This is a genomic window from Nocardia altamirensis NBRC 108246, assembly GCF_001612685.1.
GTDB lineage: Bacteria > Actinomycetota > Actinomycetes > Mycobacteriales > Mycobacteriaceae > Nocardia > Nocardia altamirensis.
Map to the genome: position 1 here is coordinate 112145 of NZ_BDAY01000011.1, position 56324 is coordinate 168468.

At 66.2% G+C, this 56324-nt stretch carries 59 protein-coding genes (2 of these 59 running past the window's edge); 34 read left to right on the forward strand and 25 right to left on the reverse strand.

Annotated elements, in window-relative coordinates:
- Nucleotides 1-236 carry the 5' portion of an imm11 family protein gene (locus NA11_RS07850; RefSeq protein WP_141717470.1) on the reverse strand. 361 nt of this gene lie to the left of the window's left edge, so 236 of the gene's 597 nt are visible here — the first part of the coding sequence; it begins with the start codon at nt 234-236; the stop codon falls past the left edge of the window.
- Between the two features lie 181 nt (nt 237-417).
- Between NA11_RS07850 and NA11_RS07855 the strand changes: the two genes are divergently transcribed.
- From NA11_RS07855 to NA11_RS07875, 5 genes are all read left to right on the forward strand, one after another.
- Nucleotides 418-912, forward strand: a complete 495-nt coding sequence (locus NA11_RS07855; RefSeq protein WP_245745770.1) for an NUDIX domain-containing protein — start codon at nt 418-420, stop codon at nt 910-912.
- Between the two features lie 117 nt (nt 913-1029).
- Nucleotides 1030-1434, forward strand: coding sequence for a BlaI/MecI/CopY family transcriptional regulator (locus tag NA11_RS07860; RefSeq protein ID WP_393449296.1), 405 nt, complete (start codon nt 1030-1032; stop codon nt 1432-1434).
- Nucleotides 1431-2381, forward strand: coding sequence for a M56 family metallopeptidase (locus NA11_RS07865; RefSeq protein ID WP_069161103.1), 951 nt, complete (start codon nt 1431-1433; stop codon nt 2379-2381). Before NA11_RS07860 ends, NA11_RS07865 begins: the two co-directional genes overlap by 4 nt.
- A 15-nt stretch (nt 2382-2396) precedes the next feature.
- Entirely contained in the window at nt 2397-3497 is a 1101-nt protein-coding gene (locus tag NA11_RS07870) for a winged helix DNA-binding domain-containing protein (protein WP_069161104.1), read from the forward strand.
- A 14-nt stretch (nt 3498-3511) separates the two neighbouring features.
- Nucleotides 3512-4933 carry an MFS transporter gene (locus NA11_RS07875; RefSeq protein WP_069161105.1) on the forward strand — a complete coding sequence of 474 codons (1422 nt, stop codon included), beginning with the start codon at nt 3512-3514 and terminating at the stop codon, nt 4931-4933.
- On the opposite strand, the gene NA11_RS07880 is transcribed toward NA11_RS07875, so the two are convergent.
- The 4 genes from NA11_RS07880 to NA11_RS07890 all read right to left on the reverse strand — a co-directional run bounded on the left by NA11_RS07880 (nt 4910) and on the right by NA11_RS07890 (nt 7664).
- Entirely contained in the window at nt 4910-5395 is a 486-nt protein-coding gene (locus NA11_RS07880) for a glycine-rich domain-containing protein (protein ID WP_069161106.1), read from the reverse strand. The two genes, NA11_RS07875 and NA11_RS07880, sit on opposite strands and share 24 nt — an antisense overlap.
- Before the next feature lie 12 nt (nt 5396-5407).
- Nucleotides 5408-6619: a hypothetical protein gene (locus NA11_RS07885; RefSeq protein ID WP_069161107.1), complete on the reverse strand. Its 1212-nt coding sequence runs from the start codon at nt 6617-6619 to the stop codon at nt 5408-5410.
- Between the two features lie 51 nt (nt 6620-6670).
- Complete coding sequence (locus NA11_RS47010; protein ID WP_281196835.1) at nt 6671-6805, reverse strand: hypothetical protein; 135 nt, start codon at nt 6803-6805, stop codon at nt 6671-6673.
- A gap of 109 nt (nt 6806-6914) precedes the next feature.
- Nucleotides 6915-7664, reverse strand: coding sequence for a TetR/AcrR family transcriptional regulator (locus tag NA11_RS07890; RefSeq protein ID WP_069161108.1), 750 nt, complete (start codon nt 7662-7664; stop codon nt 6915-6917).
- 95 nt (nt 7665-7759) lie between these two features.
- Between NA11_RS07890 and NA11_RS07895 the strand changes: the two genes are divergently transcribed.
- Together NA11_RS07895 and NA11_RS07900 are read left to right on the forward strand one after the other, a co-directional pair.
- Nucleotides 7760-8719, forward strand: coding sequence for an ATP-binding cassette domain-containing protein (locus tag NA11_RS07895; protein WP_069161109.1), 960 nt, complete (start codon nt 7760-7762; stop codon nt 8717-8719).
- Entirely contained in the window at nt 8719-9543 is an 825-nt protein-coding gene (locus NA11_RS07900; RefSeq protein ID WP_069161110.1) for an ABC transporter permease, read from the forward strand. The genes NA11_RS07895 and NA11_RS07900 overlap by 1 nt, the downstream gene beginning before the upstream one ends.
- An 81-nt stretch (nt 9544-9624) precedes the next feature.
- On the opposite strand, the gene NA11_RS07905 is transcribed toward NA11_RS07900, so the two are convergent.
- The gene (locus NA11_RS07905; protein WP_069161111.1) at nt 9625-10077 is read right to left on the reverse strand and encodes a hypothetical protein; all 453 of its coding nucleotides are present in this window, start codon (nt 10075-10077) and stop codon (nt 9625-9627) included.
- A gap of 41 nt (nt 10078-10118) precedes the next feature.
- The gene (locus tag NA11_RS07910; RefSeq protein ID WP_084654328.1) at nt 10119-11588 is read right to left on the reverse strand and encodes an MFS transporter; all 1470 of its coding nucleotides are present in this window, start codon (nt 11586-11588) and stop codon (nt 10119-10121) included.
- Nucleotides 11589-11712: 124 nt separating this feature from the next.
- Between NA11_RS07910 and NA11_RS07915 the strand changes: the two genes are divergently transcribed.
- Nucleotides 11713-12300 (forward strand): TetR/AcrR family transcriptional regulator, encoded by a 588-nt coding sequence (locus NA11_RS07915; RefSeq protein ID WP_218023258.1) that lies wholly within the window; start codon nt 11713-11715, stop codon nt 12298-12300.
- A gap of 86 nt (nt 12301-12386) precedes the next feature.
- Here the strand turns inward: NA11_RS07915 and NA11_RS07920 are convergent, their stop codons facing one another.
- Together NA11_RS07920 and NA11_RS07925 are read right to left on the reverse strand one after the other, a co-directional pair.
- Nucleotides 12387-13661 (reverse strand): lanthionine synthetase LanC family protein, encoded by a 1275-nt coding sequence (locus tag NA11_RS07920; protein WP_218023259.1) that lies wholly within the window; start codon nt 13659-13661, stop codon nt 12387-12389.
- Between the two features lie 25 nt (nt 13662-13686).
- Nucleotides 13687-14046: a winged helix-turn-helix transcriptional regulator gene (locus tag NA11_RS07925; RefSeq protein WP_069161114.1), complete on the reverse strand. Its 360-nt coding sequence runs from the start codon at nt 14044-14046 to the stop codon at nt 13687-13689.
- Nucleotides 14047-14134: 88 nt separating this feature from the next.
- Here NA11_RS07925 and NA11_RS07930 point away from each other — a divergent pair, with 88 nt between their 5' ends.
- From NA11_RS07930 to NA11_RS07940, 3 genes are all read left to right on the forward strand, one after another.
- Nucleotides 14135-14593, forward strand: a complete 459-nt coding sequence (locus NA11_RS07930) for an ester cyclase (protein ID WP_084654330.1) — start codon at nt 14135-14137, stop codon at nt 14591-14593.
- Nucleotides 14594-14645: 52 nt separating this feature from the next.
- Nucleotides 14646-15287 carry a DsbA family protein gene (locus tag NA11_RS07935; protein ID WP_069161115.1) on the forward strand — a complete coding sequence of 214 codons (642 nt, stop codon included), beginning with the start codon at nt 14646-14648 and terminating at the stop codon, nt 15285-15287.
- A gap of 250 nt (nt 15288-15537) precedes the next feature.
- Nucleotides 15538-16077 carry a hypothetical protein gene (locus NA11_RS07940; RefSeq protein WP_069161116.1) on the forward strand — a complete coding sequence of 180 codons (540 nt, stop codon included), beginning with the start codon at nt 15538-15540 and terminating at the stop codon, nt 16075-16077.
- A gap of 155 nt (nt 16078-16232) precedes the next feature.
- Here the strand turns inward: NA11_RS07940 and NA11_RS07945 are convergent, their stop codons facing one another.
- Nucleotides 16233-16628: a nuclear transport factor 2 family protein gene (locus NA11_RS07945; RefSeq protein WP_069161117.1), complete on the reverse strand. Its 396-nt coding sequence runs from the start codon at nt 16626-16628 to the stop codon at nt 16233-16235.
- Nucleotides 16629-16750: 122 nt separating this feature from the next.
- Here NA11_RS07945 and NA11_RS07950 point away from each other — a divergent pair, with 122 nt between their 5' ends.
- Nucleotides 16751-17371, forward strand: a complete 621-nt coding sequence (locus NA11_RS07950; protein WP_069161118.1) for a TetR/AcrR family transcriptional regulator — start codon at nt 16751-16753, stop codon at nt 17369-17371.
- A gap of 8 nt (nt 17372-17379) precedes the next feature.
- Here the strand turns inward: NA11_RS07950 and NA11_RS07955 are convergent, their stop codons facing one another.
- Both NA11_RS07955 and NA11_RS07960 read right to left on the reverse strand, forming a co-directional pair.
- Nucleotides 17380-17820: a YybH family protein gene (locus tag NA11_RS07955; RefSeq protein ID WP_069161119.1), complete on the reverse strand. Its 441-nt coding sequence runs from the start codon at nt 17818-17820 to the stop codon at nt 17380-17382.
- 37 nt (nt 17821-17857) lie between these two features.
- Complete coding sequence (locus tag NA11_RS07960) at nt 17858-18430, reverse strand: NADPH-dependent FMN reductase (protein WP_069161216.1); 573 nt, start codon at nt 18428-18430, stop codon at nt 17858-17860.
- Between the two features lie 126 nt (nt 18431-18556).
- Between NA11_RS07960 and sigJ the strand changes: the two genes are divergently transcribed.
- The 3 genes from sigJ (at nt 18557) to dinB (ending at nt 22096) form a co-directional block, all read left to right on the forward strand.
- Nucleotides 18557-19450 carry an RNA polymerase sigma factor SigJ gene (gene sigJ, locus NA11_RS07965; protein WP_069161120.1) on the forward strand — a complete coding sequence of 298 codons (894 nt, stop codon included), beginning with the start codon at nt 18557-18559 and terminating at the stop codon, nt 19448-19450.
- Nucleotides 19451-19613: 163 nt separating this feature from the next.
- Nucleotides 19614-20819: an FAD-dependent monooxygenase gene (locus tag NA11_RS07970; RefSeq protein ID WP_069161121.1), complete on the forward strand. Its 1206-nt coding sequence runs from the start codon at nt 19614-19616 to the stop codon at nt 20817-20819.
- A 44-nt stretch (nt 20820-20863) separates the two neighbouring features.
- Nucleotides 20864-22096, forward strand: coding sequence for a DNA polymerase IV (dinB, locus tag NA11_RS07975; protein WP_069161122.1), 1233 nt, complete (start codon nt 20864-20866; stop codon nt 22094-22096).
- Between the two features lies 1 nt (nt 22097).
- Here the strand turns inward: dinB and NA11_RS07980 are convergent, their stop codons facing one another.
- The 6 genes from NA11_RS07980 to NA11_RS08010 all read right to left on the reverse strand — a co-directional run bounded on the left by NA11_RS07980 (nt 22098) and on the right by NA11_RS08010 (nt 27771).
- Entirely contained in the window at nt 22098-22553 is a 456-nt protein-coding gene (locus tag NA11_RS07980) for a hypothetical protein (RefSeq protein WP_069161123.1), read from the reverse strand.
- 267 nt (nt 22554-22820) lie between these two features.
- Nucleotides 22821-23699, reverse strand: coding sequence for a phosphoribulokinase (locus tag NA11_RS07990; protein ID WP_069161125.1), 879 nt, complete (start codon nt 23697-23699; stop codon nt 22821-22823).
- A 41-nt stretch (nt 23700-23740) separates the two neighbouring features.
- Nucleotides 23741-24820: a class 1 fructose-bisphosphatase gene (locus NA11_RS07995; protein ID WP_069161126.1), complete on the reverse strand. Its 1080-nt coding sequence runs from the start codon at nt 24818-24820 to the stop codon at nt 23741-23743.
- A gap of 18 nt (nt 24821-24838) precedes the next feature.
- Nucleotides 24839-25900, reverse strand: coding sequence for an AAA family ATPase (locus NA11_RS08000; protein WP_084654331.1), 1062 nt, complete (start codon nt 25898-25900; stop codon nt 24839-24841).
- Nucleotides 25890-26312, reverse strand: a complete 423-nt coding sequence (locus NA11_RS08005) for a ribulose bisphosphate carboxylase small subunit (RefSeq protein ID WP_069161127.1) — start codon at nt 26310-26312, stop codon at nt 25890-25892. Before NA11_RS08005 ends, NA11_RS08000 begins: the two co-directional genes overlap by 11 nt.
- A 16-nt stretch (nt 26313-26328) precedes the next feature.
- The gene (locus NA11_RS08010; protein ID WP_069161128.1) at nt 26329-27771 is read right to left on the reverse strand and encodes a form I ribulose bisphosphate carboxylase large subunit; all 1443 of its coding nucleotides are present in this window, start codon (nt 27769-27771) and stop codon (nt 26329-26331) included.
- A 377-nt stretch (nt 27772-28148) separates the two neighbouring features.
- Here NA11_RS08010 and NA11_RS08015 point away from each other — a divergent pair, with 377 nt between their 5' ends.
- Complete coding sequence (locus NA11_RS08015; protein ID WP_245745771.1) at nt 28149-29024, forward strand: LysR family transcriptional regulator; 876 nt, start codon at nt 28149-28151, stop codon at nt 29022-29024.
- 26 nt (nt 29025-29050) lie between these two features.
- On the opposite strand, the gene NA11_RS45535 is transcribed toward NA11_RS08015, so the two are convergent.
- The gene (locus tag NA11_RS45535; protein ID WP_167837594.1) at nt 29051-29602 is read right to left on the reverse strand and encodes a hypothetical protein; all 552 of its coding nucleotides are present in this window, start codon (nt 29600-29602) and stop codon (nt 29051-29053) included.
- A 791-nt stretch (nt 29603-30393) separates the two neighbouring features.
- Here NA11_RS45535 and rox point away from each other — a divergent pair.
- On the forward strand, nt 30394-31866 hold the full coding sequence (rox, locus tag NA11_RS08025; protein ID WP_069161130.1) for a rifampin monooxygenase: 1473 nt from the start codon (nt 30394-30396) through the stop codon (nt 31864-31866).
- Nucleotides 31867-31944: 78 nt separating this feature from the next.
- On the opposite strand, the gene NA11_RS08030 is transcribed toward rox, so the two are convergent.
- A complete protein-coding gene (locus NA11_RS08030; RefSeq protein ID WP_069161131.1) occupies nt 31945-32160 on the reverse strand; it encodes a DUF1918 domain-containing protein in 216 nt (71 codons plus the stop codon).
- Between the two features lie 184 nt (nt 32161-32344).
- On the reverse strand, nt 32345-32740 hold the full coding sequence (locus tag NA11_RS08035) for a S24/S26 family peptidase (protein WP_069161218.1): 396 nt from the start codon (nt 32738-32740) through the stop codon (nt 32345-32347).
- A 208-nt stretch (nt 32741-32948) separates the two neighbouring features.
- On the opposite strand from NA11_RS08035, the gene NA11_RS08040 reads away from it, so the two are divergent.
- From NA11_RS08040 to NA11_RS08050, 3 genes are all read left to right on the forward strand, one after another.
- Nucleotides 32949-33386: a DoxX family protein gene (locus NA11_RS08040; protein ID WP_069161132.1), complete on the forward strand. Its 438-nt coding sequence runs from the start codon at nt 32949-32951 to the stop codon at nt 33384-33386.
- A 195-nt stretch (nt 33387-33581) separates the two neighbouring features.
- Entirely contained in the window at nt 33582-34697 is a 1116-nt protein-coding gene (locus tag NA11_RS08045) for a hypothetical protein (protein WP_084654333.1), read from the forward strand.
- Nucleotides 34698-34895: 198 nt separating this feature from the next.
- Nucleotides 34896-35288: a hypothetical protein gene (locus NA11_RS08050; protein ID WP_141717471.1), complete on the forward strand. Its 393-nt coding sequence runs from the start codon at nt 34896-34898 to the stop codon at nt 35286-35288.
- A 21-nt stretch (nt 35289-35309) separates the two neighbouring features.
- Here NA11_RS08050 and NA11_RS08055 read toward each other — a convergent pair whose 3' ends face one another.
- From NA11_RS08055 to NA11_RS08070, 4 genes are read right to left on the reverse strand one after another with little or no spacing between them, the layout of a single operon-like run.
- On the reverse strand, nt 35310-35843 hold the full coding sequence (locus NA11_RS08055) for a hypothetical protein (protein WP_069161134.1): 534 nt from the start codon (nt 35841-35843) through the stop codon (nt 35310-35312).
- Between the two features lie 29 nt (nt 35844-35872).
- Nucleotides 35873-37468, reverse strand: a complete 1596-nt coding sequence (locus NA11_RS08060; protein WP_069161135.1) for an FHA domain-containing protein — start codon at nt 37466-37468, stop codon at nt 35873-35875.
- Complete coding sequence (locus NA11_RS08065) at nt 37465-37908, reverse strand: hypothetical protein (RefSeq protein ID WP_069161136.1); 444 nt, start codon at nt 37906-37908, stop codon at nt 37465-37467. Before NA11_RS08065 ends, NA11_RS08060 begins: the two co-directional genes overlap by 4 nt.
- A 4-nt stretch (nt 37909-37912) precedes the next feature.
- Nucleotides 37913-39454, reverse strand: coding sequence for a hypothetical protein (locus NA11_RS08070; RefSeq protein ID WP_084654335.1), 1542 nt, complete (start codon nt 39452-39454; stop codon nt 37913-37915).
- Nucleotides 39455-39693: 239 nt separating this feature from the next.
- On the opposite strand from NA11_RS08070, the gene NA11_RS08075 reads away from it, so the two are divergent.
- From NA11_RS08075 to nuoN, 14 genes are all read left to right on the forward strand, one after another.
- The gene (locus NA11_RS08075; RefSeq protein WP_069161138.1) at nt 39694-40104 is read left to right on the forward strand and encodes an Rv3143 family two-component system response regulator; all 411 of its coding nucleotides are present in this window, start codon (nt 39694-39696) and stop codon (nt 40102-40104) included.
- A gap of 501 nt (nt 40105-40605) precedes the next feature.
- Nucleotides 40606-40974, forward strand: a complete 369-nt coding sequence (locus tag NA11_RS08080) for an NADH-quinone oxidoreductase subunit A (RefSeq protein ID WP_228540775.1) — start codon at nt 40606-40608, stop codon at nt 40972-40974.
- 35 nt (nt 40975-41009) lie between these two features.
- Nucleotides 41010-41564, forward strand: a complete 555-nt coding sequence (locus tag NA11_RS08085; protein WP_069161140.1) for a NuoB/complex I 20 kDa subunit family protein — start codon at nt 41010-41012, stop codon at nt 41562-41564.
- Nucleotides 41561-42331 (forward strand): NADH-quinone oxidoreductase subunit C, encoded by a 771-nt coding sequence (locus NA11_RS08090; protein WP_174567666.1) that lies wholly within the window; start codon nt 41561-41563, stop codon nt 42329-42331. The genes NA11_RS08085 and NA11_RS08090 overlap by 4 nt, the downstream gene beginning before the upstream one ends.
- Nucleotides 42331-43713 (forward strand): NADH dehydrogenase (quinone) subunit D, encoded by a 1383-nt coding sequence (gene nuoD, locus NA11_RS08095; RefSeq protein WP_245745772.1) that lies wholly within the window; start codon nt 42331-42333, stop codon nt 43711-43713. Before NA11_RS08090 ends, nuoD begins: the two co-directional genes overlap by 1 nt.
- A 62-nt stretch (nt 43714-43775) precedes the next feature.
- Nucleotides 43776-44480, forward strand: a complete 705-nt coding sequence (gene nuoE / locus NA11_RS08100; RefSeq protein WP_069161222.1) for an NADH-quinone oxidoreductase subunit NuoE — start codon at nt 43776-43778, stop codon at nt 44478-44480.
- Complete coding sequence (nuoF, locus tag NA11_RS08105; protein WP_069161141.1) at nt 44477-45793, forward strand: NADH-quinone oxidoreductase subunit NuoF; 1317 nt, start codon at nt 44477-44479, stop codon at nt 45791-45793. The genes nuoE and nuoF overlap by 4 nt, the downstream gene beginning before the upstream one ends.
- Nucleotides 45790-48273: an NADH-quinone oxidoreductase subunit G gene (locus NA11_RS08110; protein ID WP_084654337.1), complete on the forward strand. Its 2484-nt coding sequence runs from the start codon at nt 45790-45792 to the stop codon at nt 48271-48273. Before nuoF ends, NA11_RS08110 begins: the two co-directional genes overlap by 4 nt.
- Nucleotides 48266-50086: an NADH-quinone oxidoreductase subunit NuoH gene (gene nuoH, locus NA11_RS47315; protein ID WP_069161142.1), complete on the forward strand. Its 1821-nt coding sequence runs from the start codon at nt 48266-48268 to the stop codon at nt 50084-50086. Before NA11_RS08110 ends, nuoH begins: the two co-directional genes overlap by 8 nt.
- On the forward strand, nt 50083-50919 hold the full coding sequence (locus NA11_RS08120) for an NADH-quinone oxidoreductase subunit J (RefSeq protein WP_069161143.1): 837 nt from the start codon (nt 50083-50085) through the stop codon (nt 50917-50919). The genes nuoH and NA11_RS08120 overlap by 4 nt, the downstream gene beginning before the upstream one ends.
- Nucleotides 50916-51215: an NADH-quinone oxidoreductase subunit NuoK gene (gene nuoK / locus NA11_RS08125; protein ID WP_040735043.1), complete on the forward strand. Its 300-nt coding sequence runs from the start codon at nt 50916-50918 to the stop codon at nt 51213-51215. The genes NA11_RS08120 and nuoK overlap by 4 nt, the downstream gene beginning before the upstream one ends.
- 1 nt (nt 51216) lies before the next feature.
- On the forward strand, nt 51217-53106 hold the full coding sequence (nuoL, locus tag NA11_RS08130; RefSeq protein WP_069161144.1) for an NADH-quinone oxidoreductase subunit L: 1890 nt from the start codon (nt 51217-51219) through the stop codon (nt 53104-53106).
- Between the two features lie 121 nt (nt 53107-53227).
- A complete protein-coding gene (locus NA11_RS08135; RefSeq protein WP_069161145.1) occupies nt 53228-54853 on the forward strand; it encodes an NADH-quinone oxidoreductase subunit M in 1626 nt (541 codons plus the stop codon).
- Nucleotides 54850-56324, forward strand: the 5' portion of a protein-coding gene (nuoN, locus tag NA11_RS08140; RefSeq protein ID WP_069161146.1) for an NADH-quinone oxidoreductase subunit NuoN. Its footprint extends 145 nt past the window's final position; 1475 of the gene's 1620 nt are visible here — the first part of the coding sequence; the start codon lies at nt 54850-54852; the stop codon falls past the right edge of the window. Before NA11_RS08135 ends, nuoN begins: the two co-directional genes overlap by 4 nt.

A 56324-nucleotide genomic window follows, 5' to 3' on the forward strand; every position in this document is an offset into this window, starting at 1 on the left:
AGCTCAGGACCGAGCACTTCGATAGCTCGGTTCTTCAGCACGAGGGTCGTGGAGATGTACCAGGGGAAGTCTGATGGCTCCTCGTTGCCGTCCTCGCGGACAGACTCCATCTCCACCGTCCACCAGGAATACAGCTTCGGGACACCCTTGAAGGCAAGGCGCTCGGTGTTGTCACGGCTGTCGACCGGCATGGCCCACTCGAAACCTGGGCGGGGCGCACTCACGTAAATCCTCATGCACTCTCTTCGCTCGAGTCAGATGCCGACCGATCCCGCATATCGACGCCATTCTCGCAATCAACTCCGCTGCGACTATCCCCCTGGTCTGGGAACAGCTCCACTATCGGCAGATGCCGAGGACTCCAACAACGCTTCAGTGGTCAGCGTGAAATAGGCTGCGGCGCATAGGGTGTGTTCCATGCAGTCGGAGATCGCTGAGCACATTGCCTCGCTGCCTCGTAAGCGGATGGGGGCGGGCGTGCTGTTCGTCGACGAGTCGGACCGAGTGCTGCTGGTCGAGCCGACGTACAAGGACTACTGGGAACTGCCGGGTGGCGTTGTGGAGGCTGACGAGTCGCCTTATGCCGCAGCGGTCCGGGAGGTTCGTGAGGAGTTGGGCCTCACGATCGTGCCGGGGCGACTGTTGGTGGTGGACTGGGTTCCGTCCGGTATCTATCCCGGTGACGGTGTGATGTTTGTCTATGACGGTGGAGTGTTGAGTGCTGATCAGGCAGCGGCGATAGAACTTCAGGTAGAAGAGCTTCGGAGCTGGGCATGGTGTGATGACGGCGAGGCCGCGGCGCGACTCCCAGATGTGTTGGCTCGACGGGTGGCGGCAGCGCGCCGCGCTCGTACCGAGGGGGCGATGGCATATCTGGAGGATGGTTCAGCTGTGGGTCAGGCTGCGCCCTGAGGTGATCGCTCACCCTTGCGGATTCACCCTCGAATCTACGGGTTGACTACGTAGCAATTCGGGCGAACCGGTAGGCTGGCCCGAAAGCAGGGCACGCTTGGATGAGGGAGTCGTACGGTGCGCGGATTTGGAGATCTGGAGGCGGTGATCATGGACCGCATCTGGGATCGGGACGCAGAGGACACCACGGTTCGCGAGATATTCGACGAACTTTCCGCGCAACGTGACATCGCCTATACGACGGTGATGTCGACGATGGACAACCTGCATCGTAAGGGCTGGCTGGCCCGCGAGCGTTCCGGCAAGGCATACAAGTACTGGCCGACCCTCACCAGGGAAGAGCACAGCGCGCGGCTGATGTTGGAGGCACTCGGCGCGGGCGGGCGCTCCGATCTGGTGCTCAGCCATTTCGTCGACCGCATCAGCGCCGAAGAATCCGCAGGTTTACGCGCGGCATTACGCCGACTCACCGCCCGTAAGACCCCGGACGCACCGCCAGGTGCCGGAGAGGCAGCTCCATGACGCTGGCTGTCGCACTGATGCTCTACGGCAGCGCGGTGGCGACGCTCGGCCCGCCGGTGCTGCGGCGGCTGACCCGCCGCGGGAATGCGCCGCGACTGGGCATCATCGCGTGGATCGTCGCCATCGCAGGCACGCTCGGTGCGTGGACCGCGGCCGCGGCGATGCTGACATTCGAGTTCGCCACCTACTGGGGACATCCGCACGACGCGTTGCGCGCGTGCCTCGCGATCCTCTGGACGCCGCTGCACGAGGACGGCAGTGGCGCGACCAAAGCTGCCACGTTCGCCGTCGGCGCACTGGTTGCCGCGTGCACCATCGCGGTGGTGGCCAGGGCGGTCACGGTGGTGACCGATATGCGCAGGCGCACCAGGTCGCATGCGTCGGCGTTGCGGCTGGTGGGTCGCCGGGTGCCCGGTGTCGACGCGCTGGTGCTGGATTCGCCGCAGCGCCAAGCGTATTGCGTGCCGGGACAACCGGACACGATCGTCGTCACGAGTGCCGCGCTCGACGCGTTGACGCGGGACCAGCTCGCCGCGGTCCTCGCGCACGAGCAGGCCCATCTGCGGGGCAGGCACGCGCCGCTCACCGCGGTACTGCGCGCGGTCGCGACCACGCTGCCCGGGTTGGCGCTGGTCACCGTCGGCAGTGCGGAGATCGCCCGGCTGCTCGAGATGTGCGCCGACGACAAGGCCGCAGACAAGCACGGGTGCGAACCGTTGCTCGGTGGACTGCTCGCGATCCTCGGCGTGACCGAGCCGGTGCCCGACGGCGCACTGGCCGCCGCCGGGACGGCCGTGCTGGCCAGGGCGCAGCGCCTGGTGGATCCGGTGAGCTCGCTCCGGCTGGCGACCACCCGCACCGCACTGCTGGGCGTAATCGCCACGACGGTAACCGGGTTCGCGGTCATCGCGGCGACCGTGGCATTCTGTAGCGCCCTACTCGGCTGATCGAAGGAGCCCCCTGTGCCGCTCACCTGGGACCAGGTTTTCACCTGGCGACTACGCAGGCAGTTCGTCGAACCGCAGGCCAAGAGCGTCACCGAGATCGTCCGTCGACTCTGCGGGGTGCAGGCGCAGGTCACCTCGGCCGCCGAGATGGCGGTGGCGCTGCGGAGTGCGGCACCGGAGTCGGGTGCGCTGGTGCGCGAGTTGCACGACGGCACCTTGATCAAGACCTGGGCCATGCGCGGCACGCTGCACGCACTCACCCCGGAGTTGGCCACTGCCTATCTGTCGCTGCTCGCTTCGACTCGCGTGTGGGAAAAGCCGGTGTGGCAGCGCAATTTCGGCGCATCGCCGGAGGATGTCGCGGCGTTGGGCGTCGAGGTGCGTCGTGTCCTGGACGGCAAGGCATTGACCCGCGACGAGCTTGTCGACGCCATCATCGCCGACCCGGCCTTCGATCGGCTCGGCGAACAGCTGCGGTCCGGGTGGGGCGCACTGCTCAAACCGCTGGCCTGGCAAGGCTTTCTCTGTCACGGTCCGGCACAGGGCACCAAGGTCACCTTCGCCGATCCGGCCCAGTTGATCACCGGGTGGCCCGGTCTGCCGGAACCCGATGCCGCCGCGCCGCTGGCGATCAGGTCCTATCTGAGTGCGTACGGCCCGAGCACTCCGGAGGCGTTCGATGCCTGGCTCAGCCGCGGCAGCGTGCGCAAACCCGTGCTGCGCCGATGGTTTTCGGAGCTGGGCGACGATCTCACCGAGGTCGAGGTGGAAGGTCGGCGCGGCTACCTCTGCACTGAGCACGTCGACGAGCTCGCCGCGACCAAGCCGGCGAAGTCGGTCCACCTGCTCGGCGGCTTCGATCAGTATGTCCTCGGTCCCGGCACCGCTGACACGGCACTGCTGCCCGGGGATCATCGGGCAAAGGTGAGCCGCACGGCGGGCTGGATCTCGCCGATTGTCGTCGCGGGCGGGCGCATCGTCGGCACCTGGGAGCTCGACGAGGACGCGGTCGTGGTGTCGATGTTCGATGACGCACCGCTCCCGAAGAAGGGGCTCGGCACCGCGGTCGACCAACTCGGTGCCGCGCTGGGCCGCGAGGCATTGACGGTGCGCTAGCAGCAGGGAGATACATGCCACTCGTCCGCAAGTATCTCGATCGAACCTCCGCACGCGGCGACAGCAATCGGGCGCTGCGCACCCCTGGCATTCTCCTGATCCTCGCGTGCGCGTTCGTGCCGATGATGGACACGTTCATCGCGGGCGTCGCGCTCCCTGGCATCCGGCGCGACTTCGCCATCGAGCAAGGTTCGGCGCTGCTGAGCCTGGTGCTGGTCGGCTATATCGCGACCTTCGGTGCGCTGCTGATCGTCGGCGGCCGCATCGGCGACCGCTTCGGCCGACGCAGAGTGCTGGTCGCATCGGTGGCGGGATTCCTGGTGACCTCTGCGATCTGCGGCGCTGCGCCGAGCTTCGAGATACTCGTCGGCGGCCGCGTACTGCAAGGCGCCACAGCGGCTTTCGTGATGCCGCAGGTGCTGGGTCTGGTCACCGCGCATGCCGGGCCACGCCGGGAACGCGCGATCAGCTGGTATTCGTCGATGAGCGGTCTGTCTGCACTGGTCGCCCTCATCGGCGGCAGTGCGCTGCTCGATCTCGCGGGCGGCAGCGGTGCGTGGCGGTGGTTGTTCCTGGTCAATATCCCGGTCGGGATCGTCGCATTGTTGCTGCTGCCGCGACTTGTTCCGGACACCGAACCGAATCGTGATCAGTATGTCGACGGGCGCGGCGGAGCACTGCTTTCGGTGACGGTGCTGTCTTTATTGCTGGCCATGTCGATGTCGACAATCCTCGGCGCCGCAACACTATTGGTCGCGCTGGTGGCCGTCGTCTGCGGTGTGGCGTTGTGGTCGCATCTGCGGCGGTGTGCTCGCGCGGGACGGCAGGCGGTGGTGCCGGAGGGCATGTTCGACAACACCGATCTCCGGTGGGCGTTGATCCTGATGTTGCCGTTCTTCGCTGGCGCGGGCGGGTTTCTCTACGCCTTGCCGCAGACGCTGCAGGAGGGCCTCGGCCATTCGCTGATCGCCGCTGGCCTGTTGACCGCGCCGATGGCGGTGGGCTTTCTGGTGTCGTCGTTCGCGGTGCCGCGGATCCGAGCCAGGCTCGGGGTCGCGACGATCGCGCTCGGGGCCGCGATCCAGGCAATCGGCTTGGCGGGCATGGCAATCGGCGTAAGTACCGCGAGCGTGCCGCTGATGGGGGTGGCGATGCTGCTGATCGGCACCGGACAGGGCATCACGCTCGGCGCGATGAACGCGCACATGCTGTCGCTGGTGCCCGCCGAACTCGCCGGGGTGGGCGGCGGCGTGCTGCTCACCGCACAGCAGGTCTCGATCGCCACCGGCGCGGCGGTGCTCGGGACCGTGTTCGGGCTGGTTGTCCAGTCGTCGGGCTTGCAGGCCGCGATGGTGACGGTGTTGGTGGTGCAGATCGTGCTTGCGGCGGTGGTGATCACCGCCGGTCTCCGGTCAGCGGCTCGGCGCGTCGGCTAGCGCCGAGATCTCGGCGAACCCGTAACCCATCTCCTCGTGCAGGAACCGCACCATCGTCCACCATCGGCCGCCGTCGGCATCGAAGCCGCCGAATCTGGCGCTGTACAGCGGGATCCACCGGAGGAACTGCTCGATCATCACCTCGCGCGACGGCTGCTGTTGCCCGTAGTCGGCGTAGGAGATCGACCGGTGGTGGATGAAATATCCACCGGGGAGCCGGTTCTCGCAGAGGTCGGCATACTCTCGGGTCTGCAGGATGAGGTAATGCCACACCTCGTCGATCGCCTGCTCGACGGGCAGGAACAGCCCGCTGAGCTTCTCGCGGTGCGCGGAGACCAACGTCAGGTAGCGGGTCGCCTCGCGGACTTGAATGCGTGCCGTGTGTTCGTCGACCCCGTTGTGGTCGCGCACGTAGTGCACTGTCTCCTCGTACAACTCGCCGAGGATCTCTTGCTCGGTCATCCAGATCCTCCTTCAGCGCACAAGCCAGGCGTATTTCCCTGACTTGCCGATCGGAATGTGCTTGCGGTGCACGGCGGCCACCGTCGTCCCGGTCAGTTGTGTTGCCGCCGAGGACAGTTCGTCCTCGGACTCGCGGTCCAACGCCGCACCGTCGAAGGTGGTGTAGGACAGCTGGGCCGTGGACCCGTCGACGGACAGCTGGTAGACGAACACCCGAGGGCTGATGCCGGCGATGACATCGTCGAGCTCGGCTTGCGAGGTGATCGCGGTGTCGGTGACCAGCAGTTCCTTCTCACGTCCGCAGAATCGCGCGATCCGGTGCGGGTCGGCCGATCCGTCGGTGGTGTGCACACAGTCGCCGGTGTTGTAGCGGAGCAACGGCATGTACGGGTTCCGGATGCTGGAGACGACCAGGCTGTGAATGCCACGGCTGCCGGGGATCGGCTCGAGCTCGACCTCCATGTCGACCAGGTGCGGGTGGTAGCGGCCGTGCGTATCGCCGTAGTACAGATAGCCGAGCTCGGTGCTCCCGAACAATTCGACCACCGGGCAGCCGAGCCGTTCGGTGAGGAACCGCCGCACGTTGCGCGGGGTGAATTCGTAGCCATGTATCGCGCTGACCGGCGCAGGGAATCGGTCGCCTGCCGCCAGCAGTAGGTGTGCCGCGTGATAGGACGAGCAATCGAGATGGTAACGCCCGTCACCCTTTTCGGCTCGCACCGTATCGATCTCGTCGAGCATCCGATCGGCCGCTGCCACAGTCCACAGCGCGGGATCGAGCTCCTGGTTGACGTACACGGTCCGGTCATCGAGCCACCGCCGCGCGAGATCGGCGGGCGCGCCGCCGCGGGATTCGCTCACTCGCGCCACATGATCCGTCGCCAGCCGAGTGGTGACCGAGATGCGCGGGACACCGGCGGCGAAGGTGTCACCGATCTCCGGATGGTCGCGCCAGACCGCGTAGTAGGTCTTCAGCAGGAACAGCGGCGGCCGGATCAACGGCATCCGTGCGTGATTCGTCCCGGTGGACCAGACGTATTGCGCGGCACCGGAGGCCAGTGCGGCATCGACCTGCGGCGTCCGGAACGACTCCGGGAACGATTCGGCCAGAGTCGCTTTCGTGATGATCGGGAAGGAGTTCGCCGCCGCCGCATCCCGATAGAACGGGATGTCGCGGGTCGCTTCGACGAACGCGGACGGTAAGGGACGCGTGCTGTCGGTCATCAGATACCTGGGCGGCCGGGCCCGAGGAGAGCTCGGACCCGGCGATCGCCGCTAGGAAATGCAGCCTGCTTTGGAGATACAACCGGCCTTGGAGATGCAGCCGTCCTTGGTGCCGGATTCCGAGTTGGCAGCGACCCACTTGTCCCAGTTGACATCCTGAGCGAGGGTCTTGATCAGAGCATTCATGAAGCATTTCCCTTCGATCGACGTAACCTGTCTGCCCGCCCATGGTAAAGCAGAAGTAAAGACGATGTCGGGCCTGTGACTGCCGTCACCCGTTTGGAGCAGTGGCGTGTCAACGCTTCTCGCGGCGCGTGAGGTGCAGTTCGAGGCCGTCGAGGATGCGCTGCAGGCCGAAGTCGAAGTCGTCGAACCCGGGATCGAACGCATCCTCGTCGAGTGACTTCATCACCGGGAAGTGGCCGCCGGACATGGCCCGTTCCAGATACGGGACCTGCACCGCCCAGAACTGCTGATCGGTCAGGCCCGTCTTGCCCTCCGCCTCTTGCGAATACACCACGTTCCGGGCGGCGCCCGACACATAGGCGTCGATCATGACGACCACCGAGACCAGCTGTCGATCGGCCAGGCCCATCGGACGAATCCGGGACAGCACCCGTTCCATGCCCTCGACCACGCCGGGCCCGACCACCGGGCGCGCTTGGTTCACCTGCAGTAGCCAGGTGTGCCGCTGGAACTGCGCGAGGTTTTCGTAGGCCATCGCCTCGAGCGCGCCCCGCCAGCCCTCGCCGCCCAATTCCGCGGCAGCAGGTCGCTGCACGCGGTCGAGCATCACATCGAGCAGCTCCGCCTTACCCGGCACGTAGCGATAGAGCGACATGGCTCCGGTGCCGAGCTGGGTGGCGACCCGGCGCATGGTGACCGCTTCGAGCCCTTCGGCATCGGCGACCTCGATCGCCGCTTCCACGATGCGGTCCAGTGTCAGAGCAGGTTTGGGCCCGCGGCTCGGGCGCGGACCGGCATCCCAGAGCAGATCGAGTGTGCGCGAAAGGTCACCACTGCCGCTGGTCTCCGTGCTCGTCATAGGGCCAGAATAATCGCTCGACGAGAAACTGGGTACGTTGTACTCTAAATCGGGTACAATGTACTCAGTTTACGAGTGCGATTCGGAGGGTGTGAGTGAACGACTACGCGGTCTCGGCCGAAGGGCTGGAGAAGAGATACGGGGACAAGCGGGCCCTGGACGGTTTCGATCTGACGGTCCGGCGCGGGACAGTGCACGGCCTACTAGGACCGAACGGTGCGGGCAAGACGACGGCGGTGCGCATCCTGTCCACGCTGATCCGGCTCGATCGCGGCCATGCCACCGTGGCCGGGCTCGATGTGGCCCGACAGCCGCGCGAGGTACGCGCTCGCATCGGCCTCACCGGGCAGTACGCGGCGGTCGACGAAGTGCTCACCGGGCGGCAGAACCTGGAGATGTTCGGCAGGCTCTTCCATCTCGGCGGGCGGCGTGCGGCACGGCGGGCGCAGGAACTGCTCGCTCAATTCGATCTGGTCGAGGCCGCCGACAAAGGCGTCGGCAAATACAGCGGCGGCATGCGGCGCAGGCTGGACCTGGCGGCATCGATGATCCTGGCGCCCGATGTGCTGTTCCTCGACGAACCGACCACCGGGCTCGACCCGCGCAGCCGCGGGGAGGTGTGGGAATCGGTGCGCGCGTTGGTCGCCGACGGCACCACCGTCCTGCTCACCACCCAATACCTCGAAGAGGCGGACAAACTCGCGTCCCGCATCACGGTGATCGATGCAGGTCGGGCGATCGCCGACGACACCCCGGACGGTTTGAAGACCACCGTCGGCGGGGATCTCATCGAGGTCGTCGCAGCCGAGACGGTCGATCTGCCCGCGGTCGCCAAACTGGTGGCCAGGGTGTGTGACGGCGAACCCGATATCGACGAGGTCGAACGGCGGGTGCACGCACCGGTCGCCGATCGGGTTGCCGCGCTGACCGAAGTGGCACGCGCTCTGCAAGACGAAGGCATCAACGTCGAGGACATCGGTCTGCGCCGACCGAGCCTCGACGATGTATTCCTGCAACTCACCGGACATCGCACCAACACGGAGGTGGCAGCCTGATGGCGACCATGGAACTCACCAAGGTCACGTCGCATTCGCGTGCGTTCTGGGCCATTGCCGACAGCTGGAATGTGGTGCGGCGCGGGCTGACTCACTATCAACGACAGCCGGTCAACATCGCATGGCAGCTCGGCTTCCCGATCCTGTCGGTGCTGCTGTACGGCTACGTGTTCGGCAGCGCGATGACGGTGCCGGGCGGTGGTGACTACCGGGACTTCCTGATGCCCGGAATGTTCGCCATGACCATGGCTTTCGGCTTCATCAACACGGCGACGCTCGTCGTGCACGATGCGACCAAGGGAGTCATCGATCGATTCCGTTCGATGCCGATGTCACCCTCGGCGGTTGTGGCCGGTCGCGGTGTCACCGACCTGATCGTCGCCTGCGCCGAGCTGACCATCCTGATGCTCACCGCACTCGCCATCGGCTGGCGGCCGGACGGCGGAATCCTCGGCGGCATGGCGGCATTCGGGCTCCTGCTGCTGCTCCGCTTCGCCCTCATCTGGGTCGGCGTCTGGCTCGGACTGATCGTGCCCAACCCGGAAGCGGCAGGCGGCTTGTTCGCGGTGGCGTTCCCGCTCACCATGATCTCGAGCATCTTCGTTGCCCCCCAACTGATGCCGAGCTGGCTGGGCGCCATCGCCGCGTGGAATCCGATCTCCTCCACCGTCGCCGCCAGCCGCGAGCTGTTCGGCACCCCGGTCGGCAGTGGAAACTCGTGGATCGAACAGCATGCGCTGCTGATGGGCGTGCTGTGGCCGCTGATTCTTACGGCCATCTTCCTTCCGCTGGCGGTCCATCGGTTCCAACGGTTGAGCCGCTGATCTGAAAGGTGCACGGTGCCCGGCATTCTCACGAATGCCGGGCACCGGCGTATCGGCCGGAACTCCGTGCCGGAACGGCGGTCAGTGTTTCCTTCGCAACATCTCGACCCACTTGTGCGTCAAGGCGTGGATGCGGGATTTCGTCGATTTCCTTGCGCCGCTTCCTGGCACATGGACAAACTGTGTCCGTTCCCGGATGTCGATGAACCATTCGGCGGCGATGTCGGCGGCGCGGAGTGGTGCGACGTTGTCGACGATCAATCCGTCCGGCGGCGATGTGTCGACCGAATCCGCCGCGCGGACACCGTCATCCCAGTTGAGGCAGGCCGGGCTCCAGCCTCCCCTGAGGTGCTGACCGTCGTAGTCCACGCGCAGTACCGCCGCGATGAAGTTGTCGGTGATGAAGTCCAGGGAGGCAACCATCCATGGCGTGCCGTCCTCGTCGCAGTGATACCAATCATCGACACCGGGCACCCGTGCGCTGAGCGAGGTGAAGAACGCCTCCTCGTCCGGCGTCGGATCCAGGTCACGCATAGCGCGATTGTGTGCCCTGCCTGGCGGATTGGCTACCGGTTTTATCGACCGCGTGGACCGCGGTCGTCGTCGCGCAAGAAGACAAGCGCGGCCAGTGCCGCGCCGACCATCAGCGCAGCGGCCACACCGAATCCTGCGGCGAACCCTCGGGTAAGCGCCTCGGCGGCTTCATCGGGGCGATCGGCCAGGCGCGTGTTGGTGGTATGCGTTGCCGCCGAGGACAATACGGCCAACCCGACGGCGCCGCCGAGTTGCAAGCTGACATTGAGCAGCCCAGACCCGACACCGCTGTCGGCGGGCGACAGCCGGGACAGCCCAGCGGTAGTAACGGGGACAATCATCATGCCCAAGCCCAGACTGAGCACGGTCGAGGGCAGGATCACGTCGATGACGACGTCGCCCACGGAACTCATACCGGTGAACCACCAAGCCCCCGCGACGGCGAACGCCGCACCCACCGCTACCACCCACCGACTACCGAGCATGCGAACCAGAATCGGCGCCGAGACAGCAGCCGCTACGGTGACAGCCGTCAACGGCAGATAAGCCAAGCTGGTGGCAAGCGCTGAACGATGCAACACCTGTTGCTGGTACAGCGTCGCGAAGTAGAACATCGCGAACATGGCACTGCCACGCAGCGCATTGATCACCGAAGCGCCGGTCAAGCCGCGGTCGCGGAACAGCCGCAGCGGAATGAGGGGCTCGCGGGCGAACCGCACCTCGTGCAGCACGAAGTACGACAGCAACAGGGCTGTCAACGCCGACAAGCCGATGATGTACGCCGAACTCCAGCCATAACGGTCGGTCTGCAACACTGTGAACGCGAGAAGCGTCGCCCCCGCGGTCGAGGTCACCGCGCCCACGAAGTCGAAGCGTTGCCCGCCCCGCTCGGGCTGATCGGCGCGGACCCACCGAGTGCCGATGAGCAGAACCACACCGATAGGCACGTTGACGAGAAAGATCCACCGCCACCCTGGTCCAGTGACCAAGACGCCGCCCAGTATCAGACCAAGTGCACCGCTGGCACCGAAAACGGTGCCCCACACCGCCAACGCTCGATTACGCGGTCGCCCGCTCGGAAACTCCGTCGCGATCAGAGCCAGCGTCATCGACGCGATGGCCGCAGCCGCCAGACCCTGCAACGCTCGCGCGGCGATCAGCACGCCAGCCGTTGGTGCCACCGCGGCGGCCATCGAGGCAACGGTGAACGTCGCGACACCGGCGACGAACACTCGTCGACGCCCCAACAGGTCGCCGGCCCGCCCTGCCAGCAACAGAAACCCACCGAACAGGATCATGTACGCGTTGATGACCCACGTCAGGGCCGACGACGACAGGCCCAACTGGTGCTGAATGCTCGGCAATGCGGCATTGACCACCGTCACGTCGATGCCGTCGAGCGCCTGGGCGGTGCACAACACGATCAGGGCAGCGGTGTGCCGGGAGGTCCAGACGAACGCGGGGGCACCACCCTCCACATCCTGAACACAATGTTCACTATCGAATACCATGTTCCCCAGACTTGCTCACGCCTCGCAGCGTCGGCAGAGTCAATCACCACGCAGTATTCGGTACCGAACATCAGCTCGGGAGATGTTCGGTACGGCCAGGATCCGGCTCACCGAGGAGGAGCGCGTGCCACCCGCTGACACCGACCGGCGAGTCAGACGAACTCGTCAACTGTTGCGCCGCGCGCTGATCGAGCTCATCACCGAGAAGGGATACGACCACACGACGGTTCAAGACATCCTCGACCGCGCCGATGTAGGCCGGTCCACCTTCTATAGTCACTACCCCACCAAAGATGCCCTTCTCCTCAGTGGCTTGGACGAGTTGCGCGCCGCTCTCGCTCCAGGCGACACGATCAGCTCCGGCGACGCGACCCCCTCCCTGATGGCTCCACTGCGTCCGCTGTTCGCGCACGCGGCTGAGCATCGGCATCTCGCCCGCGCTCTCCTGGGCAGTCGTGCCGCACCAACTGCTGTCCGTGCCGGACGACGGATGCTCACCGAAACCCTCTCTGCGCACCTCCGCACCGCTTTACCCACCTGCGATGTGCGGCAACTGGACATGACCGTCGCCGTCCTCGTCAACGGCCTTCTCGGCCTGTTCACTTGGTGGCTCGACGCCGAACCACACCTACCCGCCGAACAGGCATACACATGGTTCGACGAGCTCGCCACACACGGGCTTCAGCCACTCCTGCACCGAACCGACACGTAGCACAGCGTGGATCTGATCGGCGTGTGTCGGATCCAGATCGCGCATATCGGAATGCGTGTGTCCTGCCTGGCGGATTGGCGACTGATTCATCGGCGCTCCGCGGATGCTGTCGAGGGATGGCCGGGCCACTGCACGGCGTATCCAGGCGACCGGCCACGGCGGGCGCGTGCGTAGCGCAGCAGCTCTCGGACGATGCCTGCGTTTCCCATGGCCCAGCCTGGCCGCGGCGCCAAGTCGCTGAGGGTGACCCGATGCTCGTGGTTGGACCAGCGGACTCCTGCCTGGTCGACGGTGGCGCGCTCGGTGAGATCTTCGACCAGGACGTCGGCGAACTCGTGTGCCCGGCGGCGCGCGACGGGGTCAGGGTGGGCAACGAGACGATCGCACGCGAAAGCGAGGACTCCCGCTGTGCCGCAACACCATCCGTTGTTGTCCCAGAATCCTGGTCGTATCCGGCGTGGCAGTCCGCAGTGGGTGATGGTGTGCCAGCATCGATCGACGAGTCGCGCCCAGCTCACGTCGTCGGTGGCGGCGCCGAGCTGGCGGAAGACCTGGGCGTCACCGGCGGGACCGTTGCACCAGCCGAAGCTGTAGCGCTCGATCAGGTCCGGGCGATGCGGCGGGTCCGAGTGCGGCACCAGAAATCCTTGCGGGCCTGCAATATCGCGGGCAACCACGTCGGCGGCGCCGGCGAGCGCGGTGGACAGCAGATCCGCCCGGCCTGTCGCGGCCGACACCGCGGCCAGCGCCTGCACGATCCCGAGGGTGCCGTGCGCAATGTGGTGTGAGCGAGCCGGACTCGGCCGCACCGCCCAGTTGACCCCGTCTGGCGTGGGGTCCGCGCTGTGCACATACGGCATGACCGCACGCAATGCAAGTTCCGTGTCGCCAACATGCAACGCCCCCAGCGCAATACCCGCATTCCCTGCGAACAGTTCGAAGAACGGCCCCCACCGCTGCCCGTCGAATGCCGCGCGCACCCGGTCGAGCCCGCGCAGCGCCGCTTTCTCGCACACTGAATCCCCGAGCCGAATATGCACCGCGTGCAACGCAACTGCCATACCGGTCAATCCTGAATACAACGACCAGTAGCGTTCCGTCTCGACCTGCGCCGCGATCTGCCGAGCCCCGCGAAGCGCGGCCTCCCCGTACCGATCGTCCCCGAAATACTCGTGCGCCTCCAGCAGCGCCAACACAATCCCCGCACCCCCGTGATACAGGGTGGGATCCACTTCCGCTTCGCCGACGACCGGCCGCCAGGCCAGCCCGTGTTCCCCGACCTCAGCTTGCGCGAGCATCCACTCGACCGCCCCGCGCGCCAACGGCTCCACCGCTTCGACGCCGACCACACCTTCCTGCATGGTCACCACCGTAGGACGGATCTCATTAAGAGACTGTGACGGCTGCTGTCGATGTGGTGGCAGCGCGAGGAAGGTCGCGCTCGGCCCAGTCGGCCATTGCAGCCAGGACGGCGTCCAAGCGACGGCCCGCGGGTGTCAGTTCGTATTCGACGCGGGGCGGAACTTCGGCGTAGGCGGTGCGGGTTACCAGGCCGGTTTCTTGGAAGCGCTGCAGGCGCGAGGAGAGCGTTTTGGGGCTGATTCCCGGTAGCGCGGAACGCAATTGGGAGAAGCGGGTTGGCCCGTTCAGCAGTTCTCGCACGATGAGGGTGGCCCATGGTCCATCGAGGACGACCAGGAACCGCGCGATCGGGCACTCCGGCAGCAGGTGATCGACATCACTCACGGTATCTCCAATAGTTCATTTGAAGTAACTGGTTCCCTGAGGGAACTATAGCGGTTACCTTCCCATCAGCAAACCTCAGGAGAACATCATGACCGTCACCATCGACCCACGGACCAACACCGCCGCCGAGATGGTTCGCAACGCCCCGACCACCGCTTTGCAGGTCGCCAGCCGCAACTACGAGCTCTACGACACCGGCAATGTGGCGGGCGTCGACGAGGTCTTCGCCCCCGACCTCATCGACCACAACCCGGTCCTCGGCGTGCCGAACGCACTCGACGGCATGCGATACCTCATCAGTGAGGTGCGCGACGGGTACACCGACACGCAGCATCGAATCCTGTTCCAGCGGGAACTGTCCGACGGCTGGGTGGTCAACCACTGGCAGATGACCGGCGTCCACACCGGCGACGCGTTCGGGATGGACGCCAGCGGAAAGCCCGTCGCCTTCAACGGCACCGACATCGTCCGCGTCGTCGACGGCCGGATCACCGAGATCTACCACGTCGAGGAGCTGCTCCAGCTGACCATGCAGGTCAAGGCCTGACTCGAAAGGTCGAACCAGCAACCACCGCAACCACTTTCGAAAGAAGCCAACCATGGAAGCGTCCACGCCGCTCCTGATCTACGCCTTCGACGCCTATTGCGGCTGGTGCTACGGGTTCACTCCGTGGCTGCGCCGCGCCGTCGCCGATCGCCCGCACATCGCCGTCGAGGTGGTGTCCGGCGGCCTGTTCACCGGATCCCGCCGCGTGCCGATCCGCGAACTCCGCCACATCCCCACCGCTAGGCACCGGGTGACCGCACACACCGGCGCCGTCTTCGGCCCCGCCTTCCTGACGTTGCTCGAACGAGGCGACTTCGTGATGGATTCCGAAGACGCAGCGGCTGGCCTGGCCGGACTACGCGACTTGGCGCCGACCAGGGCGCTCGACCTCGCCTCCGCCATGAGCTACGCCTTCTATCACGACGGCCACAGCCTGTCCGACCCCGACACCTACCGCACCATCGCCGAGCACTACGAACTCGACGGCGACGCCGCGGCCGCCGCCCTGACCAACCCCGCCCACCAACGACAAGCCCGGCTCGAGTTCACCCAGACCCGAATCCTGGGCGTGCAGTCCTACCCCACCCTGCTCCTCGACACCGGTTCCGGCCCACGCATTCTCGAGGTCACGCACACCGCCCCGAGCCGGATCAGCGAACATCTCGACAGCATCCTCGCCGCCATCCCCTTCTAACACCGGAACCGCGCAACGAGTGGCACATGGCGGTGAGCTCTACTCGCACGATGCCGCAGCCATGTGCCACTCGTCGCGCCACGAAGCGCGCATTCCGGCACCGAATGGGATATATCCGACACGCTGGCTGGGGTGCGGGTAGTCCGATCCAGGCCGCCCGCGGGATCGAATAAGCAGGAAGAGCCACTGGACCCACCCGGGCCACAGCGCGACAGGTCTACCAGGAATCACGAGGAAGGGATCTGGCTAGATGACCAACAGCCGTGCACGCTCCATAGTCGGACTGCTCGTCGCCGCTTTGGCCGGTGGTGGCGTCGCCGGACTGACACCACACGCGGCAGCGGTGTCGGTCGACGTGACATGTGAGGGCACTGAGACGGCAACCTACGAGCCGGGACTGCGACAGACCGCACAACCTGTCAGCTATGCAGTCAACGGAGTGCTGTCCGCATGCAGCTCTTCCGACCCGAGCATCATCGCGGGCACCTACGGCGAGCAAAGCTCGGCGACATTGTCATGTGCCACCTTCTTTGCCGAAGCGAGTGGAACGAGGGTGTTCCGGTGGAGCGACGGACGTTCGAGTACCTTCGCCTTCGACCGCGCCATCAAGGATGCCGGTGGTCAGTCCACGGTGACCCTCACCGGCACCATCGTGAAGGGCGAGTTCGTCGGCAGCGCGGTGATCGAACAGGTTGCCTTTTTGACGCCGAGGACGACGGACTGCCTGATATCCCCCGGACTCGCACAATTGGGTCCAGCGAAGGTCGCTCTCACCATCAGCAAGGAGTGACCGGCTGCACGGTCTCATTTGCAGCACCGGGCTTGCAGACTGTGAAACAGAATTACGCACCAATTCCCGACTGAGCCGTGTCCCTGGAGTTGCCGTCAACCGGGGACACGGCTCAGTCGGCGAAATGGCGTGTGCCAGAAAGCGTGCCGTCTATCTCAAGCGATCTCGGCGGGTGTGGCCAGCGCGGCCTGCATCGCGACACCGTCGACATAGGTGTGCTTTTCGCGCACCGCACCGTTCTCGACGTACACCACATCGGCGATGTCCACGTCGACGACGGCGCCGGTGACCGACGTACCGGACAGCTTCCATTGGACCGCCCAGAAATCGTCGCCGACGCGCAGGTTCACCAGGGTGAAGACGAGATCGGGGACCAGCGCGAAGGTTTCCGCGGCGGCGGCGCGGATCTCGGCACGCCCGCGCGCGGGTTCGCGACCGGAGTGCAGGTGGAAAATCGAGTCGGGAGTGTGCAATTCGACGATGCGGTCGGGGTCGCGCCCAGCCCAGCAGGCGTGGTAGCGGTCGAACAGATCCTTGGTGGCAGCGGACATATGCTGATCCTTCTAAGATACAAACAGGATGACTGTATGTTCCAGGAGGGTAGCACCGCGCACGGGCCGAAATGAGCCGAATCGCAGACAGATTCGGTCCTGCCCTAGACTTCGACGTCGCCATGAACGCTGATCGCCGAACCCAAGCCGAACGCTCGGCCTCGACCCGCGGCGCGGTGATCCGTGCCGCGCGAGACCTGTTCGGGCAGCACGGATACGGGGCGGTGAGCACCATCGCGGTCGCCGAAGCCGCCGGTGTCAGCCGCGGCGCGCTCTACCACCAGTTCAACGACAAGCGCGACCTGTTCGAGGCGGTCTTCGAGGACCTCGAACGCAGCCTCGTCGAGGTGATAGGCGCCGCGATCGCCGAGTCACCCTCCCCCGATCCGATCGCGAACCTGATCGTCGGCTGCCTGGCCTGGCTACAGGCCTCGACCGCGCCCGAGGTACGGCGGATCGCGCTGTTGGACGGACCCGCCGTACTCGGCTGGAGCCGGTGGCGCGAGATCGAACTGCGCCACACGATCGGCCGGGTCGAGAACGCGTTAGCCGGCGCCATCGCCGCGAAACGCATAAGAGCCCAACCCGTGCGGCCATTGGCGCTGGTCATCGTCGGCGCGCTGGACGAGGCCGCCCAATACCTCGCGCACTCAGACAACCCCGCCGAGGACACCACGGCCATTCGCTCGGTGATCGAACAGCTCATCTCCGGCCTGACGCTCGACCCAAAGGCGCACAGTTAGGGCCTGTTTCATGGCTCGAGGTCGGCCACTCCCCTGCCGGTGGACATGTCGAACGGCACCGAGGCCTGGTCGTGCGTGATCAACCAGGTGCCGTCGATCTTCCGGTAGCAGAAGGTGACTCGGACCCACATGCCGTTGGTGGCGGTTCCGTTCTGCAGCGTGCCGCGCAGGCGACCGAAGCCGTGGCCGAACGCCACCTCGTCACCGACGGTGAGTGTCAGCTCGCGAAGCTCATAGGTCACCTCGGTGAAGAACGTGAATACCTTTGCCCAGTTCCGCATTTTCGCGTCCACCCCGACGTGCTGCAGCGGCGGCTCGACGTCGAAGGACACGACATCCGTTGCGTAACAGCGCTTCAGGGCCTCGATATCTCTGGCTCGGACTCCTTCGATGATCTTGTCGACTTGCTGCGCGAGCGCGGCTTCGTCGACCTCACGTTGAGTAGGCATGTCGAATCCCTTCGAATCTCGGCTATTGGCAAGGCGTTCAGGCGACGGTGACCGCGGACCGCAACGGTGTGAGCGCAGTACTCCAAGCGACGACCTGATCCAGCGTCCTGTCCAAGGTCGCGGCGTGGCGATCGTTCGGCGTGAAGGTGGTGTGGTTCTCGAAATCGGTGAGCACCGAAATCGAAACTTGATGGCTCACCACGGCCATACGCAAAGCACTGCACACCAACCGCAGAAACTCCGCCGCGCGCACGCCACCATCCACCCCGTAGGAGACGAACCCGACCGCCTTGTCGGCCCACTCCGCGAAAAGATGGTCGATGGCGTTCTTCACCACGCCTGGCGTCGAATGGTTGTACTCGGGCGTCACGAACACGAACCCGTCGAAGGGCGCGATCCGCTCGGCCCAGGCACGCGTGTGCGCGTGCACGGACGGCCCGAACATCGGCGGCACCGGCTCGTCGAAATGCGGCAGCGGATGATCACGCAGGTCGATCAGTTCGAACTCGGCGTCGCCGCGACGCGACGCTGAATCCAGTACCCACTGCGCGACTTGCGGTCCGTTGCGGTTGGGCCGGGTGCTGCCGAGGATGATGGCGATTCGGGTCATGGCTGGAAACTCCTGGTCTGCGGAAATAGTCACCACCATCCGACGACGCAGCCAACGGAAATGTCAGGCTCACACTTCGGGTCACTATTTCGTCGATTCGGTAGTGGACCGACCGAAGGAGCCGCAATGACCGATCCGCACCTGCGCGCGGTGATCAGCGAACGCCGTCAACTGATCAACCTCGCCTACCGCCTGCTCGGTTCGCTGGCCGAAGCCGAGGACGTGGTGCAGGAGACCTACGCGCGCTGGTATGCGCTGACCGAACAGCAGCGCCGAGGCATCACGACGCCTGCGGCCTGGTTGACGACGGTCGCAGGCCGCATCTGCCTCGACCTGCTCGGCTCGGCCCGCGCCAGGCGGGAACGCTATGTGGGCGAATGGATTCCGGAGCCGGTACCCGACCGCTCCGAATTCGGCGGCCACCGCTCCGCCGATCCCGCCGACCGCGTCACCCTCGACGAGTCGATCAGCATGGCCTTTCTCGTTGTCTTGGATTCGATGACGCCTGCCGAACGGGTGGCGTTCGTGCTGCACGACGTGTTCCGGTACTCCTTCATCGAGGTCGCCGAGATCGTCGGCCGCTCCCCGGCGGCCTGCCGTCAACTCGCGTCCTCCGCCCGCCGCCGTATCCGCAGTACACCGCAGCCGTCGAAGACCGAGCACGCGGCCGTGGTCAGAGACTTCAAACGAGCTTGGGAGACAAGCGATATCGAAGCTCTGATCGGCCTGCTCGATCCGCAGGCGATCGCCACGGCCGACAGCGGCGGCCTGGCACTGGCCTTCCGTGAACCGATCATCGGCGGCGCGCAGATCGCCACGGCCTGGCTCGCGATCGCCGCCCGCGCGGCCACGGTGGAGCTGCTCGAACGGACCGTCAACGGCCAACCGGGCCTGGTGGCCCTGGTCGACGACGCCATCGTGTCCGTCTACGCCTTCGACATCGCCGACGGTCGCATCACCCGCATCTGGGCGATCCGCAATCCCGAAAAGCTGCGCCGCTGGACCACATTGGACAGCTGAGCCGCGCGCCTGCTTGCCTATCGATTGCGTGTTCGCAGATCTCGGCTGCACCGATGAATATCGGGTGGACCCGTCGTCCATACCTCTGGATACACCGACATCGGTGGTTCAGACCAGGTGCAATGATCCGGACAATGCTCCGGACGGGTAACAGGAGGCGGAAGTGAGCGGTACCAGGGTGTTGGTGGCGGGAGCGAGCATCGCGGGGCCCGCGCTGGCGCACTGGCTGCGCAGGCGGGGAGCCGAGGTGACGGTGGTGGAGCGTGCCCCCGAGCTGCGTCCCGGCGGGCAGGCAGTGGACGCGCGCGGGATAGCCAAGGAAGTCATCCGGCGGATGGGCCTGGACGCGGAAGTGCGCGCAGCCTGCACCGATACCGCAGGCGCGCACACCGTTGACGCGGACGGCAAAGTGCTGGAGACCTACAGCGCCGAGGACAACGGCGGCGACGGGTACATCGCGGAGATCGAGATCCTGCGCGGGGACCTGTCCCAGGTGCTCTACGACGACACCCGCGACGGTGTCGAGTACCTCTTCGGCGACCGCATCGCGGACCTCACCCAGGACGCGGACGGGGTCGACGTGACCTTCGCAGGCGGCGACCGGCGGCGCTTCGACCTGGTCATCGGTGCGGACGGACTGCACTCGGCGCTGCGCGCGACGGTGTTCGGACCGCACGAACAGTTCATCCGCCATCTCGGGCTCGTGCTGGCTTTCTACAGCGTGCCCAACAAGTTCGGGCTGGACCGCTGGCTCCTCGACTACCAGGAGTCCGGGCGCTCGGCCGGCTTGCGACCCATCCAGGACGCAACCAGGGCGATGGCCATGTTTTCCTTCCCCGCAGCCGATTTCGATGTCGACTACCGCGACGTCGAGGCGCAGAAGCGCATGCTGCGCGAGCGGATGGACGGCTTCGGCTGGTTGACTTCCGACATCCTCGAGCACCTCGACGACGCCCCAGACTTCTACCTCGATCAAGTTGCCCAGGTAGTGATGGACCGCTGGTCGAGCGGACGGGTCGGGCTGCTCGGCGACGCGGCGTTCAGCGCGTCGCCGATGTCAGGGGCTGGCACCGGGTTGGCCCTGGTCGGCGCCTACCTGCTGGCCGGAGAACTGGCTGCTGCCGGATGGGACCCTGAGGCCGGGTTCGCGGCCTACGAGCAGCAGATGCGCTCGTTCGTCGAGGCCAACCAGGAGATCGGCCGGCTGCACGTGCTCAGCCGCGACACCGCCGGGCCGGACACCGAGCCGACCATCGATTTCGAGAGCCAAGAGTTCGCCGAACTGATCGAGCGCGCGATCAACGGCGTCGAGCTGCCCGACTACGCAGGAGTGCCGGACTCCGGAACCCGGGTCGGCCCGGGAGCCTAACCGGGCAGGAATGGGGCGCACCTGTCGGAGGTCTATGCGAACATATGTTCGTGTCCGGCACCTCCGCACCTCGCCCGCGGATACAAGCGCGGGCCGAAGCGTCGATCCTGCACGCGGACCTCGATTCGTTCTATGCCTCGGTCGAGCAGCGGGACAATCCGCGGCTACGAGGCAAGCCGGTCATCGTCGGCAGCGGGGTGGTGCTCGCGGCGAGTTACGAGGCGAAGGCCTTCGGGGTCCGCACGCCGATGAACGGTCGGCAGGCGCGCAGGTTGTGTCCGCATGCCATCGTGGTGCCGCCGCGGATGGCGGCGTATGCGGCCGCGAGCAAAGCGGTGTTCGAGGTCTTTCACGACACAACGCCGGTGGTGGAAGGCATTTCGATCGATGAGGCGTTCCTCGATGTCGGCGGTCTGCGCCGGATCGCCGGGGAACCGATCGGCATCGCCGAGCGCTTGCGGATCGCGGTGCGTGACCAGGTGGGCCTGCCGATCTCGGTGGGCATCGCCCGCACCAAGTTCCTGGCGAAAGTGGCCAGCGCCGTCGCGAAACCCGACGGTCTCCGCGTGGTCCCGCCCGACGGCGAGCTCGACTTCCTGCATCCGCTGCCGATCGAAAGACTGTGGGGCGTCGGCGAAGTCACCGCCCGCACGTTGCACGAGCACGGCATCACGAAGGTCGGTCAGCTCGCCGATCTCGGCGAAAGCCCGCTGCGCGCCATCCTCGGCCCCGGCGCGGCCCGCCACCTCTACGCCCTGTCGTGGGCCCGCGACCCACGCCGCGTCGAGACCGGCGTCCGCCGCCGCTCCATCGGCGCCCAGCGGGCCCTCGGTCGCGGCCCGCGCGAACCCGACGAGATCGAGGCCTACCTGCACGGCCTCACCGATCGCCTCGGCCGCAGGCTCCGCGCCGCCGACCGCATCTGCCGAACGGTGGTGCTGCGCATGCGTTTCGACGATTTCGCCCGCGCCACCCGCTCACACACCCTGACCGAGGCGACCGATCACACCGACACCATCCTGCACGCGGCCCGCACCCTGCTTGCCGCCGCGATGCCCACCATCCAGGAACGCGGCCTCACCCTGATCGGTCTGTCGCTCACCAACCTCGCCGACGCCGATCCCTTCCAGCTCACCCTCCCGTTCGAGCCTCGCGCCACGAATACCCTCGACGCCACCTTGGACGACCTGCGCCACCGTTTCGGCTCCGCCGCGGTCACCCGTGCCGCGCTGCTCCGTCGCGGCGAAGGCCTGTCCGTGCCTATGCTCCCGGACTGACTCAGGTCGTCGAGCCGTTGTTGCGCGCCTCGATCGCCTTGACGGTGTTCCGAAACGCCTTCTCCAGCACGCCTTTTCCGACCGTGCCGACCACGGCGCCCAGCAGCCGCCCCTTGAGGTTCTTCCCGTCTCGCACCACGACGACATCCACCTCGGTCGTCGCATCGGGCTTGCGCGTGAAGGTGTAGGTATGACTGGAGTGCCCACCCCAGGTGTTGGAGTCGGTGGTCGTCATGACCACCTGGTTCGGATCCGACCAGTCGTAGTGCAGACGCTCCCAGATCCCCCGCGAGCCCTCGGTGACATCGGCGTCCGCGACGCCGCGCGAGTGCACGACGAGGTAGTCATCGGTGCTGTTGCCGAACAGCTTTCCCCGGCCCGGCCCGAAATCGGTGAGCGCCGCGACGAACTGTTCGGGCGTCGCGGTCGTCGTCTCCTTGAAGTGGATGGTTGGCACGCCTACTCCTTCGATGCAGCGGAGGATCTCGCCCTCGCCGTCCGAGCGAAGATCAGCCGTCGAGCTGAGTGAAGAATGGTCGCCGGGAACAACCTCTTCGGTGCCGCGGCTTCTTCATGAGTATCGACCAGCCGGTGGACCCGGGTCGCCCAATCGAGCGGTATTCCTGAATCATTTTCACGTACAAGCTCGCGTCGAGATGCACCACCAAATACACCGGAATGCCCTCGTATGCGTACTCGGCGAGCTTGTCAACGGTATGCAAGATCAGCGTGAACGCTTCGGCCGCTTGTCCATCAGCCGCAGGATGAGCGGGGTGAAGATGAGCTGCATGGCCAGCTCCATCTTGCCGCCGGGGACGACGATGCAATTGGGGCGCGACATGAACGAGTCGTGCAGCATCGACAGCAGGTAGGGGAAGTCGATCACCTTCGGGTCGGCGAAGCGGATGACGACGAAACTCTCGTCGGCGGTCGGAATGCTGCGGGCGATGAACGGATTCGAGGTGTCCACGGTCGGCACCCGCTGGAAGTTGACGTAGGTGTGCGAGAACTGCGGGCAGATGTACTTCACGTAATCAGGCATGCGCCGCAGGATCGTGTCGATCACCGCCTCGCTGGAATACCCGCGTTCGGTCTTGTCCCTGATCACCTTCTGGATCCACTCGAGATTGACGATCGGCACCACCCCAACCAGCAGGTCCGCGTATTGCGCGACGTTCACGCTGTCGGTGACGGCCGCACCGTGCAGCCCTTCGTAGAACAGCAGATCGCTGCCGGGCGACAGGTCCTCCCACGGCGTGAAGGTGCCGGCGGGCTGCCCGTAGGGTTTGGCTTCGCGGTCGTCGTGCAGGTATTTCCGCACCGAACCCACCCCGGTCTCGCCGTAATCGCGAAACAGCGTCTCCAGCTCCTTGAGCAGGTTCGCTTCCTCCCCGAAGTGCGAGAAGGTGAGGTTGCGGTTCTGCTCCGCCTCGGCCATCGCGAGTTTCATCTCGTTGCGGTCGAAGCGATGAAACGAATCCCCCTCCACCACAACGGCATTGATGCCCTCGCGGCGGAATATCTCCTGAAAGGTCTTGGTCACGCTCGTGGTGCCTGCCCCGGAGGACCCGGTGATCGCGACGACGGGATGTTTGATCGACATGGCATCTCCTCGATTGCCGAAAAGGCTTCCGCAGCGGGAACTCAGTGCGGCGCAGGCCGAAACAGCGATCGCGACCCGAACAGCGAGCTGTCGAAGCTCGGTCCGGCCTCCGGCTCACTGTGGTAGCGCTCGATTCGTTCGACCTCGTTGCGCGAACCGAAGATCAACGGCACCTGGTGGTGCACGTGCTCGGGCGGCACCTCGAGCACCCGCTCGCCGCCGGTGGTGGCCCACCCACCGGCCTGCTCGACGATGTAGGCGATCGGATTCGCGCCGTACAGCAACGACACTCGGCCGGGTCGCACCGGCGGACGGTGGTCGTGCGGATACAGATACACCCCACCCCTGGTCAGAATGTGGAAGGTATCCGCGACCAGCGACGCCACCCAGCGCATGTTGAAATCACGCCCGCGCGGCCCTTCCACACCGTCGAGGCATTCGTGCACATACCGGCGCACCGGCCGCTCCCAGAACCGCTCGTTGGCGGCGTTGATCGCGAAACCCGATGTGTCCTCGGGGATTCGCATGCGTGGGTGGGTCAGCACGAACGCGCCGATCTCGCGGTCGAGCGTGAAACCGTCGACACCGCGACCGGTGGTGAGCACCAGCATCGTCGCAGGCCCGTAGAGCGTGAATCCGGCACACACCTGCCGCACACCCGGTTGCAGGAAGTCGTCGGCGATGGGCACGCCGTTGGGCCGATCCGGTGCCCGCAGCACACTGAATATCGTTCCGACAGGCAGGTTCACGTCGATGTTCGATGATCCGTCCAGCGGATCGAATGCCAGCAGATACTTGCCGCGCCGATGCACGTCGGGCACCGCGTGAATCGCGGCCATCTGCTCCGACAACAGCGCCGACAGGTGCCCCGTCCATTGGGTCTCGGCCACCATGATGTCGTTGGCGATGGCGTCGAGCTTGCGGTGCACTGTCGGCGGTAGATTGTCCGGCTCTGCGGCGCCGAGCGAGCCGACGATGGCCCCTCTGGTCACCTGGTTGGCGATGATTTTCGTCGCGGTGGCAACGACATTCACCAGGGCGGAGAACTCACCGGACGAACCGGGGTGCCGGTGCTCCTCCTCGATCGTGTAGCGGGTGAGCGTCTTCAGTCCTTCTGGCATGGGCGCCTCGATCTCGTTTTACGCTGGGGCCCGCGCGGTCGGTCCGTCCGGCGGTGCGATGTTCGACTGCTCCCCCGCGTGCGCCGACCCCACCGGCTCCCGTCCGCCCTGCTCGTCACCGAACACGCTGCTGCCGTACACATCACGGTCGGTCAGCGTCATCAGTTCGGGTTTGGCCAGCGGGCGGTGCAGCTCAACCAGGCGCTTGGCTTGCCGCAACCGGCACCGATCCAGCGCGTTGCGCACGCTGCGGGCGTTCGAGAATCGCGGCCGCGTCATCCGCCGCTCCAGATATTCGGCGAAGGCGGCGTGCCCGGCCTCGTCGAAGTGAAAGTTCTCCCGCGCCACCATGAGTTCGGCGATGCCGAGCAGTTCGGCGTGGGTGTAGTCGGCGAATTCCAGATGATGGGCGACGCGCGAGGACAGGCCGGGATTGGCGGCGAAGAAGCGTTCCATCCGGTCCGGATAGCCTGCGAAGATCACGACCAGGCTGGTGCGCTCACTTTCCATCTCCTGCAACAGGATTTCGATGACCTCCTGCCCGTAGTCCCGCTCGTTCTCCGGGCGGAACAGGTAGTAGGCCTCGTCGATGAACAGCACCCCGCCTGCCGCCTTGGCCAGCGCCTCCTTGGTCTTCGGCGCGGTGTGGCCGATGAACTGGCCGACCAGGTCGTCGCGAGTAACGGTGTGCACCTTGGGTTTCCGGATGTAGCCGAGTGCATGCAGCATTTCGGCCATGCGCAGCGCGACCGTGGTCTTGCCGGTGCCCGGCCCGCCGGTGAAGCTCATATGCATGGTCGGTCGGGTCGAGCTCAACCCGAAACGTTCACGCGCCCGGTCGATCAGCAGCAGGGCGGCGATCTCACGCACCCTGCGCTTCACATTCGCCAGGCCGACGAGCTCGGCGTCGAGCCTGCTCAACGTCTCCTCGACATCGTTGCCCGCGATGTCGGTGGACAGGTCGAGCAGTGCGTCGTCGGCCAAGGTCTCCGGCGCCTCCTCGGCGGGCTCGGGTCGCACCGGCCTGCCGTCGCCGGTGCCTGGCCGGTGTAGTCGGAAACCGTTGGGCTCAGCCGCCATACCGCTGCCCCCGGCGGCTTTCGGTGGCATAGGAGTGGAAGCCGTACTTCTGCTGACGGTCCGGTCCCTCGAGCCGGGTCAGCAGGAATCCCGGTTCGTCGGCCGGGCGCTGCACCAGGAAGCTCAGCGCTGTCGTCTGCCTGGTGTAGCGCGCGTCGTAGGCGAGCACTCGGACGTAGTGGCGGGGAAAAGTCGACCGGCAAGCGTTGATCTCGGCGAGCACACCGTCCGGCTCGTCCAGATCGAACAACGGCAGCCCCCACATCTCCCAGTAGGCGTTGCGCGGGTGCGGATCGTCGGTGTATTCGATCGACACCGGCCAGCTGTTGAGCAGCGCGTACCGCACCTGCGCGGCGATCTCCGCATCGGTGAATTCGGGCAGGTACGAGAAGGTTCCGTGACGCAGGTACATATCGGCTCCAGTCGGGTCAGCGGGTCGCCGTCGGCACCGCATCGGGTGCGTCGGTGGAGGTGTACTCGAAGGTGACATCACCCCAGGTCGCGAGCGCGACCTCGAGCGGACGGCAGATCTCGGCCGCCTTGCGCAGCACGTCGGGACCTTCCTTCAGCAGATCGCGACCCTCGTTGCGCGCCTTCACCACCGCCTCCAGCGCTACCCGGTTGGCCTCCGCGCCTGCGGCGATACCGAGCGGATGCCCGATGGTGCCGCCACCGAACTGCAACACCACGTCGTCGCTGAAAAGGTCGAGCAGTTGGTGCATCTGGCCTGCGTGGATGCCGCCGGACGCGACCGGCATCACACCGGGCAGACTCGCCCAATCCTGGTCGAAGAAGATGCCGTTGCCGAGATTTTCCGGAATGTGGTTCTCCCGCAATGTGTCATAGAAGCCGCGGGTGGTCGCCGGATCGCCCTCCAGCTTGCCGACGACGGTGCCTGCGTGCAGATGGTCGACGCCGATCAGCCTGCACCACTTGGCCAGCACCCGGAAGCTGACGCCGTGCGTCTTCTGCCTGGTGAAGGTGCCGTGGCCGGCTCGGTGCAGGTGCAGCAGCAGGCCGTTGCGCCGTGCCCAGTGCGACATCGACTGCATCGCCGTGTAGCCGACGGTGAGGTCCATCATGATCACGACACTGCCGAGTTCCTTGGCGAACTCGGCCCGCTCGTACATGTCCTCCATGCTCGCCGCGGTCACGTTCAAGTAGTGTCCCTTGATCTCACCGGTGTCGGCGATCGCGCGGTTCACACCCTCCATGGCGAACAGATAGCGGTCGCGCCAGCGCATGAACGGCTGCGAGTTGATGTTCTCGTCGTCCTTGGTGAAATCCAGGCCGCCCTTACATGCCTCATAAACAACACGGCCGTAATTGCGCGCCGACAGACCGAGTTTCGGCTTCACCGTCGCGCCGAGCAAGGGCCTGCCGTATTTGTTCAGATATTCGCGTTCCATCACCGTCCCGTGCGGCGGGCCCTGGAATGTCTTCACATAGGCCACCGGGATGCGCATGTCCTCCAGGCGCAAGGCCAGCAGCGGTTTGAACCCGAAGACGTTGCCGATGATCGAGGACGTCAGGTTGGTGATCGAGCCCTCTTCGAAGAGGTCGAGATCGTAAGCGATGTAGGCGAAGTACTCCCCCTGCCTGCCCGGCACCTCGACGATCCGGTAGCACTTGGCCTGGTACTTCGAGTGCGCGGTCAATCGGTCGGTCCACACCACCGTCCAGGTGGCCGTTGAGGATTCGCCTGCGACGGCGGCGGCCGCCTCGATCGGATCGACCCCCGGCTGCGGGGTGACCCGGAATACCGCGAGCACATCGGTATCCGACGGCTGATAGTCCGGCGCGTAATATCCCATCGACGCATACGATTGAACACCCGGATCCCACCGGTCCCGCTCGGTCGCTTCGGCCATCGTTCCTCCTGGCGGTCGGTACTGCGGGACGCTCGAACCCGGGTCGGGTTGTGCGCCTTGCGAATTCCAGAATGACGGCAGCGTTCACAACAAACAATTTGATTGTTCCTGCGAAAGGACAAGGAAAGAGTCAGGTTTCGCGGAGTCGTCGACCGGGTATATGGGGGTGCTCGCGGCGGAAAACTTCCGAAACCGCCACGAGCACCCCGGAGCGCGCACCACCCCGGGGTGCTCGAGCGCGGCGCGGAAGGGGGTTCAACGCGCCGCGGTCGGATGGACCCTTTACAGCAGCGATGTTTCCACAGATCAGCGACCTGGCTGCGCCACCAATTCCTATGGCACCAGAGTCGCGGTCGAAGTTTTGCTACCGTCGGCAGATGGGAGCGGTCAGCGCGGCCAGAATGGAAACTTTCCTGGTGGTCGCACGGTTGAGCAGCATCCGGCGCGCCGCAACCCAGCTGCACATCACCGAGGCCGCCGTGTCCGCGGCCGTCGCGCACATCGAAAAACAGTTGGGCGCCAAGCTGATCACCAAATCCGGGCGCGGCATCGCACTCACCGAGGCGGGGCGCGTCTACGCCGACTACTGCCGCAGCATTCTCGGGCTGATGAAGGAAGCACACGCCGCGGTGCAACAGGCCGAAACCGGGCGATTACGTATCGGGGTCGTCGCCACTGCGGGCGAGTACGTGCTCCTGCGGCCCCTCGCCTCGTTCCGCAACCGCTACCCCGATATCGAACTGAGCCTGTCCGTCCATCCCCGCGACGTCCTGTTCCTCGAATTACAGCACCACGAAACAGATCTCGTCATCGCGGGCCGCCCGCCCCGCAACACCGGGCTCGTCATCCGCGCTCGCCGTCCCAGCCAACTCGTCGTCGTCGGCGCCGTCGAACACCGCCCCGACCCGCTCCGCACCACCTGGTTGCTGCGCGGCCGCGGCTCCGGCACCCGCGACGCCACCCTCTCCCTGCTCGACCACCTCGACATCACCCCACCCACCCTCACGCTCGGCAGCCACGGCGCTGTCCTCGCCGCCGTGCGGGAAGGTCTCGGGGTCACTCTCATTCACAGCGACGCCATCTCCCATGACCTCGAATCCGGTGTACTCCAACTACTCCCGGTCACCGGCACCCCGATGGATCGCCCGTGGCATGCCATCACCACCCGCACACCCACCCCCTCCACCCGCCTGTTCCTCACCCACATCTGCGACCCCGCCGAAGTAGGGCCCGACGCGTTCCACCCCGCCTGAACCCCGCCCCGACCTCCTCGGCTGCGTCAGTTTTTCGGGATGATGTAGTTGCCGCTGCCAGAGTAAGTGTGCCCACCGCCGGCGGGGCAGCGATTTGTCCCCGCCCCTCCGGCGTGCCACAGGCCTTCACACTGCAAACACCAGCGCCAGTTGTCCTGGCCCCCGCCGTTGGGGCTGTAGCTGAGCAGGTAGTTGCCGCTCCCCCAGGGAGTGTGCGCTCCGCCCGCCGGGCAGACGCCGTTCGAGGGGTGTCCGTTGTACCAGAGACCCTCACACGTGCGGCACCAGCGCCAATCGTCCTGCCCGCCACCGCCGTCGGAGCTGTACTTGAGCGTGTAGATGCCGCTGTGTACGCCGCGGTGTCCGAGACTGTTGCCAGGACAGGTGCCGTAGGTGTCGTGTCTGCCGTACCACAAGCCCGAGCAAAGGTTGCACCAGAGCCAGCCGTCCTGGGCAGCCTGCGCCGTACCGGTCCCGCCGAGGACCACGGCGCCGGCCAGGGCTACCGCCCCCGAAGCACCGATTCCACGAAGCATCGCCCTCCGGGACACCTCAGGTGTGCCGTCATTATTCGACATGAGTTCCTCCATGTGTGAATCACGATCGTGGCGCTGTCTGCGCCAGGCAGAGCTGACTCTGTTCAGGACGAGGCTTCATTGAACGCAGGGCCCCCTCCGACGCGGTCAGGACATCGGTCGTCGCAACCCGTTGCCGCCCAAGGCTTCTCGATCCCGATGCCGAAAGGCTATCGGCACAAAGCAGCCCGGCACAGCCAGGGAACCCGGTGCCCCGACTCCTCGGGTGGCCGCGAATCAGCTCGGAGACAGCGAGATTCCATCGCCGAGGCGACGCGACCGTAGCGGAGGTTGACCCCTATTGCAGCAGCATGAGTCAAAAGCAGGTTTCCTCCGTCAAATCGCCTACGAGAAGCGCAAGTGGTGCCGATACGCAGCGAGGGGCGGATCTCGAGACCTCGGACGGAGTCAGCCACGGAGGCGAAGGGCCCGCAATCCCAGAATGCGGGATTGAGTGGGTGGTTTCGCACCGAGTGGGAACTGGTGGCGGGGGCTTCTCGGGCGATGCCGCCACCAGTTCCCAGTGATCAACCGACCAACTCTAGAAACCGCCAAACCCGACCCGCATCGTTCCTGCCGAAGGCGCCGATGCGGCGCTCGACTGGGCGGCGGGAAATAGGGTGGACGGGGTTAGGTCCGGGTTGCTAGCGTCCTCCAGACCGTGACAACACGCCAGGAGGTGAGACCCATGAACGCAACAACTATGTGGGTGCCCCCACTCGTGTGCACGGTCGGGCGATTGACGTAGGTGTCGCCGGGAGCGCCTGAACCAGGCGATCCCGAAGGGCAACACCATGCAATTCACCTCTGAATCATCGACGGGTTCTCCGTCGTCGAACACTTCCCCCGACGTCGATGTGATCATCGCCGGATGCGGGCCGACCGGCGCCATGCTGGCCGCCGAACTCCGGTTGCACGACGTGCGAGTCCTCGTGCTGGAGAAGGAAACCGAGCCGACCTCGCTCGTCCGCATCGTCGGTCTGCATATTCGCAGTCTCGAGCTGATGGCGATGCGCGGACTGCTCGATCGTCTGCTCGAACGCGGGAGACAACGTCCGGCGGCAGGTTTCTTCGCCGCCATCGCCAAACCCGTACCCGAGGGCCTCGATTCCGCGCACGCCTATCTGCTCGGCCTTCCGCAACCTGTCATCGATCAAGTGCTCGCAGAACATGCGCTCGCGCTAGGCGCGCAGGTCCGACGCGGTTGTGCGGTGGTCGGTTTCGAGCAGGACGACACGGGGGTGAGCGTCGAGCTCGCTGCCGGGGAACGCCTGCGGTCGCGGTACCTCATCGGCTGTGACGGCGCGCGCAGTACCGTGCGCAAACTGCTCGGCATCGGTTTCCCCGGCGAGCCCTCGCGAACCGAGACGCTGATGGGTGAGCTGAAAGTGGGTGTGCCGCAGGCGGAAATCGCCGCCAAAGTCGCCGAAATACGCGAGACCAACAAGGTATTCAGTCTCGCGCCCTTCGGCGCAGAGGTCTACCGTGTCGTCGTCCCTGCCGCGGGAGCAGGTGCGGAACCACCCGACCTCGACGACTTCAAACAAGGGTTGCGCGCCGTCGCAGGAACCGATTTCGGCGTGCATTCCCCGCGCTGGCTGTCCCGCTTCGGCGACGCCACCCGGCTGGTCGAGCACTATCGGGTCGGACGGGTGCTGCTGGCAGGCGATGCGGCGCACATCCATCCGCCCACCGGCGGTCAGGGCCTGAATCTCGGCGTTCAGGACGCAGTCAATCTCGGCTGGAAGCTGGCCGCGCAGATCCGCGGCTGGGCACCGGACACCTTGCTGGACACCTACCACGCCGAACGCCATCCGGTCGCCGCTGACGTACTGGACAACACCCGCGCGCAGATGGAATTGCAGTCCACCGAACCCGGCCCGCAGGCCGTGCGCAGGCTGCTCACCGAACTGATGGACTTCAACGAGGTGAACCGCTACCTGATCGAGAAGATCACCGCGATCGGCATCCGCTACGACTTCGGTGCAGGCCCCGACCTGCTCGGCCGCCGCCTGCCCGACATCGACCTGAAACAGGGCAGCCTCTACGACCGGCTGCGTCGCGGCCGCGGCCTCGTCCTCGACCGCACCGAACGCCTCACCGCCGACGGCTGGTCGGATCGGGTCGATCACATCGCGGATCCGACTGCGGCACTGGATGTTCCGGCCGTCCTGCTACGACCCGACGGCCACGTAGCCTGGATCGGCGAGCACCAGCACGACCTGAACGACCACCTCGCCCGCTGGTTCGGCAAGCCCGCCAACTGATTTCACCCGAATACCCGAGACGGGCGAATGGGTCCGTCTCGGGTCGAGATCAGGGGCCGCAGGCAACGAAGCCGTCATTCAGGGAATCGCACCGGCGCTTTCGCCCGCGGTCGGGAAATGGTGCACGAGCGTGTCCGGCCCTGGCGACATGAGGGTGTCGTGGCCGTCCTCGAACCGCACCCGATAGGGTGGCGTGCCGTTGGGGCCGAACACCTCGATGACTTCAGCCTGTCGATCCTGTTGGCCGGCAATGTGACCGCGCAGGAGTAGTCGGTCACCCACTGATGCTTGCACGAGTAGCCTCCTCGTCCCCCGGAGCGCTGATCTGTCGAGTGAAAACGGTACGACTCGCATGGTGTAGTTCGGCCGTTTTCGGCCACTGTTCGCACACTCGACACACCAAGCACCCCAACGAAACCCGACCGACCTGCGGCGCGCTGACAAGCGATTGTGCGACACCACAAACGCGGTGGCGCGATCAAGACTCCGAATTCGGCAAATCTGCACCGGCATCGCCACTTCGAGGCGGCGATTGCCGAACTTTCTTCTTCGCGCCGGGTCGCGATACGCCCTCGACGGCGAGGCAGATTCCGAAGACTCTGTCGTGGTTGGTCCAGCCGTTGACTCGGCCCCGGTTGTTGCTGATCTGCACTCGTCCTCGGGAGACGTCCAGCGCCGAGATCAGATGGAGGTAGACGGTTCCCGCGACTTTCGCCAGGACGATATCGCCGACCTCGAGTTTCGTCGGATCCACCGGCGCGACGGTAACCAAGTCTCGGCTGTGGATCAGCGGTACCATGGAGGAGCCCGTCGACCGGAACTCCACGAGACCGCCCGCGGCGACCCTGGCCGCAACAACATCCATCTTCCCCACGGACGACAGCATGCGCGAGCCCTCGAAATGATGTCCATGGAATTTCTCCGACCCCCTGGCGGTTCGTCGGAACTCTCGCGCCCGCGGTGAATCTCGAGCCCCGGAGGTTCGGAAAAACTTTGCGGGCAGCGATGAGTTCTGTGACGGTGCTCCGTCCTATCTGGTGAACGCGCTACCAACCCGGCGCGACCGACCAGAAGGACCAGCAATGACCACCGCCAACCCCACCGCCCACTTCGCCGACGACGCCGCCTACCGCCCTGGCAAGATCCGCAACCGCGTCCTGTGGACCCTGCAGATCGTGCTCGGCCTGTTCTTCGTCATCGCCTCCGGCGGACCCAAGCTCGTCATCCCGAACACCTTGATGGACAACGCCCCCGAAAACCTGACCATCCCCCTCGGGCTGCTCATCTTCATCGGCGTCGTCGAGGTCGCAGGCGGCATCGGGCTGATGGTGCCACGACTCAGCGCCCTGGCCGCAGCAGGACTGTCGGTCCTGACCGTGCTCGCCGCAGCCACCCAGGCCTTCATCGCCGACAAGCCCGCGATGGGAATCTTCCCGCTGGTACTCGCGGTGATCTTCGCCTGGATCGCCTACGAACGCCGCGCCACCCTCACCGACCTGCGCAACACGCTCTCGCGATGACACACCGCTGAGCACGACCGGCGATCGGTGGCCAACCCACCGATCGCCACTCGTGCGTGTACCGGATCGATCGCTTGTCGGGGTTGGCGGCGATCGATCCCAGCGAGCGCGGCGACGAAAGATGGTTGTTCCCACTGGCGGTGGTGATGGCAGGATGAGATTCATGATCGAAAGAATCGAGTCCGTCGTCCGCCGATGAGCGAGACACCCGAGCGAGAAGCGCTCGGATCCCGGATTGCCCTGTTCGACCATGCCCTTCGGCTACGCCGCGCGAATCCCGGCTCGCCACTTCCGGACGGCGGTTGTCCGTTCCCCGACGACGAGCGACATCCCGCGGGTCGGGGCATGACGATGCCGGAGCACGGGCCCCGCGCGGGCGCCGCGGCCGCCGCCGTGCTCGACACCCATTTCGCCAGACCGACGGCGGACCCCAGCGAGTTGGCCGAGGCGTTTCACGACGTATATGTGCCGATCCATCACAACGTACACATCGAGGCTGCCGCAGGTCGAGCCGATCCGGTGCGGGTCAGGAGGACCGGCCGGTGGCTCGTGCGGAACGCGAGTGATCGGTGCGCGGTCCGCATCGGACTTGCCTTGCTGGCCACCAGCTTCAAGAGGAAGGACATGTCGCTGATCCGAACGATCGGGCTGCTGGACAATTTCGGCGCACTCGCCACGCACGCCCTCGATCGGCGGCTCGGCGGGTCCGCAGCACAGCTGTGGCTGGCCGCTCGGGTGACAGGCTGGGATCGGGTCTATGTCATCGAATCCCTGTGCAGGTCGCCCAGTGCAGCGGAGCGCTCTTGGTTGCTGCGCCATGGCCTCGGCGGTGACTATCTCGACCGGTACATCGCAGGCAAGATCGCCACCGCCACCTACCTGCACACCGCATTGACCGAGTCCGACCCGGACGACGAGCTGATCGACCACACCGGCAGCGTGCTGTTGCTCATGACGGACAGCAAGGGCATGGGACAGACGCTCGGGTCCTATCCCCCCGCCGGGGCGGTGCTCGAGGCGTATGCCGAGCAGGTCGGCCGACTGGCACCGACAGTGGAGCGGTACTACCTCGCCGCGATGCTGGCGAGCTACGTAGATCAGGCGGAGAGTGAACACGCGAATTGGGTGATCGGTCGGCGCGAGCGAATCCGAGATGCCTTCCTGTCCCTGCTCAATCGACCAGACTGGACCGACGTCGCCCGTGCTGCGCTGACGGACGGTGACCGTCGAATCGCCTTTCTGGCCGAAGAACTCGCACCGCGATTTCCGTTGCAAGTCTTCGCCGATCCTCCCGCAACGGACGCTCGGTAGGTCGCCCTCCTCATGGGCGGCAACCGAACTCGCATTGCAGCCGGTCATCGGGCTGACGCGGGCGACGGAAACCGATTGGTAGGTCATCGATTTCGGAGAAAGTAGGCCGATACTCGCGTGTCGCCTTTCTGCTGCGCCGACACTGACAGTGTGCGGCGCTAACGACGCATTCGTCCGTTCCTCGGGGAGATGATCGACATGGTCCGGAAATCAGCCGTCACCGGTTTCGCTCTGGCTGCGCTGGCGGCGCTGCTGTGGACCGCGCCAGATGCTTCGGCCTACGTCACCAGCGTGACGGTGTCCTCTGCGAGCAGCATCGATCTCGGCGGCGGCAAACACGGGACCACCTGCGCGTACACCGTCACGGTCACCGGCAGCGCGAACGAATACGTGTGGCTCTACGACAGCAACGCCGCCACCTTCGGCACGCCACAGTTCTCGCTGGGTGCTACCGGTACCGGCACCTCGACCTGGACGCCAACCGCGACGGGCACGCACTACGTGCAGGCATGGTCCTACAACGGATCACAATGGGCGGTAATCGAAGTGGGCACCGGCGTCAACCTCGGCAGCGCGTGCGTGGTGCGTTGACAGCAGCATTCCGGTTCTCGTCTAGTCGCTTCGCGCTCGGTCGACGGCCGCGCGGAATGCGTCGGCGTCGTCGACGCTGACGATGATCGCGCGGGCGACGACTCGACGCCAGCCCTGGGTGCGGGCGGGGACTTCCTCGGTGAGGTCGATGTGGACGAGCGCGGAAGCCGAAGAGCGAACGAGCAATAGGGTCGCCGAGTCGGCGTCGAAATCCAGACCGGTTTGGGCGGGTTGACGCGCAGTCGGGTGATAGGTGGCGGTGTCGCGGATGACGCGCAGCGGGATATCGATGCCGGCGAGCCAGCCGAACCGCAGCCGCAGCCGTTCCCGGTCCAACCGATGGGAACTCCAGAGGGGCGACGCCATCGCGACAAGCAGTGCAGCGGTAGGTATTCCGAAGACGAGATCGACGGCCAGGGCGGCGAGCGGTGGCGCGTAGGCGCCGACCACCAGGTGGAGGACGCCCACTTCCAGCACACCGAGGACGCTCACGCCCGCGAGCAGAGCCGCCCACGCACCTCGGCGACCGGCGCCGAAACGCGTGATCGCTGTCATGCGACCGAGCGTAGTAGACCCGAGAGAATTTACAGCTGACCGTGTTGAGAGTCGAACGTGACGACGCGACTGCCCAGTTGAACCTGCGCGCCGGGGGTCAGTTTGACGGGGTGGCCCGGGATCGCGCGGGTCCAGTCCTGATGGGCGGGTTGGCGGACATGGGTGCCGTTGGTGGACCCGCCGTCGACGACCGTGACATCCCAATCGATGAGCCGGATTTCGGCATGGGCGCGCGACATGCCACCGGATCGGTCTTCGAGACGGACGGGCCGGGCGCCGCGCGAGACGACCGCTTCGGCATGTTCGGGTTCGCGGCCGAGGACACAGTCGTTGTCGAGGACGAAGGAGGTGCCGTCGTCCAGCAGCAGCACCCCGAGCGGTGGGCGGACACCGTCGGTGAGGACACAGGTGAGCTGGTCCATGCGGATACCGCAGACCGCGCAGAAGGAGACTCGCGGATCGTTGAGATGGTCACGGGCGCACTTGAATCCCTTGATCACCACGCCCGGGCCTGGCTCGGGCGGGTCGGTGTCGAGGATGCGGGAGGTCAGCGCCGAGGCGATCCTGGTTTCATCCAGATCGACAGGCGTGCGGGCTTCGTCGGCGGGTGGCCGATAGTCGTGGTCCGGCGCGAATTCGTGCACGCTGGCCAGCGGGCCGGAATCGCTGGGACGGTCCGAGGGTTGTTCGGTGCCGGGATACGGCGTTTCCTGCGGCTGCGGTCCGGTATGCGATGCGGGAGTCGGGCGCGGCGAACCCGCAGCAGGCCCGTGCGGCGGCGCTGCGCTCGCGTGCGGCATGCTTTCGGCAGGCGTCACGCTCGGACTGCGTGCCGGAACGTCTTCCGCAGCACTCTCAGCCGATGTCTTCGACACGACGACGCGCGCCGGGGGCACATCCACGACCGGCCTCGGCCCCGAAACAGGTGACGCGACAGGCACCTCGGCGGGCTCCGGTCGCGACACCACCGGCGCACTCCCCGACCCTGCGTCGAGCATCGTTGCCGCATAAGACGATTCATCACTCTTGCGCAGATCCAGCGCAGGCTCCGACGCAGGCTGCGACTCCGCGACCGGCGATTCGACCGGCGAAACGTCAGCCCCCGCGAACCACAACACCGCCCCGGCCCCTGGCACCGTCCCATCCCCCAACCCGAAAACCCCACGCGCGGGCAACGTTTCCACCTCGCGCCCCACCTCGTCGACGAACAACCCGGCCCCGACCTCCGGCCCGGGCATCACCACCCGATCAACGGTGAACCCCGCCTCCCGCCCCCGCAACACCTGCGACCGCTCCGCCCCCGCAAGCACCGCCGACACCCCACCGTGCAGGAACACCGCGATCCCACTGTCCCCCGGCGTGATCACCCCGAACTCGACCGCGTCCTCGTCCCCGTTCGCCAACCCCATCAACCAGTTGGTGGCCAACCGCGCCACCGTCCGCCCGCTGCGCCGCGGCTCGTTGGACGCCGCCTGCCCCACGATGTCCAGCAACGCCGTCATCGTGCGCGCCGCGATCGAATCCGCCGTCACCGCGGTCTCGAGCCGATGCGCGACCACCACGATCACACCGCCGGATCCGGCAACCAGGTGCCGTCCGGCCAGTACTTCGATCTGTCTGCTCACAAGAACCTGCCACCTTGAAAACGCCACCGATGAAACACCACCCGCATCGGCCCGTTCACGATGAGCCAGAACACGATCCAGGTGAGGATGAACTGAATGAGAAACGCGGTCAGCGACGGACGCAGCGTCTCGGGCAGCACAATGGTCGTCGTGCGCACGAGCACCCACATGAGCGCCCCCTCGTTGACCATGGTGAGCAGACCGAACAGGGTTGGCCAGTCCTTTTCCCAGCGAAACTGTTGTAGAAAATGGTAGAGCAACTCCCACAGCACGCCGACCAGAACGGTGGCCAGCAGGATCGACAATGTGACCCGATAGGCCTGGCCGAGACTCAGCGATCCGGTCGGGAGGAACGGCGTGATGATCAGTGCGACAAAGCAGCCGATCACGCCGAGCGCGAGCACACGGGTCTGGATTCGCCCGTTCAAGGTAGGAAGCATCAGCTCAGATCTTCTTGTTCGTAACCCATGACCACCACTGGCTTGTCGAGCGCAACGGACCCATCCTGCGGCAGAACCCCAGCGCCGCAAGATCGTCCGCGATCTCCTGCGCGGCGATCTGCAAACCGAGGAAGGTGTCGACCCCGACGAACGGTCCACCCAAGGTCGCGCTACCGGATGCATAGATGCGTCCGGTGCCACTTCGGGTGCCGATCAGCTCGAATGTCGTGTCCACGTCGAGCCGTCCCACCGGATTGCGCCCGGCACCAGCGTGATCGAGCAGATCGGCGAGCAACCGGTGCTCGCGGATGTCGGCTTCGAGCCCGGTGCAGTCGATGATGTAGTCGACTGTCGTGTCGAACGGCTGGGTCGGCGGCGGAGTCGGCAACGGCGCCGAGGTGTCCGGAATGATCGTCGCGACAACACCTTGCCGTCCTTCGGCGGGCCGCGGCGCGCGCATGGTGCCCGCCATCACCTGGTACCAGCCTTGTTTACGCCCGCGGCGCAACTGTTCCTGCCACCCGTACCGGATCGGCGTATTGGTCCCCGAGATCTCCTTGTACGCCTCCGCCCGCTGCTCTCCTTGCAGCGTGCGCATCTTCTGCTTGAGTTGCCCGCCCCACACCGACTTCGGATAGTTGAATCCCTGATACGCCCACCCGTCGGCGCCCTTGCGCCGGTTGAACATATTCTTGCCGTGCGCCTTGGCCACGTAGGTGCGGAACAAATGCAGGATCTGCGTGTTCAACTGCAACCGATCCCGATCGTCGATGAGCCGCTGCAACACCCGGCTCGCGACGATCCCGCTGCCGCGGATCAGGACCGTCCCCGGCCTGCGCTGCAACGCCTGATAGACGTGCTCGTGCGGCTCGTACGCGTTGACCACCCGCGTCGGATCGCGATGCGCTTCCCGGTATTCCTGCAGGTCCGGCAGCAGCTTCAGCCCTGGATAGCCCACGGCCACATGCACATACATGCTGCGGAACGCCAGCCGCTTGGTCGGCGTCGACCCGGCAGGCGGGGTGAGAATCGTGAAATACCCACCGCCGTGGCGCTTGCGCACCATGCGAACCTGCCCGCGATGCAACGAGCTCGCATACCCGATGCGACGGAACTCGCGTTCCATCCCGACGAACGCCTGCCCGGCTTTCGGCGTGTAATAGTTCGCGAAGATCGGCTCGACGAGCACGTTCCACAGCGGCTTGATCGTCTTGTCCGCGATGGCTTCCCGCACCGCGTACGACGGGAAGCCCCACATGTTGTCCGGTTCGGAAGCCGAGTCACTGCGCAGTCGTTCGCCGCGCGGAATCTGCGACACCCGCGTCAGATATTCGTAGGACGCCCACGGGTATTCCTGTGGACCCAGCACCGCCATCGACGCTGCGGGCACTCCGAAGATTCGGAGCGTGTCATAGGTGACGAACGAACCTATCCCACTGCCGATCGTCACGAACGGCACATCTATCACCGGAATTCCGGCCCGGTCGAGCATTTCATCGGTCCACACGTCGGTTTCGACGAGGACCTGGGTCAGATCTCCCCGCATTTTCCGCACTCTACCGGCAGATTCTTTCCGATTACTTGTGATCACCTTGGTGCAGCGGCACATCGCTGGTGACGCGCGGTCGGACACTCCGGACGCCTGCCTCGAACCCGACAGGGTTCGGATGCCGACTGCCGTTGCGCAGCGCCCGGAAGCGCAGCGACCAGCCCCGACCGCGACGCGCGCAGGGGATGTGGCGGAAGATGCCACGCGCACCCGCATCGCCGACGTAGCATTCGATCGTGGCCGACGCGATCCGTTCCACCCCTCTGCGGGTCCTCGTGTACAGCAACGACGCCGATACCAGGCGCCAGGTGATGCTGGCACTTGGCAAACACCCGCACCCCGAACTACCGGCTTTCGACTACCTCGAAGTGGCCACCGGCCCCGTGGTGATCGAGCAGATGGACGCCGGCGGCATCGACCTCGCCATCCTCGACGGTGAGTCAGCGCCGACGGGCGGGCTCGGCATCGCCAAGCAACTCAAGGACGAGATCGACCATTGCCCACCGGTGCTCGTGCTCACCGGACGCCCGGACGACGCCTGGCTCGCCAAGTGGTCGCGGGCCGAGGCCGCGGTCTCGCATCCGATCGATCCGATCCGTCTCACCGAGGCGGTCGTCGGAGTGCTGCGCAATCGTTCAGCAGCCTGACCCACCCCCATTCATGCAGACTGTGTATTAATCAGTCGCCTCCAAGCCGTGCCCGTCGGATCCAACAGGAATCCGGCGGGCACGCTGCGTTCGGTACTGCTACCGGCGTTGCGGCGATGTCGCCGTCGGCGACCCGTGGCAGGTTTGCGCGCGATGCCGAAAACGTCGGTACCAGCGACACTTTCGGGTAACCGACTGGCCGGTCAACCAACGTCACGTGACAACACGCGGGATTACCCCCGTTTCAGTCATGAATCGAAGTCACGAATTAGATCAAACGCAGCAGTCAATCGCGTAGCACTCAGAGCGATCAGTTGTAGGCTGTGCCCTAGCTCACAGTGCGGGCACAGCCAATTCCCCGCCTAGAGCGCAGGCCATGAGGCGTGTCTGGCCGAGGCGGACAACGACGTCAGCCCGCCTCGGAAGCTGCCGTCCGGCAACGGACGACCCACCCGCAGGCTCCAGCGCGCAAGGAGGGGAAGTGCAGTCGTGAATATCGAGATGCCAACTCTGGTTTTAGGTGCGGTCGCTGCGGCGTTCGCGGTGTTCACCATCATCATGGCGGCTCTCGTCGGCCCCAAACGGTACAACCGGGCCAAGCTCGAGGCATACGAGTGCGGTATCGAGCCGACACCGCATGCCATCGCGGGCGGCCCGGGAAACGTGACGGGCCAACGCTTTCCGGTGAAGTACTACCTCACCGCCATGCTGTTCATCATCTTCGACATCGAGATCGTGTTCCTCTACCCGTGGGCAGTCCACTTCGATGCGCTCGGTCTGTTCGGTCTCGCCGCGATGGCGCTGTTCATCTTCAACGTCTCGGTCGCCTACGCCTACGAATGGCGGCGTGGGGGCCTGAGTTGGGAGTGACGGCCGCAACGAGTGGAAGTGAAGGTTAGTCGGATATGGGTCTCGAGGAAAAACTGCCCAGCGGTTTTCTGCTGAGCACGGTCGAAGATTTCGCCGGTTATCTGCGTAAGGGCTCACTGTGGCCAGCCACCTTCGGTCTGGCGTGCTGCGCCATCGAGATGATGGCAACGGGCGCAGGCCGTTTCGATATCGCCCGCTTCGGCATGGAGGCATTCCGCGCCTCGCCGCGGCAGGCCGATCTGATGATCGTCGCGGGCCGGGTCAGCAACAAGATGGCCCCGGTGCTGCGGCAGGTCTACGACCAGATGACCGAACCGAAATGGGTGCTCGCCATGGGCGTGTGCGCCTCATCGGGCGGCATGTTCAACAACTACGCCATCGTGCAGGGCGTCGACCACGTGGTGCCGGTCGACATCTACCTTCCCGGCTGCCCGCCGCGGCCGGAGATGCTGTTGAACGCGATTTTGACACTGCACGCAAAGATTCAGGAGATGCCACTCGGCGTCAACCGTGAAGAAGCCGTGCGCGCTGCCGAAGCGGCCGCGCTCGCCTCGACGCCGACCATCCGGATGGAGGGTCTGCTGAAATGACCTTCGATTCGAGCGATGACACGACCGTGACCGCGCACGACGAGATCGACGCGGCCGCCACCGCTGGCCCGGAAGGCACACTGCCGGAGGACCAGTCGGGCGCGGGCGCCGAGGTGATCGGCGTGCGCCACGGCATGTTCGGTGTCACCGGCTCCGGTGACACCTCCGGCTACGGCGGCCTGGTCCGCCCGGTCAGCCTGCCCGGCAGCACGCCAGCACCCTACGGCGGCTACTTCGACGAGCTCGTCGACGCACTGCGCACCGCACTCGGCGCCGTCGGCACCCGGCTCGAGACCGCACTGGAGAAGATCGTCGTCTTCCGCGGCGAGCTGACCCTGCACGTGCACCGGGAACATCTGGTGACCGTCGCCCAAGCGTTACGTGACGATCCCGCATTACGTTTCGAGCTCTGCCTCGGCGTCAGCGGCGTGCACTACCTGGAGGACGCGGGCCGCGAACTGCACGCGGTGTATCCGCTCATGTCCATCACGCACAACCGCAGGCTGCGCATGGAGGTGTCCGCGCCGGATGCCGACCCGCACATCCCGTCGCTGTACGACGTGTATCCGACCACCGACTGGCACGAGCGGGAAACCTACGACTTCTTCGGCATCATCTTCGACGGGCACCCCTCGCTCACTCGCATCCTGATGCCCGATGACTGGCGCGGTCACCCCCAGCGCAAGGACTACCCGCTCGGCGGGATCCCGGTCGAGTACAAGGGCGCGCGGATACCCCCGCCCGACGAGCGGAGGGCCTACAACTAATGACTGCATCGCGAAGCGATTCCGTGAGGGGTGGTGGCCGGGTGACGGGTGGGCACAACACCGACATTCGGGGCGATGTCACCGACACCGCGCCGGAACCGAACGTTGTCACCGTCGCAGGACAGGACTGGGAAGAGGTCGCCGACGCCCTGCGTGGCGCTGGCGAGGAACGCATCGTCGTCAACATGGGACCGCAGCACCCGTCCACGCACGGCGTGCTGCGGCTGATCCTGGAGATCGAAGGCGAGACGGTCACCGAGGCGCGCTGCGGAATCGGCTACCTGCACACCGGAATCGAGAAGAACCTCGAGTTCCGCAACTGGACCCAGGGCGTCACCTTCGTCACCAGGATGGACTACCTCTCACCGTTCTTCAACGAGACGGCGTACTGCCTCGCAGTGGAGAAGCTCCTTGACATCACCGAGGCAATCCCGGAGCGCGTCAACATCATTCGGGTGATGCTCATGGAGCTCAACCGCATCTCCTCGCACCTGGTCGCGCTGGCCACCGGCGGCATGGAGCTCGGCGCGCTCACCCCGATGCTGTTCGGCTTCCGGGAACGCGAACTGATCCTCGACGTGTTCGAGACCATCACCGGTCTGCGGATGAACCACGCCTACATCCGGCCCGGCGGGCTCGCGCAGGACCTGCCCGACGACGGCGTCACCAAAGTCCGTGAGCTGCTTGCCTTGATGCCGAAGCGGCTGCACGACATGGAGCAGCTGCTCACCTCCAATCCCATCTGGAAGGCGCGCACGCAGGACATCGGCTACCTGAACCTGCAGGGCTGCATGGCACTCGGGATCACCGGCCCGGTGCTCCGGGCCACCGGCCTGCCGCACGACCTGCGCAAGTCCCAGCCGTACTGCGGTTACGAGAACTACGAATTCGACATCCCCACCACCACGGGCTGTGACTGCTACGGCCGCTACGTGATTCGGGTGGACGAGATGAAGGAGTCGCTCAAGATCGTCGAGCAGTGCCTGGACAAGCTGCGCCCCGGCCCGGTGATGGTCGACGACAAGAAGATCGCCTGGCCCGCCGATCTGCAGCTCGGCCCGGACGGACTCGGCAACTCCCCCAAGCACATCGGCAAGATCATGGGCAAGTCCATGGAGGGGCTGATCCATCACTTCAAGCTCGTCACCGAAGGCATCAGGGTGCCCGCGGGCCAGGTGTACACCGCTGTCGAATCGCCGCGCGGCGAGCTCGGTGTGCACATGGTCAGCGACGGTGGCACCCGGCCCTACCGGGTGCACTACCGCGACCCCTCGTTCACCAATTTGCAAGCGGTGGCGGCGACTTGCGAGGGCGGCATGGTCGCCGACGTCATCGCGGCCGTCGCCAGCATCGACCCCGTGATGGGTGGAGTGGACCGATGAAAGAAGCATCGCGTAGCGATTCGATGAGGGGTGGTGGCCGGGTGACGGGTGGGCCAGAAATCATGTTGAAGCTCAGCACCAGGCCGCAGCCGTTTCAGCCGTTCATTCGTGAGCGGCTGGAGCTGGATGCCAAGGAGATCATCGCGCGCTACCCGGAACCGCGGTCGGCGCTGCTGCCGCTGCTGCACCTGGTGCAGGCCGAGGAGGGGTGCGTCACCGGGACCGGCATCGACTTCTGTGCCGACCAGCTCGGCCTGACCGGCGCGGAAGTCACTGCGGTGGCGACCTTTTACTCGATGTACCGGCGTACGCCGACCGGCGAGTACCACGTCGGCGTCTGCACGAACACGCTGTGCGCGGTGATGGGTGGCGACGCCATCCTCGCCAAGCTCGAACAGCATCTCGGCCTGCATCACGGCGAAACCACCGCGGACGGCAAGATCACCCTCGAGCACGTCGAGTGCAACGCGGCCTGCGATTTCGCGCCGGTGATCATGGTCAACTGGGAGTTCTTCGACAACCAGACCCCGGAATCGGCTCAGGCACTGGTGGATTCGCTGCGCGCAGGGCAGCAGGTGACGCCGACCCGTGGCGCGCCGCTGTGCACGTTCAAGGAGACCGCCCGCATCCTGGCCGGCTTCCCCGACGAGCGGCCCGGCGTCCTCGACGGCCCGGCAGGCAAGGCGACCTTGGCCGGACTCGAGGCCGCCCGCGAGCAGAATCTGCATGCTCCTGGGGCACAACAGGATTCGGAGGGCACCCGGTGACTCTGACGCCCGTACTCACCAAGTACTGGGACGACCCGCAGTCGTGGACGATGGACACCTACCGCCGCCACGACGGCTACCAGGCGCTGCGCAAGGCACTGCGGATGGAGCCGGACAACGTCATCCAGACCGTCAAGGACGCAGGCCTGCGCGGCCGCGGCGGCGCGGGCTTCCCGACCGGCATGAAGTGGAGCTTCATCCCGCAGGGGCCCGGACCCGACGGCGTCACCAAGCCGCACTATCTGGTGGTCAACGCCGACGAGTCGGAACCCGGTACCTGCAAAGACATTCCGCTGATGCTGTCGAGCCCGCACGCGCTGATCGAGGGCGTCATCATCGCGTCCTATGCGATCCGTGCGGCGCACGCGTTCATCTATGTGCGCGGTGAAGTCGTGCCGGTGCTGCGCAGGCTGCAAGCTGCCGTCGCCCAGGCCTACGAGGCCGGGTTCCTCGGCCGCAACATCCTCAACTCCGGCTACGACCTCGAACTCATCGTGCACGCCGGAGCGGGCGCCTACATCTGCGGCGAGGAAACCGCCCTGCTGGATTCGCTCGAGGGCCGCCGCGGCCAGCCGCGCCTGCGCCCGCCGTTCCCCGCCGTCGCCGGGCTCTACGCCTGCCCGACCGTGGTGAACAACGTGGAATCCATTGCCAGCGTGCCGCCGATCATCCTCAACGGCACCGCGTGGTTCCGTTCGATGGGCACCGAGAAGTCGCCGGGCTTCACCCTGTACTCACTGTCGGGGCACGTGAACCGGCCGGGGCAGTACGAGGCGCCGCTCGGCATCACGCTGCGTGAGCTGCTCGACTACGCAGGCGGTGTCCGCACCGGGCACACGGTGAAGTTCTGGACCCCCGGCGGTTCGTCGACTCCGCTGTTCACCAACGAGCACCTCGACGTTCCGCTCGACTACGAGGGTGTCGCGGCGGCCGGATCCATGTTGGGCACCAAGGCATTACAGATCTTCGACGACACCACCTGCGTGGTGCGCGCTGTCCTGCGCTGGACCGAGTTCTACGCCCACGAATCCTGCGGTAAGTGCACACCGTGCCGTGAAGGCACGTACTGGCTCGTGCAGCTGCTCGAACGCATCGAGGCGGGCCAAGGGACCGCGGCCGATCTGGACAAGCTGCTCGATATCAGCGACACGATCAACGGCAAGTCGTTCTGCGCCCTCGGCGACGGCGCGGCCAGCCCGATCATCTCCTCGCTGCAGTACTTCCGCGACGAGTACCTCGCCCACTTCGAGCGCGGCGGTTGTCCGTTCGATCCGGCGCGGTCGACGGCATGGGCCATGGAAGGAGCGCGATGACAAGCACCGTGAACGCGAATGCCAGCGGAGTTGTCCCCGCGGATCTGGTGTCCGTCACGATCGATGACACCACAATCAGTGTTCCCGCAGGCACTTTGGTGATCCGGGCCGCCGAACTCATCGGCATCCAGATCCCGCGGTTCTGCGACCACCCGCTGCTCGATCCGGTCGGCGCCTGCCGCCAGTGCATCGTCGAGGTCGAAGGCCAGCGCAAGCCGGTCGCGTCCTGCACCATGACCGTCACCGACGGCATGGTGGTGCGCACCCAGCTCACTTCGCCGGTGGCCGACAAGGCGCAAGAGGGTGTGATGGAGCTGCTGCTCATCAACCACCCGCTCGACTGCCCCGTCTGCGACAAGGGCGGCGAATGCCCGCTGCAGAACCAGGCGATGTCCACCGGCCGCGCCGAAACCCGCTTCGAAGGCGAAAAGCGCACCTACCCCAAGCCGATTCCGCTCTCGTCCGCGGTGCTGCTCGACCGGGAACGCTGCGTGCTGTGCGCCCGCTGTACCCGTTTCTCACAGCAGGTCGCCGGTGACCCGTTCATCGAACTGCTGGAACGCGGTGCGCTGCAACAGGTCGGCACCGCGCAGGCCGAACCGCTGGATTCCTACTTCTCCGGCAACACCGTGCAGATCTGCCCGGTCGGCGCGCTCACCGGCACCAGCTACCGGTTCCGGGCCAGGCCGTTCGACCTGGTGTCGAGCCCGAATGTGTGCGAGCACTGCGCCTCCGGCTGCGCTCAGCGCACCGATCACCGCCGCGGCAAGGTGCTTCGTCGGCTGGCAGGCGACGACCCGCAGGTCAACGAGGAATGGAACTGTGACAAGGGCCGCTGGGCGTTCGCCTACGCGACCGAACGCGATCGCCTCACCACGCCGCTGGTTCGCGGATGGGACGGCAATCTGGCGCCCGCCTCCTGGTCCGAGGCGCTCGCCGCCGCGGCCGAGGGCCTGGCCGCAGCGTTCGGCAGCGCCGGCGTGCTGGTCGGCGGCCGGGTCACCGAAGAGGACGCCTACACCTACGCCAAGTTCGCCCGAATCGCGTTGGGCACCAACGACGTCGACTTCCGGGCCAGGGCGCACTCGGCCGAGGAGGCCGACTTCCTCGCCGCCCGCGTTGCGGGCCAGGGCATGACGGTCAGCTACGACAGCATGGAGAGCGCGCCGATCGTGCTGCTCGTCGGGTTCGAACCCGAGGAAGAGTCGCCGATCGTCTACCTGCGGCTGCGTAAGTCCGCACGCAAGCGGCGTCTGCCGATCTACTCGCTGGCGCCCTATGCCACCCGCGGGCTCGACCGGATGTCCGGCAAGCTGATGCAGGCCATGCCCGGTGCCGAGCCGCACCTGCTCGACGCCATCCGGAACGGCGAAACCGCTACGCCGGGAGCCGATCCCACCCAGATCGCCGATGTCGGGCGACTGCTGCGCGAGCCGGGTGCGGTGATCATGGTCGGCGAGCGGATGGCTGGCATCCCCGGTGCCATGTCCGCCGCGGTCCGACTGGCCGACGAGACCGGTGCTGCCCTGGCGTGGGTCCCGCGCCGCGCCGGTGAACGCGGTGCGGTCGAGGCCGGCGCACTGCCCGGCCTGCTGCCCGGCGGCAGGCCGGTCGCGGATCCCTCTGCCCGCCAACAGGTTCGCAGTGTCTGGAACGTGCCGGACTTGCCTGCCACCCCGGGTCGGGACACCGCGGCCATCCTGGATGCCGCGCCAGGACTCGGCGCTCTGGTGATCGGCGGTGTCGACGTCACCGACCTGCCCGACCCGAACGGCGCACTCGCCGCCATCGACGCTGCCCGCTTCGTCGTCAGCCTGGAACAGCGGCACAGCGCGGTCACCGACCGCGCCGACGTCGTCTTCCCGGTCGCCACGGCGATGGAGAAGTCCGGCACCTTCCGCACCTGGGAGGGCAGGCCGCGCCCGTTCGACGCCGCGCTCGGCGACGACATGGTCCGCCGCCAGTCCGCGCCGCTGTCGGATCAGCGCGTGCTGCAAGCGATCGCCGACGAGATGAAGGTGCGCCTCGGCCTGCCCGACACCGCGGCGGCCCGCGCTGAACTCGCCGAACTCGGCGCATGGGACGGCGCGCCGGTCGCGGCGCCCGCGCATCGGCCGCACCCGCTGACCCAAGCGGGTCCGGGCACCGCGGTGCTGGCCAGCTGGCGGATGCTGCTCGACCTCGGCCGCATGCAGGAGGGCGAACCCAACCTGGCGGGCATCGCCAGGACGCCGGTCGCCCGGCTGTCCCCCGCGACCGCCGCCGAAATCGGCGCGGACACCAACGATTTGGTGACCGTCGCCAGCGACCACGGCACCGTCACGCTGCCGCTGGTGATCACCGACCTGCCCGACCGAGTGGTCTGGCTGCCGCAGCATTCGCCGGGCAGCTCGATCGCCGAACAGTTGGCCACCCAGCCCGGCGGCATCGTGGCGCTGCGGCGTGCCGATGCGAGGACCAAGGAGCACAGGCATGAGTGATCTGAGTCTGTTCGGCCACGACCCCTTGTGGCTCGTGCTCGCGAAATCCCTTGCCATCTTCGTCTTCCTGCTGCTCACCCCGATGATCGCGGTGGTGGCGGAACGAAAGATCGTGGCGCGCATGCAGATGCGCATCGGTCCGAACCGGATCGGCCCCTACGGCATGCTGCAGAGCATCGCCGACGGCGTAAAGATGGCGCTCAAGGAAGACATCATTCCGACCATCGTCGACAAGCCGATCTTCATTCTGGCGCCGATCATTTCGCTGATCCCGTCGGTGATGGCGTTCGCGGTGATCCCCTTCGGTCCCGAGGTCTCGATCTTCGGGCACCACACCGCGCTGCAACTCACCGATATGCCGGTGGCGGTGCTCTACATCCTGGCCATCACCTCGATCGGCGTGTACGGGATCGTGCTGGCCGGTTGGTCGTCGGGCTCCACCTACCCGCTGCTCGGCGGCCTGCGCTCGACCGCACAGGTGATCTCCTACGAGATCGCCATGGCGCTGTGCTTCGCCACCGTGTTCCTGCTCGGCGGCACCATGGCGACCTCGGGCATCGTCGACGCCCAGCAGGGCACCTGGTACGTCTTCCTGCTGCTGCCCTCGTTCCTCATCTACTGCGTGTCCATGGTCGGCGAGACCAACCGGGCGCCGTTCGACCTGCCCGAGGCCGAAGGCGAGCTGGTCGGCGGCTTCCACACCGAGTACTCCTCGCTGAAGTTCGCCATGTTCATGATGGCCGAATACATCAACATGGCAACGGTTTCCGCGCTCGCCACCACCCTGTTCCTCGGCGGCTGGCGGGCGCCGTGGCCGTTGAGCATCTGGGAGGGCGCGAACAGCGGCTGGTGGCCGGTGCTCTGGTTCACCGCCAAGGTCTGGGTCTTCCTGTTCGTGTTCATCTGGTTGCGCGGCACGCTGCCGCGCCTGCGCTACGACCAGTTCATGAACCTCGGCTGGAAGCTGCTGATCCCGACCTCGCTGCTGTGGGTCATGGTCGTCGGCGCGGCCCGCGTGCTCGAGGCCGAGGGCTACCACGTGCAGACCCTGATCCTCGTCGTCGGCGGACTGCTGCTCTCGGCGTTGATGATCGGGATGTTCCTGCGGGCCGGACGCAGGGGCGGCGCCCCGGCACCGGCCGAGCCGGAACCGAGCGCACCGCAGTCGGGTTCGGCGGTGTTCCTCGGCTTCCCGACCCCGCCGCTGCCGGAAACCCCGCGCCCCGTTGCCAAGTCGGGTCTGTTCGATCCGCTCGCCGGCTTCGCGGTCACAGCGGCGACCATGTTCAAGAAGCCGAACACCGAGTTCTACCCGGAAGAGAAGGTGCCGACCGCGCCGCGCTACCACGGCCGCCATCAGCTCAACCGGTATCCGGACGGACTGGAGAAGTGCATCGGCTGCGAGCTGTGCGCCTGGGCGTGCCCCGCCGACGCGATCTTCGTCGAAGGCGCGGACAACACCGAGACGGAACGCTTTTCGCCGGGCGAGCGGTACGGGCAGGTCTATCAGATCAACTACCTGCGGTGCATCGGCTGCGGCCTCTGCATCGAGGCATGCCCGACCCGCGCGTTGACCATGACCAACGAGTACGAGATGGCCGACGACAACCGCGCCGACCTCATCTACGAGAAGGACCGCCTGCTCGCCCCGCTACAGCCGGGCATGACCGCGCCGCCGCACGCGATGCAGCCAGGCACCGACGAGGCCGACTACTACCTGGGCAACGTGCTCGGTGCGCTGCAAGAAGCCAACGGCGACACCGACAGTCCGAAGCAGCCCGCCGCCGCGGGCGTGGAAGGAGGGGCGCGGTGAACGAATTCGTCCTTGCCGCAGAGCCACTCACCCGCACCTCCACCCCGGAGGCGGTGAACTTCTGGATATTGGCCCCGCTGGCCACCATCGGCGCGCTCGGCATGGTGTTCTCCCGCAAGGCAGTGCATTCCGCGATCTGCCTGGCCGCCACCATGATCATCCTGGCCGTGTTCTACATGGCGCAGGACGCGTTGTTCCTCGGTGTGGTGCAGATCGTCGTCTACACCGGCGCGGTCATGATGCTGTTCCTGTTCGTGCTCATGCTGGTCGGCGTCGACTCGGCCGAATCGCTGCGGGAAAACCTGCGCGGGCAGCAGCTCGCGGCCGCCGCGGTCGGCCTCGGCTTCGGCCTGCTGCTGATCAGCGGCATCGCCCGCGGCATCAGGGAGTCCGGGATCACCTTCCCCGCCAAGGGCTTCGCCGGGCGCGACGTGATCGGCGAGCTCGCCGAGCTGATCTTCGTGCGCTACGTGTGGGCCTTCGAACTCACCGGCGCGCTGCTGATCACCGCGACCATCGGCGCGATGGTGCTGGCACACCGCGAGCAGTTCGGGCCGAAGATGGGCCAGCGGGAGATGTCGGTGCGCCGGTTCCGGGAGGCGGGACATCGGGCCACCCCGCTGCCCACCCCCGGCGTCTACGCCAGGCACAACGCGGTCGACATTCCGGCCAGGCTGCCCGACGGCTCCTTCGAGGAACTCTCGGTCAGCACCATCCTGCGGCACCGCCGCACCAGGGCGCTCGCGGAAGCGGCCGTCATCTCCGTCAGCACCGAGAGCGCGCGCGCCTCGGTCGCGACCGAGAACCAGAGCGACGAGGAAGGCAACCGGTGAATCCCCAGAACTACCTGTTCCTGTCCGCCCTGCTGTTCACGATCGGCGCGGCAGGTGTGTTGTTGCGGCGCAACGCCATCGTGGTGTTCATGTGCATCGAGCTGATGCTCAACGCGGTGAACCTCGCGTTCGTCACCTTCGCCAGGCTGCACTCGAACCTGGACGGTCAGGTGTTCGCGTTCTTCACCATGGTGGTCGCCGCAGCGGAAGTCGTTGTCGGCCTTGCCATCATCATGACCATCTTCCGCGCCCGCCGCTCGACCTCGGTCGACGACGCCAACCTGTTGAAGTTCTGACATGGATACGGCTACCACGCTCTGGCTGCTGCCTGCCCTGCCCCTCGCAGGCGCCGTAATCCTGCTGCTCACCGGACGTTTCAGCGACAAGTGGGGACACCTGCTCGGCTGTCTGATGGCGCTGGCGTCCTTCGTGGTCGCCGGTATCGCGTTCTTCGACATGCTCGGCCGCGACACCGCGCAGCGCGGTGTGCACACCGACCTGTTCAGCTGGGTGCCGGTGGCCGGGCTGCAAGTCGACTTCAGCCTCCAATTGGACCAGCTGTCCGCGTGTTTCGCGCTGCTGATCACCGGCGTCGGCTCGCTGATCCACATCTACTCCATCGGCTACATGAGCCACGATCCAGGCAGGCGCCGATTCTTCGGCTACCTCAACCTGTTCCTGGCCGCGATGTTGCTGCTGGTGCTGGCGAACAACTACCTGGTGCTCTATCTCGGCTGGGAAGGCGTCGGCCTGGCGTCCTACCTGCTGATCGGGTTCTGGTTCCACAAGCCGACCGCCGCGACCGCGGCCAAGAAGGCGTTCGTGGTCAACCGGGTCGGTGACATGGGGCTGGCGATCGCGATGTTCGTCATGTTCTCGACGTTCGGGTCGATCAACTTCACCGACGTGTTCGCCGGCGCACCGCAGGCAGGCGAGGGCACGCTCACCGCCATCGGCTTGCTGCTGCTGCTCGCCGCGTGCGGCAAGTCCGCACAGGTGCCGCTGCAGTCCTGGCTCGGGGACGCGATGGAGGGCCCGACTCCGGTGTCGGCGCTCATCCACGCGGCCACCATGGTCACCGCTGGCGTGTACCTGATCGCGCGCTCGGGTCCGATCTTCGACCTCGCGCCGGACGCGCGGCTCGGCGTGATCCTCGTCGGCGCGGTGACGCTGCTGTTCGGTGCGATCGTCGGCTGTGCCAAGGACGACATCAAGAAGGCGCTGGCGGCCTCGACCATGAGCCAGATCGGCTACATGGTGCTCGCCGCGGGACTCGGCCCGGCCGGATACGCCTTCGCCATCATGCATCTGCTCACCCACGGGTTCTTCAAGGCCGGGTTGTTCCTCGGCGCCGGTTCGGTGATGCACGCGATGGACGACGAGACCGACATGCGCCGCTACGGCGGACTGCGCACCCTGCTTCCGATCACCTATGTCACCTTCGGGCTCGGCTACCTCGCGATCATCGGGGTGCCGCCGTTCGCGGGCTTCTTCTCCAAGGACAAGATCATCGAGGTCGCGTTCAACCAAGGCGGCGCAAGTGGTTTGGCGCTCGGCGCGGTGACGCTGCTGGGTGCGGGGCTCACCGCGTTCTACATGACGCGAGTCATGATCATGACGTTCTTCGGTGAGCGGCGTTGGAAGCCCGAGACTCATCCGCACGAATCCCCTGCGGTGATGACCGGGCCGATGATCCTGCTCGCGATCGGATCCGTCGCCGCCGGTGCGTTGTTCGCGTTCGGCTCCTCGCTGCAGAACTGGCTCGCGCCGGTCGTCGGTGCGCACCACGGCGAGGAAACCGTTCCTGCAGGTGTCGTGACCGCCCTCGCACTGACCGTCGTTGCGCTCGGTGTCGGGTTCGCTTACTACCAGTACGCGCAGCGCAACATCCCCGAGACCGCACCCGAAGCCGTGTCCGCGATGACCATCGCGGCGCGCAAGGACCTCTACGGTGACGCGTTCAACGAGGCGACCTTCATGCGGCCGGGCGGCTATCTCACACGCGCGCTGGTGTTCCTCGACAACCGCGGCATCGACGGAATCGTCAACGGGACAGCCGCTTTGATCGGCGGGCTGTCCGGACGGATCCGCAAGGTGCAGTCCGGGTTCGTGCGCTCGTACGCCCTGTCCATGTTCACCGGCGCAGCCCTCGTCGCCGCCGCGCTGTTGGCGGTGCGGCTGTGGTGAGCGGTGTGTATCCCTGGTTGCCCGCGTGGCCGCGCCCAGTGTCGTTCCGGCGCGCGTCCCGCATGTCCATGTTCACCGGCGCGGTCCTGGTGACCGCAGCCCTCCTGGCGGTGAGGTTGAGGTGACCGACTTTCCTTGGTTGACCACGTTGTGGTTGGCCCCAGTGCTCGGCGCGATCGTCGTGCTGCTGCTGCCCGCCGGGCAGCGACTCCTGGCGCGCGTGCTGGCGCTGGTGGTGTCGGTGGCGGTGCTCGCGTTCGCCATCGTGCTCGCGGTGGAGTTCGATCCCAGTGGGGCGCAATACCAATTCGTCGAGGACCACGAGTGGATACCGGCCTTCGGCGCCGGATACACCGTCGGCATCGACGGCATCGCCCTGGTGCTGGTGCTGCTCACCACCGCGCTGGTGCCGTTGCTGATCCTGGCCGGGTGGCACGACGAGCGCGAGGTCGGCAGCGGACGCCGGGTCTCGCACACCTACGTCGCGCTGACGCTGCTCGTCGAGGCGATGGTGCTCATTTCCTTTGTCTCGCTGGACATCCTGCTGTTCTACGTGTTCTTCGAGGCGATGCTGATCCCGATGTACTTCCTCATCGGCGGCTTCGGGCCACGGTCGGCGGACGTGCAGCTGCGCCAGCAGCGGTCGCGGGCCGCGGTGAAGTTCTTGCTGTACAACCTCTTCGGCGGGCTCATCATGCTGGCCGCGGTGATCGGGCTGTACGTGGTCACCGCGCGCGACGGACTCGGCCCCGACGGGGCAGGCACCTTCGACTTCCGGACCGTGGTCGCCGCGGCCAACTCCGGACAGCTCGGCGCCGCACCCGCGGTGCTCAACGCGCTGTTCCTCGGCTTCATGTTCGCCTTCGCGGTGAAGGCGCCGCTGTGGCCGCTGCACACCTGGCTGCCGGACGCCGCCGTCGCCGCGACACCGTCGAGCGCGGTGCTGATGATGGCGGTGGTCGACAAGGTCGGCACCTTCGGCATGCTGCGCTACTGCCTGATGCTGTTCCCCGACGCGTCGGATACCTATGCGCCGCTGGTGGTTACGCTCGCCGTGATCGGCATCATCTACGGCGCACTGCTCGCCATCGGACAGACCGATGTGATGCGGTTGATCGCCTACACCTCGATCTCCCACTTCGGCTTCATCATCCTCGGCATCTTCGCCATGACCAGCCAGGGGCAGACCGGCGCGACGCTCTACATGGTGAACCACGGCATCTCCACCGCCGCGCTGTTCCTCATCGCGGGATTCCTGGTGTCGCGCAGGGGAACCCGGCTCATCGCCGAGTTCGGCGGCGTGCAGAAGGTGGCGCCGATACTGGCGGGCACGTTCTTCGTCGCAGGCCTCGCCACTCTCTCGCTGCCCGGGCTCTCGCCGTTCATCAGCGAATTCCTGGTGCTGGTCGGCACATACGCCCGCTACGAGGTCGCCGCCGTCATCGCGACCGGCGCGCTGGTGCTCGCCGCGGTGTACGTGCTGTGGCTGTACCAGCGGATGATGACCGGGCCGGTCAAGAAGGGCAACGAGCATCTCTACGACCTGGTGCCACGCGAGCTCGCAGTGGTGGTTCCGTTGATCGCCGCGCTGCTGTTCTTCGGCGTCTACCCAAAACCGTTGCTGGACTTCGTCAATCCGGCGGTGAGCCAGACGTTGACGACCATCGGCAAGCACGATCCGACGCCCTCGGTTCCGCCGCTGCCCGAGGCCGGTAAGGCCGATCTTCCCGGAGGTGTCCACAAGTGAGTTCCCTCGGAACACCGCTCGCCGCCGCGATTCCGGCGCCGAGCATCGAATACGGGTACCTCTCACCGATGTTGATCGTCTTCGGTGTCGCCGTGGTCAGCGTGCTGGTCGAGGCGTTCGCGGGACGGCGCTTCCGGTTCGGCGGGCAGGTGCTGTTGAGCCTCGCCGGTTTGATCGCCGCGCTGGTCGCGGTGGTGCGGCTGGCGGGCACCGAGGCGACCGCGGTGGTCGGCGCGGTCGCCATCGACGGGGTCACGCTGTTCCTGCAGGGCACCATCCTCGTGGTGTCGATCCTCGGCGTGCTGTTCATGGCCGAGCGCGGCGCCGAGTCGAAGGTGGAGGCGCGCAGCGGGCCGGGCACCTGGAGTCTTGCTGCGGCCACGCTCGGGCGCGGGGTGGACGCGTTCACGCCGCAGGCGTCGTCGGTGCCGGGCAGTGCCAGCGAAAAGGCCGCGCTGCGTGCGGGAATCGCGACCACCGAGGTCTTCCCGTTGACGTTGCTCGCGGTCGGCGGACTGCTGCTGTTCCCCGCCTCCAACGACCTGCTCACCATGTTCGTCGCGCTCGAGGTGCTGTCGCTGCCGCTGTATCTGCTGTGCGGGCTCGCGCGGCGCAAGCGGTTGCTGTCGCAGGAAGCGGCGCTGAAGTACTTCCTACTCGGCGCGTTCTCGTCGGCGTTCTTCCTCTACGGTGTTGCGCTGCTCTACGGACAGGCGGGGACGGTCAAGCTGGCGGGCATCGCGGACGCGATCGCCGCGCATCCGGACAACGCGATGCTCGCGTTGCTCGGGGTGGCGCTGCTCGCGGTCGGGCTGCTGTTCAAGATCGGCACGGTGCCGTTCCAGTCGTGGGTGCCCGACGTGTATCAGGGTGCGCCGACACCGGTTACGGCGTTCATGGCGGCGGCGACCAAGATCGCGGCAGTCGGTGCGTTGTTGCGGGTGCTGCAGGTCGCGGTGCCAGGGCTGCGCGACGACTGGCGGCCGGTGCTCGCGGCGATCGCCATCGCGACCATGGCGGTCGGTGCCGTGATGGCCATCACCCAAACCGATGTGAAGCGGATGCTCGCGTATTCGTCGGTGGCGCATGCCGGATTCATCATGACCGGGTTGATCGCCGCCAACGACAAGGGTGTGTCGGCCATCCTGTTCTATCTGGTCGCGTACGGCGTCGGAACCGTCGGTGCGTTTGCGCTCGTCAGCCTGGTGCGCGACGGTTCCGGTGAGGAAGCCTCGTCACTGTCGCAGTGGGCTGGGCTCGGCCGCCGCTCCCCGTGGCTGGCCAGCGTTTTCGCGCTGTTCCTGCTTTCGTTCGCCGGGCTGCCGCTCACCAGTGGGTTCGTCAGCAAGTTCGCGGTGTTCGAAGCAGCCGCTGCCGGAGATGCCACACCGTTGGTGATCGTCGGCGTCATCTGCAGCGCGATCGCCGCCTTCTTCTACATCCGCGTCATCGTGCTGATGTTCTTCACCGA

Excerpts from the sequence above, each read along its gene's own strand:
- NA11_RS07855 (WP_245745770.1), top strand. The coding sequence starts at position 418 with ATGCAGTCGGAGATCGCTGAGCACATTGCCTCGCTGCCTCGTAAGCGG.
- NA11_RS07865 (WP_069161103.1), top strand. The coding sequence starts at position 1,431 with ATGACGCTGGCTGTCGCACTGATGCTCTACGGCAGCGCGGTGGCGACG.
- NA11_RS07875 (WP_069161105.1), top strand. The coding sequence starts at position 3,512 with ATGCCACTCGTCCGCAAGTATCTCGATCGAACCTCCGCACGCGGCGAC.
- NA11_RS07880 (WP_069161106.1), bottom strand. The coding sequence starts at position 5,395 with ATGACCGAGCAAGAGATCCTCGGCGAGTTGTACGAGGAGACAGTGCAC.
- NA11_RS07885 (WP_069161107.1), bottom strand. The coding sequence starts at position 6,619 with ATGACCGACAGCACGCGTCCCTTACCGTCCGCGTTCGTCGAAGCGACC.
- NA11_RS47010 (WP_281196835.1), bottom strand. The coding sequence starts at position 6,805 with ATGAATGCTCTGATCAAGACCCTCGCTCAGGATGTCAACTGGGACAAG.
- NA11_RS07890 (WP_069161108.1), bottom strand. The coding sequence starts at position 7,664 with ATGACGAGCACGGAGACCAGCGGCAGTGGTGACCTTTCGCGCACACTC.
- NA11_RS07900 (WP_069161110.1), top strand. The coding sequence starts at position 8,719 with ATGGCGACCATGGAACTCACCAAGGTCACGTCGCATTCGCGTGCGTTC.
- NA11_RS07905 (WP_069161111.1), bottom strand. The coding sequence starts at position 10,077 with ATGCGTGACCTGGATCCGACGCCGGACGAGGAGGCGTTCTTCACCTCG.
- NA11_RS07910 (WP_084654328.1), bottom strand. The coding sequence starts at position 11,588 with ATGGTATTCGATAGTGAACATTGTGTTCAGGATGTGGAGGGTGGTGCC.
- NA11_RS07920 (WP_218023259.1), bottom strand. The coding sequence starts at position 13,661 with ATGCAGGAAGGTGTGGTCGGCGTCGAAGCGGTGGAGCCGTTGGCGCGC.
- NA11_RS07930 (WP_084654330.1), top strand. The coding sequence starts at position 14,135 with ATGACCGTCACCATCGACCCACGGACCAACACCGCCGCCGAGATGGTT.
- NA11_RS07935 (WP_069161115.1), top strand. The coding sequence starts at position 14,646 with ATGGAAGCGTCCACGCCGCTCCTGATCTACGCCTTCGACGCCTATTGC.
- NA11_RS07940 (WP_069161116.1), top strand. The coding sequence starts at position 15,538 with ATGACCAACAGCCGTGCACGCTCCATAGTCGGACTGCTCGTCGCCGCT.
- NA11_RS07945 (WP_069161117.1), bottom strand. The coding sequence starts at position 16,628 with ATGTCCGCTGCCACCAAGGATCTGTTCGACCGCTACCACGCCTGCTGG.
- NA11_RS07950 (WP_069161118.1), top strand. The coding sequence starts at position 16,751 with ATGAACGCTGATCGCCGAACCCAAGCCGAACGCTCGGCCTCGACCCGC.
- NA11_RS07955 (WP_069161119.1), bottom strand. The coding sequence starts at position 17,820 with ATGCCTACTCAACGTGAGGTCGACGAAGCCGCGCTCGCGCAGCAAGTC.
- NA11_RS07960 (WP_069161216.1), bottom strand. The coding sequence starts at position 18,430 with ATGACCCGAATCGCCATCATCCTCGGCAGCACCCGGCCCAACCGCAAC.
- sigJ (WP_069161120.1), top strand. The coding sequence starts at position 18,557 with ATGACCGATCCGCACCTGCGCGCGGTGATCAGCGAACGCCGTCAACTG.
- dinB (WP_069161122.1), top strand. The coding sequence starts at position 20,864 with ATGTTCGTGTCCGGCACCTCCGCACCTCGCCCGCGGATACAAGCGCGG.
- NA11_RS07990 (WP_069161125.1), bottom strand. The coding sequence starts at position 23,699 with ATGTCGATCAAACATCCCGTCGTCGCGATCACCGGGTCCTCCGGGGCA.
- NA11_RS07995 (WP_069161126.1), bottom strand. The coding sequence starts at position 24,820 with ATGCCAGAAGGACTGAAGACGCTCACCCGCTACACGATCGAGGAGGAG.
- NA11_RS08000 (WP_084654331.1), bottom strand. The coding sequence starts at position 25,900 with ATGGCGGCTGAGCCCAACGGTTTCCGACTACACCGGCCAGGCACCGGC.
- NA11_RS08005 (WP_069161127.1), bottom strand. The coding sequence starts at position 26,312 with ATGTACCTGCGTCACGGAACCTTCTCGTACCTGCCCGAATTCACCGAT.
- NA11_RS08010 (WP_069161128.1), bottom strand. The coding sequence starts at position 27,771 with ATGGCCGAAGCGACCGAGCGGGACCGGTGGGATCCGGGTGTTCAATCG.
- NA11_RS08015 (WP_245745771.1), top strand. The coding sequence starts at position 28,149 with ATGGGAGCGGTCAGCGCGGCCAGAATGGAAACTTTCCTGGTGGTCGCA.
- NA11_RS45535 (WP_167837594.1), bottom strand. The coding sequence starts at position 29,602 with ATGTCGAATAATGACGGCACACCTGAGGTGTCCCGGAGGGCGATGCTT.
- rox (WP_069161130.1), top strand. The coding sequence starts at position 30,394 with ATGCAATTCACCTCTGAATCATCGACGGGTTCTCCGTCGTCGAACACT.
- NA11_RS08040 (WP_069161132.1), top strand. The coding sequence starts at position 32,949 with ATGACCACCGCCAACCCCACCGCCCACTTCGCCGACGACGCCGCCTAC.
- NA11_RS08045 (WP_084654333.1), top strand. The coding sequence starts at position 33,582 with ATGAGCGAGACACCCGAGCGAGAAGCGCTCGGATCCCGGATTGCCCTG.
- NA11_RS08050 (WP_141717471.1), top strand. The coding sequence starts at position 34,896 with ATGGTCCGGAAATCAGCCGTCACCGGTTTCGCTCTGGCTGCGCTGGCG.
- NA11_RS08055 (WP_069161134.1), bottom strand. The coding sequence starts at position 35,843 with ATGACAGCGATCACGCGTTTCGGCGCCGGTCGCCGAGGTGCGTGGGCG.
- NA11_RS08065 (WP_069161136.1), bottom strand. The coding sequence starts at position 37,908 with ATGCTTCCTACCTTGAACGGGCGAATCCAGACCCGTGTGCTCGCGCTC.
- NA11_RS08070 (WP_084654335.1), bottom strand. The coding sequence starts at position 39,454 with ATGCGGGGAGATCTGACCCAGGTCCTCGTCGAAACCGACGTGTGGACC.
- NA11_RS08080 (WP_228540775.1), top strand. The coding sequence starts at position 40,606 with ATGCCAACTCTGGTTTTAGGTGCGGTCGCTGCGGCGTTCGCGGTGTTC.
- NA11_RS08085 (WP_069161140.1), top strand. The coding sequence starts at position 41,010 with ATGGGTCTCGAGGAAAAACTGCCCAGCGGTTTTCTGCTGAGCACGGTC.
- NA11_RS08090 (WP_174567666.1), top strand. The coding sequence starts at position 41,561 with ATGACCTTCGATTCGAGCGATGACACGACCGTGACCGCGCACGACGAG.
- nuoD (WP_245745772.1), top strand. The coding sequence starts at position 42,331 with ATGACTGCATCGCGAAGCGATTCCGTGAGGGGTGGTGGCCGGGTGACG.
- nuoE (WP_069161222.1), top strand. The coding sequence starts at position 43,776 with ATGTTGAAGCTCAGCACCAGGCCGCAGCCGTTTCAGCCGTTCATTCGT.
- NA11_RS08110 (WP_084654337.1), top strand. The coding sequence starts at position 45,790 with ATGACAAGCACCGTGAACGCGAATGCCAGCGGAGTTGTCCCCGCGGAT.
- nuoH (WP_069161142.1), top strand. The coding sequence starts at position 48,266 with ATGAGTGATCTGAGTCTGTTCGGCCACGACCCCTTGTGGCTCGTGCTC.
- nuoL (WP_069161144.1), top strand. The coding sequence starts at position 51,217 with ATGGATACGGCTACCACGCTCTGGCTGCTGCCTGCCCTGCCCCTCGCA.